Raw genomic sequence first — 55,303 nt, 5'->3', positions numbered from 1 at the left:
AAAAGGGTATCGGTTTTTGCAGTAAGCTGCTGCAGCTCTTTAAACTGATAAACCGGGGCAAGCCAAATACATAATGTTGTATACATTATGGTAATGCCCAGCGCGCTTGCGGCAATAAGGTTCTTTTTTTGATGCCTGAGCCCTAAATAAGCTACCCAACCAAAAATGAAACCTGAAATTAAGCCACCGAAGTGGGCGGCATGGTCTACATTCCTGCCCACAGGAATAATGCTGTAACCAATAAAAATAGTGGTACTTATCAGTAAAGCTTTGCGCGCGTTATTTTCGTAAAAATTGGTAGTTAACAGCGCCAGCAAAACGCCAAATAAGCCAAAAATAGCGCCCGAAGCACCTGCTAATATGCCTTGTTCGTTCCAGATAACAGATGTTGTACTGGCACAGATACCCGTAAGCAGATAAATAAAAAGGTAGTTCCATTTGCCCAGTTTGTTTTCGATAAGCGAGCCTATGTATATCAGCACGATCATGTTACCGGCAATGTGCAGCAGCGAGAAATGCAGGAATGTATTGGTTATTAACCGCCACAATTGCCCGTGCAGCACCGGCGTGCGCCCGCTAAAACCAACTGAAAGGTAAATATCTTCCAAGCTGATTGCAGTGCCCGGGTTAGCGAGCTGTTTGGTTTGCATTGATTTTGCCACAAGCATGGCAATAAGTATAGTGGTGCTTATAAAATATATACCAATGTTTGTTAGTATAAGTATAGGAGTAATAGTGTAGCCGGGCTTAGGTGTAAAGTGGGATAAAAAGCCGCGGAGTTTTGCTTTATATCCCAGCGGAGGGTCTTCAAAACTGATAAACTGCCGGTCGGGGATCGCGTCCATCAGTTCCTGTGCGGTTTCCTGCAGGGTTGGCTGTAAATATTGTTCAACATAAGTTATTTCGCCAAAAAGCAGGTCAAGGTTCTTTTCGTTCTTGCCGTAATCTGTAAAGTAAAACTGGTACCCCACACATTCGCTTTTTATAATGGCCCGGTTGTTTACAATATGTACCGATACCTCTTCGGCATATGATGCCCACGATATGTTGGTATAAGCAATTATGCCATCGGTGTTAAAATACCCTATATGCCAGCCAAGGTTATTAAATGCATGGTAAACAAGTGTAAGATAATGATCAGCGTTATACTCATTAAGAGGAACAACAAAAGATTTACGCGGTGATATGCCCCAGCTCATGCCGAAAGTTTAGGTGTACCCTGTAAAGATACATCATCAATACCAATAAGCAAGTTTTACACGGCTTATCATCAGGCGGAGCGATAAAAATAAGGCACGAATATTTATTTAAAAATAACTTACTAACTATTTGAAAATTAATGTAAAGTTTCTATCTTTGCCGTCCCTTAAGGGGGAAATAATATGCCTTGAACGAAGCCCTACTGCTTCGATGGGCACAAATAAAATAAAGAAAATGTCAGGAATTATTGGTAAAAAAGTAGGAATGACCAGCATTTTCGATGAAACAGGGAAGAACATTCCTTGTACAGTAATCGAAGCTGGCCCTTGCGTAGTAACCCAGATCAGGTCTGTAGAAGCAGACGGATATGCAGCTGTACAGTTAGCATATGGCGAGAAGAAGGAAAAAAACACCTCTGGTCCGTTAAAAGGCCATTTCCAAAAAGCCGGTACCACTCCAAAACGTAAATTAGTTGAATTTAAAACTTTCGAAGACGAAAAAGCTCTTGGTGACACTGTTACTGTTGAGATTTTTAACGCCGGCGATTACGTTGATGTAGTAGGTACTTCAAAGGGTAAAGGATTTCAGGGTGTTGTAAAGCGTCACGGTTTTGGTGGTGTGGGTATGCAAACTCACGGTCAGCACAACCGTTTACGTGCACCAGGTTCATTAGGAGCATCGTCATGGCCTTCACGTGTATTTAAAGGTATGCGTATGGCTGGCCAAATGGGTAACGTTCGTGTTAAAGTACAAAACCTTGAAGTGGTTAAAGTATTTGCCGAGCAAAATTTGCTTGTTGTTAAAGGTTCTATCCCAGGAGCTAAGGGTTCATTCGTAATAGTGGATAAATAAGATGGAGATCAACGTATTAAATCTATCAGGTAAAGAAACAGGTGCCAAGGTGCAGCTGCCTGAGTCCGTATTCGGAGTAGAGCCTAACGATCATGCTATTTACTTAGATGTAAAGCAGTTCTTAGCTAACCAACGCCAGGGTACGCACAAAGCAAAACAACGTAATGAAATTGCAGGTAGTACCCGCAAATTACATAAACAAAAAGGTACAGGCGGCGCCCGTGCAGGCAGCATCAAATCTCCATTATTTAATGGTGGTGGACGTGTTTTTGGCCCACAGCCGCGCGATTACAGCTTTAAGTTGAATAAGAAGCTTAAATCACTGGCCCGTAAATCGGCTTTATCATACAAAGCACAGGATAACAACATTTTAGTTTTGGAAGACATCAGCTTTGATGCCATCAAAACCAAAACATATGTTAAAATGGTTGCAGACCTAAATGTTACTGATGTTAAAACATTATTAGTATTAGCTACTGCAAATGACAATGTGTATTTATCAAGCAGGAACCTTAAGAAAACTAAAGTTATCACTGCCGACCAGTTAAACACTTATGATGTGTTAAACGCAGGCAAACTTTTGTTAACTACAGGCGCTGTTAAAACTTTGGAGGAAGCATTAGCTAAGTAATATGGAAATTTTAAAGAAACCCTTACTTACTGAAAAAGTAGCTCAATTAACTGAGAAACTTAACCGTTACGCGTTCAAAGTTGATCACAGGGCTAACAAGATTCAGATAAAAGGCGCTATTGAGGCTATGTATGGTGTTAACGTTACAGCAGTTAACACAATGAAATACGTAGGTAAACTTAAAACCCGCAATACAAAAGCAGGTGCAGTATCTGGCCGCGCTGCTACGTATAAAAAAGCCATCATCACGCTGAAGGATGGTGAAACAATAGATTTTTACAGCAATATATAATAAGGAAATGGCAGTAAAGAGATTTAAACCGGTTACACCGGGAACCCGCTTCAGGATTGATGTATCTAACTCAGATATCACAACAAACGTTCCTGAAAAGTCGTTGGTTGTAGCAGCCAATACAAGGTCGGGTGGCCGTAACCACAGCGGTAAAATGACTATGCGCTACCTGGGTGGTGGCCATAAACAGGCATACAGGTTAATTGATTTTAAACGTAATAAATTTGACATCCCTGCAAAAGTTGCAACTATCGAGTACGATCCAAACAGATCGGCACGTATAGCACTGCTGCACTTTGTTGATGGTGAAAAACGATACATGATCGCTCCGGAAGGCTTAACAGTTGGAACGATGGTTGTATCTGGCGAGAGTGCTGCACCAGAGGTTGGTAATACCATGCCTTTAAAAAACATTCCGTTAGGTTCTATCATCCACAACATTGAGTTAAACCCTGGCCAGGGTGGTGTATTAGCGCGCAGCGCCGGTACTTACGCTCAGCTATCGGCACGCGATGGTAAATATGCCATTATCAAGTTGCCTTCGGGCGAAACACGTATGATACTGTCAACTTGTTTGGCAACTATTGGTACCGTTTCAAATGGCGAAAGAGCAAACGCGGTGTTGGGTAAAGCCGGCCGTAAACGCTGGTTAGGCCGCAGGCCAAGGGTACGTGGTGTTGCCATGAACCCGGTAGATCACCCTATGGGTGGTGGTGAGGGTAGAGCCTCAGGTGGTCATCCACGTTCACGTAAAGGTTTATTGGCTAAAGGCTACAAAACCCGTGACAAGAAAAAAGGGTCAGATCGTTATATCATTGAAAGAAGGAAGAAATAATAATGGCACGTTCAATTAAAAAAGGACCTTACATAGATCATAACCTGGAAAGAAAAGTTCTGACCTTGAATGATGCAAGTAAAAAATCAGTTGTAAAAACATGGTCACGTCGTTCCATGATCTCTCCTGATTTCGTTGGTCATACATTCGCAGTACACAACGGTAACAAATTTATACCGGTGTATGTAACAGAAAACATGGTTGGTCACAAGTTGGGAGAATTTGCACCAACCCGCACATTCCGCGGTCACGCAGAAAAGAAAAAATAAGGCATGGAAGCAACAACTAAAATTAAAAAGTCTGTATTGATCAGGCAACAAAAAGAAGCTGCGAAAGCCATTGTAGGCGGCGCTTCGGTTGCAAAGCTACAGAACTGTCCAACTTCGCCGCGCAAAATGCGCCTGGTGGTTGACCTGATACGTGGTGAAAACGTTGAGAAAGCGTTATACATTTTAAAGTTTACCAATAAGGAAGCTGCAATACGTGTAGAGAAACTTTTGTTATCAGCCATTAAAAACTGGGAAGCAAAAAACGAAGGCAAACGTGTTGAAGACAGCGGCTTATTTGTAAAAGAAGTATCAGTAGGCGGTGGCCGTCAGTTAAAACGTTTACGCCCTGCACCACAAGGCAGAGGGTTCCGTATCCGCAAACGCTCTAACCATGTAACACTGATTGTGGATAGTAAAAACGATAACAACTAATTTGAAATGGGACAAAAAGCACATCCAATAGGTAACAGGTTAGGGATCATCCGTGGTTGGGATTCTAATTGGTTCGGTGGAAATCACTATGCCGACAAATTAGTTGAAGACGAAAAGATCCGCAAATACTTATCAGCACGTATCAACAAAGGTGGTGTATCTAAAGTAGTTATTGAACGTACTTTAAAACGCATTACCGTAACCATACACACCGCCCGCCCGGGTATTGTGATTGGTAAAGGTGGCGCCGAGGTTGATAAGATCAAGGAAGAGTTAAAAAAATTAACAAAAAAGGATGTTCAGATCAACATCTTCGAAATAAAACGCCCTGAGCTTGATGCCCAGTTAGTTGCCGAAGGTATTGCTAAACAACTTGAAGCACGTATCTCTTTCCGTCGTGCCATGAAAACTACAATTGCTTCAACCATGAGAATGGGTGCCGAAGGAATTAAAGTGATGACATCAGGCCGTTTAGGTGGCGCTGAGATGGCACGTACCGAGCAATATAAAGAAGGAAGGATTCCATTGCACACTTTCCGTGCCGATATTGACTATGCTTTGGCAGAAGCCTTAACTACTTATGGTAAAATAGGTGTTAAAGTATGGATATGTAAAGGTGAGGTTTACGGCAAACGCGATTTATCGCCAAACATTGGCGGTACAAGCAGCGCAAGCGGTAAAGGTGGGCGCCCTGAAGGCGGTGCCGGTTTTGGCGGCCGTGATAATGCACGTGGCGGCGAAAGAGGCGGCGAGCGCAGAGGCGACCGTAAACCAGGTGGCGACCGCAGAGGCGGCCAGGGTGGTAACAACCGTGGCGGACAAGGTGGCGGCAATCGCCCGGGTGGTCCAAGGAGATAATAATAATTAGAACAGACATATCCGTGACGGATATAAAAGCTTAAGAAAATGCTACAGCCAAAAAGAACGAAGTTCAGAAAGATGCAAAAAGGCAGGATGAAAGGTTTAGCCACCCGTGGTGCTGAACTTTCATTCGGATCTTTCGGTATAAAATCACTCGAAGCCGCCTGGATAACCAGCCGCCAGATCGAGGCTGCACGTATTGCTGTAACACGTTTCATGAAACGTGAAGGCCAGGTGTGGATCAGGATATTCCCTGATAAACCTGTAACCAAAAAACCTGCAGAGGTACGTATGGGTAAAGGTAAAGGTGCGCCGGAATACTGGGTTGCAGTTGTACGCCCGGGCAGGATGATATTTGAAGCAGAAGGTGTGCCATTAGAGGTTGCCAAAGAGGCATTACGCCTGGCAGCTCAAAAGTTACCTGTGCAAACCAGATTTGTAACACGTAGGGATTACGTAGAAGCATAATTAAAAACGTTGAAAAGTTGTAATGTTGAAAGGTTGTAAGGTTACTTACAATCGCTATACAGGCAACATTCAAACATTTCAACATTACAACATTACAACAGAATAAAGAAAATGAAGAACTCAGAAATTTTAGAGCTTTCAACCGAAGAATTGGCAGCAAGACTGGGCGAGGAAAAATCAACTCTTACTAAACTGAAATTTGCTCACGCGGTTTCGGCTATTGAGAACCCTACCCGCATTACAAAAGTGCGTAAGGATATTGCTCGTTTAAATACTGAATTAACAAAGCGCAAGGCGGCGTCAGCTTCTGAACAGAATTAATTTTAAGCGTCGGAAAACAATGGAAAGAAATTTAAGAAAAACACGTACCGGCCTGGTAGTAAGCAATAAGATGGAAAAATCTATTGTGGTTGCTGTAGAGCGGAAGGTGAAGCACCCCATCTATGGTAAATTCGTAAAGAAGACTACCAAATTTATGGCTCATGACGAAGCAAACACCTGCGGTGTTGGCGATACCGTATTGATTATGGAAACCCGTCCGCTGAGCAAAAACAAAAACTGGAGATTAGTTCAAATTTTAGAGAGGGCTAAATAACATGGTACAACAGGAATCAAGATTAAATGTAGCCGATAACAGCGGTGCTAAAGAAGTTTTAGTAATACGCGTATTAGGTGGTACCGGTAAAAGATATGCCTCTATTGGCGATAAGATTGTAGTTACCGTAAAAAGCGCCCTGCCATCAGGTAACGTAAAAAAAGGTACTGTATCTAAAGCCGTAGTGGTTAGAACCAAGAAAGAGATACGCAGAAAAGATGGTTCATATATCCGTTTTGACGATAACGCAGCCGTTTTGTTAAACAACCAGGATGAGCCAAGGGGCACACGTATATTTGGCCCTGTTGCCAGAGAGTTACGTGAAAAACAATTTATGAAAATTGTATCATTAGCACCGGAGGTATTGTAATATGGAAAAGAAAATCACAAAACCAGCTAAATTGAAGATCCGTAAGGGCGATTTAGTTAAGGTAATAGCCGGCGACTCAAAAGGTTCACAAGGCAAAGTAGTTGAAGTTATCATTGAAAAAAACAGGGCTGTTGTTGAAGGTGCTAATATGGTATCTAAACACACCAAGCCTAATGCAGCCAACCCTAACGGCGGAATTGTAAAACAGGAAGCTGCTATACACATTTCTAACCTGGCGCTGGTTGAACCTAAAACAGGTAAAACAACCCGTGTTGGCCGTAAATTAAACGATGCCGGCAAATTGGTTAGAGTATCAAAAAAATCAGGGGAGGAAATTAAGTAATGGCTTACGTACCAAGATTAAAATCAAAATATAAGGAAGAGATACGCACCGCGCTTAAAGATAAGTTTGCTTATAAAAGCGTAATGCAGGTTCCTAAGTTGCAAAAAATAGCCATTAACCAGGGTGTTGGCGGTGCTACTACCGATAAAAAACTTATCGAGAACACAATCACCGAGCTAACTACCATTACTGGCCAGCAGGCGGTTGCTTCAAAATCTAAAAAGGATATCTCTAACTTCAAATTGCGTAAAGGTATGCCAATTGGTGTACGTGTAACATTACGCGATAATACAATGTATGAGTTTTTAGACCGCTTAATTGCTGTTGCCCTGCCACGTATTCGTGATTTTAAAGGCATCAACGATAAAGGTTTTGACGGACGCGGAAACTATACCTTAGGTATATCAGAACAGATAATATTCCCCGAGATCAATATTGACAAGATCAATAAAATTCAAGGTATGGATATTACCTTTGTAACCTCGGCAACAAACGATGTTGAAGCATTGGAGTTACTTAAACAATTTGGTTTACCATTTAAAAATCAAACCCCAACTAACAATGGCTAAAGAAGGCGTAAAGGCTCGTGAAGTAAAACGTGCCAAATTAGTAGCAAAATTTGCTGAGAAAAGGGCAGCGTTAAAAGCAGCCGGCGATTACATAGGCTTAGATAAATTACCTAAGGCTTCATCACCTGTAAAATTGCACAACCGTTGCAAATTAACCGGCCGCCCGCGTGGTTATATGCGCCAGTTTGGTATATCTCGTGTAACATTCCGTGATATGGCATTGGCTGGTAAAATACCGGGTGTTAAAAAAGCAAGCTGGTAATTATCATCTGATTCGCAAAGCGATCAACGAATTCAAAACATACCTTAAATATGTTTTGAATTTTTCGTATTTTCGCGGCTCGAATTTTATAAAAGAATTAACCGATAGAAGGTCGCCCCGGATGTTACGGGAAGGAAACCACTATCATAAACAACAATAATGAATACAGATCCAATCGCAGATTATCTTACAAGAGTAAGGAATGCTATTAAAGCCAACCATAGGGTTGTTGAAATTCCTGCATCAAATCTGAAAAAGGAAATCACTAAAGTGCTTTTCGAAAAAGGTTACATTGCTAATTACAAGTTTGAGGATAACGGACCTCAGGGCACCATCAAGGTTGCTTTGAAGTACCACCCGATAACTAAAATTTCTGCTATACGCAGCATTGCACGTATTAGTAAACCAGGTTTGAGGAAATACGCCGGTATGGATACCATGCCACGTGTGTTAAATGGTTTAGGTATCGCTATCCTATCAACATCTAAAGGTGTAATGACCGATAAAGAGGCGCGTGCGCAAAATGTAGGTGGCGAAGTTTTATGCTACGTTTATTAATAGGAGGAAATTAAGCAATGTCAAGAATAGGAAAAGCACCTATTGCATTAACCAGCGGAGTTACCGTTACTGTATCAGCAGATAATGTTGTTACTGTAAAAGGCCCTAAAGGCGAATTGCAACAGGCAGTTGATAGAGATATCATCGTTGAACAAGAAGGCGACCAGTTATTGGTAAAACGCCCGTCTGACCAAAAGCGTCATAAAGCACTACACGGTTTATACCGTTCGCTTATCAACAACATGGTAGTTGGTGTAACCACCGGTTACAAAGTAGAGCAGGAATTAGTTGGTGTGGGTTACCGTGCAACTAACCAGGGCAATACGTTAGATTTAGTGTTGGGTTTCTCTCACCACTACGTGTTTCAATTACCACAAGAAATTAAAGTTACAACCACTGCTGAGAAGGGTAAAAACCCCACCATCATCCTGGAATCAAACGATAAACAATTGATTGGACAGGTAGCGGCGAAAATACGCTCGTTACGCGCTCCAGAGCCTTACAAAGGTAAAGGTATCAAGTTTGTTGGCGAAGTATTGAGAAGAAAAGCAGGTAAATCAGCATCTAAAAAATAATCGTCATGAAACTATCAAGAAGAGACAGGATTAAAAAAGGCATCAGAAAACGCCTTTCAGGTTCATCAGCACGCCCGCGTTTATCTGTATTCAGAAGCAACAAAGGCATCTATGCACAAATTATTGACGATGTATCAGGAAAAACCATTGTATCTGCTTCATCATTATCAAAAGATTTTGTAGCAAGCGGTACAACAAAGTCAGACCAATCTGTAGCTGTAGGTAAATTAGTAGCCGAAAAGGCCATTGCCGCAGGTATTAAAGATGTGGTTTTTGACAGGAATGGTTACCTGTATCACGGCCGTATCAAATCGTTGGCCGACGGTGCACGTGAGGGTGGTTTAAACTTTTAATCAAACAGGAAATGTCAACAATCAACATAAAAAGAGTAAAAACCAGCGAGATCGAATTAAAAGATCGCCTGGTTAGCATACAGCGTGTAGCCAAAGTAACCAAAGGCGGCCGTACTTTCAGCTTTAGTGCCATTGTGGTAGTAGGCGATGAGAATGGCGTTGTAGGTTACGGCTTGGGTAAAGCAAAAGAGGTTACCGAAGCTATCGCTAAAGGTATTGATGATGCTAAAAAGAACCTGGTAAAGGTTCCGATCATTAACAGCACCATCCCTCATGATCAGATAGGTAAATTTAGCGGTGGTTTTGTTTACATTAAACCAGCAGCTAACGGTACCGGTGTTATTGCCGGTGGTGCAATGCGTGCGGTATTAGAAAGTGCCGGTGTACACAATGTATTGGCAAAATCAAAGGGTTCGTCAAACCCGCACAACGTGGTTAAAGCAACCGTATCTGCATTATCGCAATTGCGCGATGCGCATACAGTAGCTCAACAGCGCGGTATTAGTTTAGGAAAAGTATTTAACGGATAATCAGTTATGTCGAAAATTAAAATAACACAAATTAAAAGCGTTATCGACAGAAGCGAGCGCCAGAAAAAAACTGTTGAGGCTTTAGGCCTTAAGAAAATTAACCACAGCGTGGAAGTTGAAGCCACTGCAGCTATTATTGGTATGGTTAGAAAAGTTAACCACTTGGTAGCAGTAGAAAATATTTAATATCATGAATTTAAGTAATCTTAAACCTGCAGAAGGTTCTACTAAAAATAGGAAAAGAATTGGCCGTGGTACAGGTTCTGGCCGTGGCGGTACATCAACCCGTGGCCATAAAGGCGCAGGTTCGCGTTCAGGTACATCTACCAAGGTAGGTTTTGAGGGCGGCCAGATGCCATTACAGCGCCGTGTGCCTAAGGTAGGCTTTAAAAATCCTAACCGTGTAGAGTATGTTGGTGTTAACCTTGATGTATTGCAAGCTTTAACCGAGAAGTTCTCGTTAGAGGCGGTTGATTTTGCCATACTGAAAGAACACGGCTTAGTTTCGCGTAACGATCTTGTTAAGATACTGGGCCGTGGCGAATTAAAAGCCAAATTAGAAGTTAAAGCACACGCATTTACTGCTACTGCACAAAAAGCTATTGAAGCAGCCGGCGGAACTATTGTAAAGTTGTAAATTTCGATGAAGAAATTATTCACCACATTATCCAATATCTGGAAAATTGAAGATCTAAGAGTGCGTATTATAAACACACTCTTATTTCTTTTGATATATCGCGTAGGTTCGTTTGTTGTTTTACCGGGTGTAAACGCCGCAGCACTTAATGCCAGCCAAAACAAAGAAGGGCTTTTAGGGCTGTTAAACATGTTTGCCGGTGGCTCGTTCTCTCGCTCGTCTATTATGGCTTTGGGTGTTATGCCTTATATTTCTGCATCCATTGTTGTGCAGTTATTGGGTATTGCAGTGCCATACTTTATTAAATTGCAGAAGGAAGGCGAAAGCGGACGTAACAAGATAAACCAGTGGACACGCTACCTTACAATAGGTATTACCGCGGTACAGGCTGTTGCGTATTTAAAATCGCAGATAACCCCGGATGCAATGCTTATTGGTAACCCTTACTTCACCGTATTAAATACGTGTGTATTAACTGCGGGTACCCTGTTTGTAATGTGGCTGGGCGAAAAAATCACCGATAAAGGTATTGGTAACGGTATATCGCTTATCATCATGGTGGGTATTATTGCACAACTGCCAAGCGCCTTTATTGTGGAGTTTCAATCGCGTACCGGTGGGCCGGGTGGTTTAATTACCTTTATTGTTGAAATTGTAGCGTTGCTTGGTGTAGTAATGTTTACCATACTTATAGTACAGGGCACACGTAAAATAGCTGTACAATATGCCAAACGTATTGTTGGTAACAAGCAGTATGGCGGTGTACGCCAGTACATACCTTTAAAGGTAAATGCTGCAGGCGTAATGCCTATTATATTTGCCCAGGCCTTAATGTTTATACCCGCAACGGTATCAAGCTTCTTTCCGTCTGTTTCAACAAACAGCTTTTTAATGGCCTTGTCAAATTATAACTCATGGCAGCATAATTTGATATTTGGTATATTAATTATATTGTTCACCTACTTTTATACAGCTATTACAGTTAACCCAAACCAAATGGCTGATGATATGAAAAAGAACGGCGGGTTTATTCCTGGTATTAAACCAGGTAAATCAACGGCTGATTTTATTGACGGGGTTATCTCTAAAATAACATTGCCTGGTTCTATTTTCTTAGCCATTGTAGCTATTATACCTGCAATAGCCAGTTTAGTAGGTGTTAGCAGCATCTTTTCAAGATTTTTTGGTGGTACATCATTGATCATCCTGGTGGGTGTGGTATTAGATACATTGCAGCAAATTGAAAGCCATTTGTTAATGCGCCATTACGATGGTTTGATGAAAACAGGCAGGATAAAAGGCCGTGCAAGTATCCCTACAGCTTCGGGTGCTACACCACCGGTTATCTAATAGCATACATGTCAAAGATCATTTATAAGTCTGTCGAAGAGATAGAACTAATAAGAGAAAGTTCTTTACTTGTTTCCAAAACACATGGGGAGATAGCTAAAGTTATTGGCCCCGGTGTAACTACCATCGAATTAAATAAACTTGCCGAAACCTTTATCCGCGATAACGGCGGGGTTCCGGCATTTTTAAATTATAATGGCTTTCCATATTCGTTATGCATATCGCTTAACGATCAGGTGGTACACGGCTTCCCGGGTAAACATGTTTTAGTTGAAGGCGACCTGGTATCGGTTGATTGCGGTGTAATATTGAACAAATATTACGGCGACTCGGCTTTTACCTTTGCCATTGGTGAGGTTGACGAAAACACTAAAAAGCTGATGCGGGTTACGCGCGAGTGTTTAGACCTGGGCGTTGAGAAGGCTGTGGTAGGCATGCGCATTGGTGATATTGGCTACGCGGTACAAGAGCATGCCGAAAAAAACGGCTTTGGGGTAGTGAAAGAACTGGTTGGCCACGGTGTGGGTACCCGCCTGCACGAAAAACCTGAAGTGCCTAACTACGGTAAGCGCGGCTCAGGCATTAAATTAGAAGAGGGGATGGTAATAGCCATTGAGCCGATGATTAATGCAGGGCGCGCCGGTGTTAAGTTTTGGGATGATGGATGGACCGTATCAACCGTGGATAAAAAGCCATCGGCACATTACGAGCATACGGTTGCCGTAAAAAGGGGGAAACCCGATGTTTTATCGACGTTTGAGTACATTGATAAAGTTTTAGAAGAAAAGAATAAAAATTAAATATTTTTTATTAATTTTGCATCCCGGTTTTGGGGTGGATAATTAAGTAATAATCAGTAAAATATGGCAAAACAATCCTCGATTGAGCAAGATGGTACAATTCGCGAAGCATTGTCAAACGCAATGTTTAGAGTTGAACTTGAAAATGGCCACGAGATTATTGCACACATATCCGGTAAAATGCGGATGCACTACATCAAAATATTACCCGGCGACAGGGTTAAGTTGGAGATGAGCCCGTATGATTTAACAAAAGGAAGAATAACCTACAGATATAAATAACAACGAGATGAAAGTTAGAGCATCCATTAAAAAACGTAGTGTTGATTGCAAGATCATCCGCCGTAACGGGAAACTTTATGTGATAAACAAAAAGAATCCGAAGTTTAAGCAGCGTCAGGGATAATTAAAAAAGAAGAAATTGTAACCCGTACAACGGTGGCCCGCCGTTCGGTATTACTTAAAAACAACAAACAAATATGGCAAGGATCTCAGGTATTGATTTACCAAAAAATAAAAGAGGCGAAATAGGCTTAACCTATATCTACGGCATTGGCCGCTCTACCGCTCAGGATATTTTGAACCAGGCAGGTATCGACGTTAATATTAAAGTTCAGGATTGGACAGACGAGCAGTTAACTGCTATCCGTACCATCATAAACGATCAAATTAAGGTTGAAGGTGCTTTACGTTCAGAAGTACAGCTTAACATCAAACGTTTAATGGATATTGGCTGCTACCGTGGCACCCGTCATCGTAAAGGTTTACCATTACGTGGCCAGCGCACCAAAAACAACTCACGTACCCGTAAAGGAAAACGTAAAACAGTTGCTAACAAAAAGAAAGCTACTAAATAGTAAATAGTTGATTGGTGAGCGGTGGGTAGTTGATACTTTAAGCTTGCCAGGAATAATAAATTAGAAAACGATTAATGGGTCCGAGTTAGTCACTAACTCAGTAATTCATTAAATCAATAATTAAAAAAATGGCTAAAAGCAAAAAAGTTACCAAAAAGCGTATTGTTGTTATCGACGCTGTAGGCGAAGCACACATCAACGCAACTTTTAACAACATCATCATTACCCTTACCAACAAAAGCGGCCAGGCTATATCATGGTCGTCTGCAGGTAAAATGGGCTTTAAAGGTTCTAAAAAGAACACCCCTTACGCTGCCGGTCAGGCTGCTGCCGATTGCGGTAAAGTTGCTTACGACTTAGGTTTACGCAAAGTAGAGGTATTTGTTAAAGGTCCGGGTTCAGGCCGCGAGTCGGCAATACGTACCCTGCAAACCACAGGTATCGAAGTAACTACTATAAGAGACATTACACCGCTTCCGCACAATGGTTGCCGTCCGTCTAAACGTAGAAGAGTTTAATTCACTAAATTTTTAAAGCTAAGATTCGGCAGCTGCGGGCTGTTTGATACTTTAAAACACACAAATAATGGCAAGATATACAGGCCCCAAATCAAAAATTGCGCGCAGGTTCCGCGAACCGATCTTCGGTCCGGATAAAGCGTTAGAAAGAAAAAACTACGGACCAGGTATGCATGGCGCTTCTAAAAGAAGAGGAAAGCAATCTGAGTACGCGGTACAGTTGATGGAAAAACAAAAAGTTAAATACACTTACGGTGTATTAGAGCGCCAGTTCGAAAACTTATTCCATACAGCTTCTGCTAAAGAAGGTATCACCGGCGAAAACTTATTAAAGTTTTTAGAAGCACGTTTGGATAATGCAGTTTACCGTTTAGGTATTGCTCCTACACGTTCGGGTGCACGCCAGTTAGTAGGCCACAAACACATTACTGTAAACGGCAGCGTGGTAAACATCGCTTCGTACCAGCTTAAAGCCGGCGACGTTATTGCAGTACGCGAAAAATCAAAATCACTTGAAAGCATTACCAATTCGGTAGCTGGCCGTAAAGTAAATAAATATAGCTGGTTGGAGTGGAACGCTGATGAATTATCAGGTAAGTTCTTAAACTATCCAAACCGCGATGAGATTCCTGAGAACATCAAAGAGAACCTGATCGTCGAGTTATACTCTAAGTAAGATGTAAGAATTGAGATGTGAGATCTGAGACAAAATACGTGTCGCAGATTTCGCATTTTATGATAAACCAAAAAAGATGAAAGATTTACGATGAGTGATTTAATCTCATATCTCAGGTCTAACATCTCAAATCTATTAGTAAACAATAAATAAAAGATATAAATGGCAATTTTAGCATTTCAAAAACCAGACAAGGTTATCATGCAGAAATCAAATGATTTTGATGGCACGTTTGAGTTTCGTCCGTTAGAACCAGGCTTCGGTGTAACCATTGGTAATGCTCTGCGTCGTATCTTACTTTCTTCATTAGAAGGTTATGCAATTACATCTGTACGTTTTTCGGGTGTGATGCACGAGTTTTCGACCATCAAAGGTGTGGTTGAAGACGTAACCGAGATCATCCTGAACTTAAAACAAGTTCGTTTTAAAAAAACAGGTGAGTCGGGCGATAATGAGAAAATATTTGTGATCATTAACGGCCAGGATGCTTTTTCTGCAGGCGACATTACTAAGTTTTCGAACAACTTTACCGTATTGAACCCTGATCTTGTTATTTGTAACATGGATTCGTCAGTAACGCTTGAAGTTGAGCTTACTGTTGCTAAAGGCCGTGGTTACATCAGCAACGAGGAAAACAAAAACCCTGATGCTAACGTAGGCGTGATAGCTATCGATTCGATCTTCACACCTATCAAGAATGTAAAATATACGCTTGAAAACTATCGTGTAGAACAAAAAACGGATTACGAAAAACTGATCCTTGATATTTCTACAGATGGCTCTATTCATCCGGAGGATGCGTTGAAACAAGCCGCTAAGATCCTTATCCAGCACTTCATGCTGTTCTCTGACGAGAACATGATGCTTGAAGCACAGGCTAAAGAAGAAACTAAAGAAGTTGATGAGGAAATTTTGCACATGCGCAAGATCCTTAAAACCGAATTGGTTGATCTTGACCTGAGCGTACGCGCACTAAACTGCTTAAAAGCTGCAGATATCCGCAGCCTTGCAGACCTGGTATCGTACGATGTTGCTGATATGTTGAAATTCAGGAACTTTGGTAAAAAATCATTAACGGAGATTCAGGACCTGGTTAAATCAAAAGGCTTATCTTTTGGTATGAACCTGTCTAAATTTAAGTTGGACGAAGAATAATTTAGTGATAAGAGGTTAGAGATTAGTTAATCAGTCTTTAACCTCTTTTCATTTTTATACCATTGGTTGGAGACCACACAGTGACTAATCTCCGATCACTAATTAACAAGTCACTAAACATCGCGTAATTCCGCGGGCTTGACGAAACATCGCCGCCCAACGGTATGCACGTGCCACAACACAAAAACAAATGAGACACGGAAAAAAAGTTAATCACTTAGGCCGCACAGACAGCCACCGCAAAGCAATGCTGGCTAACATGGCCTCTTCGCTTATCCAACACAAGCGCATTACAACAACATTAGCAAAAGCAAAAGCTTTACGCGGATATGTTGAGCCACTTTTAACAAAATCAAAAAACGATACTACACACTCTCGCCGTACAGTGTTTAGCTATTTGCAAGACAAAGACACCGTGAACATCCTGTTCCGTGAAGTTGCCGAGAAAATTGCTAACCGCCCGGGTGGTTACACACGTATAGTTAAGTTAGAGAACCGTTTAGGCGATAACGCTGAAATGGCCATCATCGAGCTTGTTGATTACAACACTGTTTACGGTAAAGATGCTGAAGCTAAAACCGAGAAGAAATCAACACGTCGTCGTGGTGGTGCTTCTAAGGCTAAAGCTGCTGCTCCTGCTGCCGAAAAAGCTGCTGCTCCGGTAGCCGCCGAAGAAACAGTTGAAACTGCACCGGTTGCTGAAGCTGCGCCTGCTGTAGAAGAGACTGCACCTGCTGCAGAAGAAACTCCTTCAACTGAAGCTCCTGCAGCTGATGACAAGGAAGAAAATGCTGAAAAAGGCGAATAATCAACCATTCACCTCAAAGTATATAAAGCCCCCCGGATTTCGGAGGGCTTTTTTATTGGTCTATCGGCGCAAATTCTGCAAACATATTTGCCGTTTCGCTTAAAGTATTTAGCGGTACATAGGTGCATACAGCATCAAACTCGGCCCACATTTGGTGCACTACCTTGTTTTGATGCGCCAGCCGTATAGCATCTGCGGACAGCCATTCAAATATTTCTATAACGGTGCCGTTGCCGGTTTCTAACAATACCGGTTCCCGATCGGTCACCAAACCTTCCTGCCTCAAACGCGGCACGTGTGTACGCGCCAGTTGCTTCAGATCTTCTGCTTTTCCTGGTTTAGGTTGATATGCTACAATTACAACTCGTCCCATAGGTGATCAATTTTATATTAATTGTGAAATTATAAAACCCGCGCTGGCTTATACGGTTAAGATAAGTATAATAATTAACTTACTATGGCAAACGTAGCAGACCAGATGGTTGAGATGCTGGTGAACGCGGGCATTAAAAGGATATATGCTGTAACAGGCGATAGCTTAAACGAGGTTAACGACGCCGTAAGGCGCGAGGGCAGCATTCAATGGGTGCATGTACGGCACGAAGAAGCAGGCGCCTATGCAGCCGGTGCCGAGGCGCAATTAACCGGCACCCTGGCTTGTTGTGCCGGCAGCAGCGGCCCGGGCCACGTTCACCTGATCAACGGCCTGTACGATGCACACCGCTCAGGCGCGCCGGTTATAGCCATAGCATCAACCGTTGCCAGTTTTGAGTATGGTACCGAATATTTCCAGGAAACAAACACCATAAAATTATTTGACGATTGCAGCCTTTATAACCAGGTTGCTACTACGCCAAAACAATTTCCGCGGATGCTGCAGGCGGGCATACAGGCCGCGCTGCACCGCAAAGGCGTGGCGGTAATTGGTGTGCCCGGCGACCTGACCGCTATGGATGCCGAAGAAATAGCAACATCTACCCAAAACTTTAACCCAATTGCGGTAACCCGGCCAAATGATGATGACCTTGCCAGGCTTGCAGCATTGATCAATCAACATAAAAAAATTACCATTTTTTGTGGTATAGGGGCCGCCGATGCGCACGATGAAGTTTTGGCCTTATCGCAAAAGCTGAATGCGCCGGTGGCCTATTCTTTCCGCTCAAAAATGGATATCCAGTACGATAACCCCAACGAGGTAGGGATGACCGGCTTACTGGGCCTGCCTTCGGCATATCACAGTATGCATCAATCAGATCTGCTAATATTGTTAGGTACCGATTTCCCTTACACGCCTTTTATGCCTACCGACTGCAAAATAGTGCAGATAGATATAAAACCTGAGCGAATTGGCCGCCGGGCTAAGGTTGATGTGGGTTTAAGCGGCTCTGTTAAGAATACCCTGACAGCTTTGCTGCCCCTGGTTGACCGGCACGAGGATGACAGCTTTTTGAAAGCACAGCTGGATTTTTATGCCGACGTGCAGAAGAACATGAAGACCTACGTAGACGATAAGGGAAAGAAGGAAAATATCCATCCGGAATATATTGCCACCCTTATTGATGAACTGGCTGCTGCTGATGCTATATTCACGGTGGATACCGGCATGTCGTGCGTATGGGGGGCGCGTTATATCAATGCAACCGGCAAACGTAAAATGATAGGGTCGTTCAATCACGGCTCAATGGCTAACGCCATGCCGCAGGCAATAGGTGCCGCTTTAGCAATGCCGGGCAAGCAGGTAGTAGCTTTGTGCGGCGATGGAGGGATATCTATGCTGCTGGGCGATCTGGCTACCATAGCGCAGTACAAGCTACCCGTAAAAATAATTGTGTTTAACAACCGGTCGTTAGGGATGGTGAAGCTTGAAATGGAAGTGGCCGGTCTGCCCGACTGGCAGACCGATATGCACAACCCCGATTTTGCCATGGTTGCAAAAGCGATGGGGATTAAGGGGATAACCGTTACCGATCCTGATGAAGCCCGGCAGGCTTTAATTGAAGGATTGATATATAAAGGCCCGGCACTTATAAATATCATGACAGACCCTAACGCCCTGGCCATGCCGCCAAAAGTAGAACTGAGTCAGGTAAAAGGGATGGCCGTATCCATGACCAAGCTGATGCTAAACGGACGGATGGACGAGGTTGTTGATACCATTAAGGCCAATTATAAACATCTTAAAGATATCATATAAACATACGCTAAGGGCATGTTCAAGGCTTAATGTATTGCTTAATAACCTGCTGCAGCTGGCCGGCTTGTATAACGCCACTTTGTCGCCATTTACTTTCGCCGTTTTGGAAAATCATTAACGTGGGCACGCTTTGCACGCGGTAAGCATTGGCTGCCGCCGGGTTTTTATCGATATCGATTTTAATGATGGTGACCTTATCGCCCAGGGCATCTTTTACCTGTTTTAAAATTGGCGGCATCATTTTACAAGGCCCGCACCACTCCGCCGAAAAATCTACCAGCACAGGTTTTTCTGATGCTATAATTTCTTTAAAGTTTGCCATTGGTTTATCTCCTTTTGATAATAACGCTAAATAAGGGAATACGTTTTATGATGGAATTAAATTAAAGTTGTTGGCCGGTGCTATTTCCTCCCGCCGGGATGGTGCAGGGAGGAATGATATGAAATGCATTACACTAACCCCTCCCTGCTTCTACGCTGAGCCATCGCACCCCTCCCCAGAGAGGGAATTTAAATTGCGCACTTAACCGCTCTCAATGCAAAACTTTCTTGTGAAAGGGCTGCAATATGTTACTATCGGTTAGCCAGTCGGCCAGGCGCTGCGGCCAGTTGTTAATGGATCTTAACCTGCGTGTCATGCCCATGTTAAAAGCGTGGTCGCCTTTGGCATACATGTGCATCTCCACCGGTACACGCGCTTCGCGATAGCGTTGTAAAAGCTGGATGATAGGCAGCGAGCAGCAGGCATCATCATTTGCAGCTACCAGAAAAGCTATTGGCGAATCTGAGGGGATGCGCTCGGGCACGTAACCCGGGCCGGGGTAAACCTGCACTATAAAGTTTGGTTTGGCGCTTACGCGGTCTATCGGGTCGGCAGCTGCGGGGTCGCCTTTCCAGCCGCTAAAGGCAACCATATCAACCACTTCGCCGCCTGCCGAAAAGCCCATCATACCTATCCGGTTGGTATCGATGTTAAACTCGGCCGCCCGGCTGCGCACCAAACGCATGGCGCGGTAAGCATCCTGTTTGGGGTGTATATCAACCTTGTAAGGCGATAGGCTATCGCGCCCTAAACGATACTTAAGTATAAAAACGGTTACTCCGAGGTCATTGTAAAATTTTGCCGGCGCCACGCCCTCGGAGTTATAAACTAACAACCTGTGGCCGCCTCCGGGGCAAATGATCACCGCGGCCCCGTTTGCCTTATCGGCGGGCGGGGCATATACCGTTAACGATGGGTTATGAATATTCTTTACCCAGTAATCTTTAGCCTGTTCAGGTTCGTTGCGGCGGTTTTCAAAACCGGGCGCCCCCTTTGGCCATAAGGGAATAACCGTTTGTGCATGCACTGCAAGGGTGCATAACATCAACATAACCAAGCTTGTGCAAAATGATGACAGCGTTTTCATAATGCAATTTAAGCTATTTGCTCATAAAACGCTTCCACCATTCAGAATTATATGGGCCATCTGGTTCGGTAGGCTTTCCAGGCTCGGGCATAAACAGCGCAATGCCTTTTTCGCCGGCCAGGTTTAATAACCTTTCGGCTGGCTCGTACCAGGCGTGTGGTGCAAGATTAAAGGTGCCCCAGTGCAATGGCATCATTAGCTTGCCTTTAAGGGCAAGGTGCGCGTTGGTGGCATTGTCAGGCCCCATGTGTATATCCGGCCAGTACTTACCGTAGGCACCAATTTCAAGCATGGTTAAATCAAACGGACCAAAAGCGTCACCAATACCTGCAAACCCGGGGAACCAACCTGAATCGGCACCAAAAAATATATTATGCCCCGGGCCCTTTATCACGAATGAGGCCCATAAGGTCTCGTTACGATTGAAAATGCCGCGCCCCGAAAAATGCCTGGCCGGTGTGGCCGTGATATTGCAATTGCCTATCATCACACTATCACCCCAGTCTACTTCATTAATATAGTTTTTTAGTATACCCCAGCTTTCCAGATAGTTACAAACCCCTATAGGGGTAATAAAAGGAATTGGTTTGCCTGCAAAGAAACTTATAGTTGCTTTGTCAAGATGGTCATAATGATCGTGCGAAATGATCACCGCATCTAACGGGGGCAGGTCTTGAAGCGCAATTGGCGGCTGAAAGAAGCGCCTTGGCCCAAATGCCTGTGTAAATGAAACCCGCTGGCTCCAAACAGGGTCGGTTAAAATACGGATACCGTCAATTTCTATCAATAAGCTGGAATGGCCAGCCCATGTTATGCGCAGGCCCTTTTCAGGGAGCGTTTGATATACTGATACATCTGTATTGAACGGGCCTAACGGAATTTTAGGGGTATTCTCGGCCGTGTTATTTGCGTATTCACGCATTATAGGTATTAGATTGCCGAACCCACCACTATCAGTAGGGATGGGGTTTTGAAATTTTCTTCCTTTTTTTGTTGCTCCGGCTAATTTCATAAGATATTATAAATGCTGATAGTTATGGTAATGAAATATTAAAACTGCTTTAAACGCCCTGTTTTTTTAAAAAGGCTACAGCTATATCGCAACAAGCCAACAGGCTTACCGGCAATTGCGGTTCAGTATACGGGTGCACAGCCCCAAAAGTATGGTCGGCACCAGGGATGATCACAAACTCAGCATTGGGCTGCGCAGCGTGTAACTGTTGGGCGTGGCTCAAAGGCACGCTGGTATCGGCATCCCCATGTATAATAAGCCAGGGTTGCGCAACCTGGGCGGCTTTAGCTTGTATATCAAGCCTTTTGGGGTTAGCATCCAGGTCATGTAGCAACGACGATTTATAAGGCATATTTTGCCCCGTACGCGCGTTTTTCATATACATTACGCCTTGAAGGCGCCATTGCCTTTCTGCTTCTTTTGGCCAAAGGTTATAAAAGCTGGATATAGCGGCCATGGTAACCAGTTTCTTGATACGGGCATCTTCGGCCGTTTTAATGATGCTGATGCCGCCGCCCATGCTGTGCCCTATCAGGTAAACGCTGTTTACACGGGCGATAGCCGAGCCCCCACAGGCAAAATCGATAACCGATTTAAGGTCTTCCAGTTCGATACTGAACGTGTTGTCTCCAAAAGCTATCAGGTCGGCAAACTCGGTAGGGTTATCGGCCGTAGTACCATTATGCGAAAAGTTGAATTTTAAAAAGCGAAAGCCATTTTCGGCGAAATATTTTGCAACCAGGTTATGCGCGCCCCAATCTTTAAACCCCCTTATGCCATGGGCAAAAATTACCAGCGGCGCATAAGGCTGTAAGGTATCGTACGTTATATCGGCGGTCATCCCACGGCCTTTGGCACCGGGAATAGTGTAGTGTTGCTTAACGATCATGATTTAAAAGGTTACTTCTTTTTCGGTAATGTCTGTTGTCTTTACAACAACTGTACCTGCCCAAAGGTCGCCTAATCTTTGATGTTTAGGCGTTTTTGAAATGCAAATTAGAGCAGGAATTCCATATATGAAAATATCTATTGGATCTAACAGACGTCTTTTAAAAGCTGTTGATAAAGATGGTTTAGCAGCACCGTCAGTTACAACTTTTAATTTAACGATATCATGTCCCGGCGTTGCATGCACTGACTCTAATACAACAAAGTACAGAAACCAAATAATTATAAGCGGAAGCATCATCATGCCGGTTACAGTAGCGTTCCCTGGTTCAGGGTTTTCATCAAACGCACTAATATATATGGTGTAAAAAATAAAATAGACGCTGTAATCAATTAGCGTGGCTATGATTCGTAATTTAATGTATGGCTTAGGCGTAATGGTATAAAATTTCATTAATAACAATTATACATGCAATGTATGAAATGCTATTATATTTTCTTCCCGTTAAAAGTTATACCGTAAAGATCCGTCCTTCGGTCCTTTAAATTTTGCACGCTGCCATATTCATGTAATTCGCCCAGGGTAGATAGATCTACATCCGCTATCACGATCATTTCGCTGTTTGGTGTGGCCTCCGACTGGATGCCGTTGGTCGGGAACCCAAAATCGGAAGGGGTGAACACAGCCGACTGCGCATAAGAAATATCCATATTGTTAACATTGGGCAGGTTACCTACACAACCGGCGATAGCTACATAGCACTCGTTTTCTACAGCGCGCGCCTGCGCGCAAAACTTAACACGGTTATAGCCGTTCTGTGTATCGGTTAAGAACGGCACAAATAATATCTGCATATCCTGCCCGGCTAATACGCGCCCTAATTCCGGAAACTCAACATCATAACATATCAGTATACCTATCCGCCCGGCATCAGTATCAAAAACTTTCAGGTCGTTACCTCCGCGCATCCCCCATGAATTGATCTCGGAAGGAGTAGGATGTATTTTTACGCTCTCCTCCATGCTGCCATTACGCCTGAAAAGGTATGATACATTATAAAGCGAATCATCCTCAATTTTAGGCATGCTGCCGGCTATAATGTTCACGTTGTATGAAACGGCCAGTTTTGTAAAAGCCTCGGTAATGGGTTGGGTATACTTTGCCAGTTCGCGCATGGCTTTGGCGGCATCCATATGGTTGTACTCGGCCATTAGCGGCGTGTTGAACAACTCAGGGAACAATACAAAATCCGACTGGTAGTCGCTCACGGCATCTACAAAATACTCGGCATGTTTCATTAGTTCGCTGATGTTATTATACGGGCGCATTTGCCATTGTACCAAACCAATACGCACCACGGTTTTTTGATTGATAACCGAGCTTATTTCTTCGTAGTAAACGTTGTTCCATTCTATCAGGGTTGCAAAGCCTTTTGAACGGTTATCCTCGGGCAGGTAATTGCGCAGTATTTTACGCACGTGGAAATCGTTTGATAACTGGAACGACAGTGTAGGGTCGAATATCTCTTTATACTTTACCTTATCTATATATTGTTTTGGCGTAAGGTCGTTCTGAAATTTTTGATAGTTAGGGATGCGGCCCCCGGCAATAATGCTTTTTAGGTTCAGCTTTTCGCACAGGGCTTTACGGGCTTCGTATAAGCGGCGGGCCAGGCGCAGGCCGCGATATTTGGGATGTACAAAAATTTCTATGCCGTACAGTACGTCGCCTTTGTCATCGTGGGTTTTAAAGGTGCCGTTACCGGTTATCTGTTTATAGGTGTGGGTGTCGCCAAACTTGCCGTAATCAACAATGATAGAAAGCGCGCAGCCAACCACCTCGCCATTTACGGTAACACAAATTTGTCCTTCGGGGAAAAGCTTGATGAGCTTTCTGATAGAGGCGGCGTCCCAATGGTCTTCGTCCATATCCAGGTAAGCCGATTTCATCGACTTTTTTAACTCCTGGTAATCTTGTACTTCAAGGTTACGTAATTCTATACTTTGCAGATCCATTTTTCTGTAACCCGTTTTCAGGCGGAATGTTTGTATAAAGCCGAAAGTCGTAAGTTTCAAGTCGGATTTAATTAACTATACACTTAAGGCTAAATACTTACGACTTAGAATGCCACCAGGCCCAGAACATCAGCACCGGTTGTAAAAGCAACCTTACCCAGGCTATTGCCGGGGTAACCGTAAGGCTGCCCAGATTAACAGGTGCATTTATGATCATGCTGATATGTACCGGCAAAAAGGCCCCCAGCATGAGTATGATACCCCACGAAGCAATTTTACGGGTTTTGGGTGATATCAGCATAAGCGCAAATGCGATCTCAAAAACACCTGCCAACACATTGGCGATAATGGGGTAAGGGATATAAGCGGGGATTATTCTATAATATGATTGTGGGTTATAAAAATGATTGGCACCGGCTGCCAAATAGCCGGCTATCAAAATTACGAGGCTGATTTTTTTAAGATTTTTTATTTTTTTGCTCATATCTGCCTTCTAAAACAATAATATTATAATATTGGTGGCTTTATTTTTAAAAGACCGCTTAATTTATAATCATTCTAAATGCGCCTGTTTGACATATCCTTGACATTGCATCTTAATTGGTGTGCTACTTTTGTTGGGTCAAAAAATAAACTGCTTTGAAGTACTTAAAAGTTATTGCTTTTACACATAAACAGATTGAGCTGAAGGAATTGGGACGATTGGTGATATGCCAGGAAAATCTGACCACTAAGCTTCAAGAGGTTAAAGCACGTTTTGGTATTGACGAGTTATTTTACCTGGGTACCTGCAACCGTGTAGAGTTTGTAATGTCGACACAACAGGTAATTGACAAGGCTTTTGCCCACCAGTTTTTGGAGACATTGCAAATGGGCCTTTGCCCGCACTCTACAAGTACTTTCCTTGATGCGGCGTCGATCTACGAAGGGCAGGATGCGATGAACCATTTGTTGCGCACATCATGCTCGTTGGAGAGCCTGATAGTTGGCGAAAAAGAAATTTTAGCCCAGTTGCGTAAAGCTTACGAAGATTGCAGGGCGGCAGGGCTAACCGGCGATTGTTTGCGTGTGGTAATGGATTGTGTGGTAAAAACAGCCAAAGAAGTTTATACCCATACCAATATCTCAAAAAACCCTATTTCGGTAGTGTCGTTGGCTTACCGTAAGTTAAAAGATCTTAAGCTTTGCTCTAATGCCCGTATATTGATCATCGGAGCAGGCGAAACCAACCGCAATATTTCAAAATATCTTCAAAAGCATAAGTTCTCTAACTTTTCTGTATTTAACCGTACGCTTGAAAAAGCACAGCAGTTGGCTGCCGATCTGGGCGGCGAGGCTTTTGAGCTTTCCGAGTTGAAAAACTACAAAAAAGGGTTTGATGCTATTATCACCTGCACATCGGCGGTTGAACCCATTATCACCCCTGAAATTTACGCGTCGTTGCTAAACGGCGATACCGATAAAAAAACAATTGTCGACCTGGCTATCCCGAACGACACATCTCCTGTAGTATTAGAGCAGTTTGATGTAAATTTTATTGAGGTACACAGCCTTAACGAAATTGCTAAAAAGAACCTGCAGGAACGCTACCAGGAACTGGTGCACGCCGAAGCCATTATAGATCAGAACATCGCCGAGTTTATGGTGATGTTGAAGCAGCGCAAAATTGAGCTGGCCATGCGCCAGGTGCCTGAAAAGATCAAGGAAATACGCAATAATGCCGTAAACACCGTTTTTGCACAGGAAGTTCAAAGCCTTGATAAAGAATCGCGCGAGATACTGGAGAAGGTGATGAACTACATGGAGAAAAAGTATATCAGCGTGCCCATGATCATGGCAAAGGATATACTGATCAATAATAAATAAAGATTTTCCTGAAAACTACGCTGTCGCGAATTTAGCAGCGTAAATCGTGGTATAGCCTAAGGTAAGCTTTCAGCTTACCCCACTAAATCATCAAAATAATATCAATCAACCCTTTCCCGCCTGCATAATCCCGTGTGCTGTGAAGTTAGTTCTCCGTTAGGGCTGGCTGTACGCAATATGATCGTTAGTGGATGTTACTTTCTTTTCTCTCAAAAGAAAGTGACCAAAGAAAAGTCGCGGCTGCGTCCTGTTCTGTGAAAGGTTCTGCCGAGGCAATGCCTGTACTACCCGAACAGGCCAATGCCGCAGTTTGGCGGTGTCGTTAGGGCAGTACTTTTTGTAACGATTTATTTTTTTTCCTTCCCCGTCAGCAAAACAGCTTCGGCCGAAAGTGGGCAGAACGATCATGGCCTTGAGCGCGGCAGGGGCATAGCAATACTTGCCTGAAGCGCATGGCTAAGTGCGAACGAAGTTGAGGCAAGATTTTGCAGCCCGTGGTTCTGCATGCTTTGCAGGGCAAGGCCATGTGCGGCAAAGAAGCCTTTTTGCTGACTTGATTTTTGGTTACTTTGTATCAAGACAAAGTAACAGCCCTCCGCGGCAATTGAGCGGACTGACGTTTCATGAAAGCACAAACGGTTCTCTCGCTGTTGGCATAGGTAAGCTTACCACACTAAAACAATAATAGTCAGCCCACTCTCATATCCTTAATTAATACTATATTACTGTGCATAAAAATTTAAATTTGTGCTGTAAAAATTTATCCCTTTGGACAGAACAGTAATAATAGGAACGCGTGGCAGCGAATTAGCTTTATGGCAGGCAAACTTTGTAAAGGACAGCCTGGCCGCGATAAACATTACCGCCGAACTTAAGATTATAAAAACACAGGGCGACCGCATCCTCAACCTGAGCTTTGATAAGCTGGAAGGCAAAGGCTTTTTTACCAAGGAATTAGAAGAAGAATTATTGGCAGGCACTATAGATATTGCCGTGCATTCGCACAAGGACCTGCCAACAGAAAACCCTCCGGGACTCATCATCGCAGCAGTTTCAGAACGGGAAGACCCGGCTGAACTGTTGTTGATCTTGAAGGACTGTGTGGATGTCCGTCAAAAGCTATCCGTAAAGTTTGGTGGTATGGTGGGTACATCATCCAACCGGCGCAAGGCCCAGCTACTGGCCGTACGGCCCGATCTGGAGATAGAAGAATTGCGCGGCAATGTGCCAACCCGCATAGGCAAACTGCGCGACGAAAAATATGATGCCATTATGCTGGCCAAAGCAGGTGTATCCCGTTTAGGTATCGACCTGAGCGAGTTTCATGTAGAGGAGCTGACGCCAACCGAATTTATCCCCGCACCGGCGCAAGGGGTATTGGCTATCCAGATACGCGAGAGCAATACAGCGTTATTTGAGGCGTTACAGGCATTGCATCACCCCGAAGTTGCCGAACAGTTGGCCCTGGAGCGCGGTGTATTAAAAATGTTTGGTGGTGGCTGCCATTTACCGCTGGGTGTTTACTGCCGGCGCGACGATGGCAAGTTCCAGGTGTTTACATCAAAGGCCGAAGATGCTGAGGATTTTCCCGACAGATATTTTATTGAGAGTGATACCCTGGACGGTGTGGCTGATAAAATAGTAAGCCGTTTTGCAAAAGACAGAAAATTCCCTAATAAAGTGTTTATTTCCCGGGATATTTCGGAAACCAGCTATTTCCGCAAGGCGTTACAGAAACATAAAATAGAAATTGAAGCGCGGTCGCTTATCCGCACCGTGCCCGTTATTACCCGTTTTGATTCATATATCTTAAAAAATATCGAATGGGTATTTTTTACCAGCAAGAACGCGGTAGAGTACTTTTTTAAACTATCCCCGCAATTTCCGAAAAAGGTAAAATTTGGGGTGATGGGTGCCGGCAGCGAAGATATGCTGCGGCGCAATGGCCATTTTGCCGATTTTGTTGGCGAAAGTAACGACACGGCCGATGTAGCCGCCGACTTTGCCGAAATGGCCAACGGTACAACAATATTGTTCCCGGGGGCTGATAACCCCATGAGGAGTATACATCAGGGCCTGTCGGCCGAAACAAAGATAATTGACCTGCCCGTTTACGAAACCGTGCTGGAGGAGGACGTAGAGCCAAGTGGTGCCGATGTGATGGTGTTTACCAGCCCAAGTAACGTAGAAGCCTACTTTGCCGATAACCTGCTGGAACCCGGGCAAAAGGTGATAGCCATTGGTAAATCAACCGGTAAAAAGTTTGATGAGATGGGGGTAAAATATACCCTGCCTTTCTCTCCCGACGAAGTTGGGCTGGCAGAGGCAGTGTTTGGAATATAAATGTTCATTAGTTCATTTGCTCATTAGTTCATTGGTGCTGCTTTCATAGCCCGCTTTCAAAACTAATAAACCAGTGAACTAATGAACCAATGAACTAAAGAGATGCTACAACGACCAAGACGAAATAGAAAAAGTGAAGTTATCCGCCAGATGGTGCAGGAAACGCATGTTAGCGCGGCTAACCTGATATTCCCGCTGTTTATTGTGGATGGCGAAAACCAAAAAACCGAAGTGGCATCAATGCCCGGCATCTTCAGGTATTCGATAGATAATTTGCTGCGCGAGGTAGAAAGTTGCCTTAAGCTGGGTTTAAGCGCTTTCGACCTGTTCCCCAATATAGAAGAATCTTTAAAAGATAAATATGCCACCGAAAGCCACCGAGATGAAAGCCTTTACCTGCGCGCCATCCGTGCGGTAAAAAAGGAATTCCCGGAAGCTTGCGTAATTACCGACGTAGCGATGGACCCGTACAGCAGCGACGGCCATGATGGCGTCGTTGAAAATGGCGAGATATTAAATGATGAAACCCTGGAGATCTTAGGCAAAATGGCGTTGGCCCATGCCCGCAGCGGGGCAGATATTATTGCCCCATCAGACATGATGGACGGCCGTGTAGGATATATCCGCAAGGTGCTGGACGATAACGGCTTTAAAGGCGTATCTATCATGTCGTATTCGGCAAAGTATGCCAGCGCGTTTTACGGCCCGTTTAGGGACGCATTAAATTCAGCCCCGAAATTCGGTGATAAAAAAACCTACCAGATGAACCCTGCTAATCAGCGCGAGGCCTTAATAGAGGCCCGTTTGGATGAGGCCGAAGGAGCGGATTTCCTGATGGTGAAACCAGCCCTTTCATACCTGGATGTTATTAAACTGATAAAAGACGATACCGAGCTGCCCGTTGCTGCCTATAACGTAAGCGGCGAGTATGCCATGATAAAAGCCGCCATACAAAAAGGCTGGCTGAACGAGCAGCGCGCTATAACCGAAGTGCTTACCAGCATCCGCCGTGCAGGCGCCAGCGCGATATTAACCTATCACGCTAAAGAGGTGCTGCTGAATAAGTGGCTTTGATGAGCTGAAAGCTTAAGGTAAAAAGCCAAAAGCAAACTCCATTAAAAGGCTTTGAGCTTTATGCTTTCAGCTTTTAGCAATAATAAAAAATGCAAGTAAAAGATATTAGCAGAGCAAGATCTGCAGAACTGTACGAAAAAGCAAAGACCTATTTTCCGGGTGGGGTAAACTCGCCGGTACGGGCGTTTAAATCTGTTTACGGTACGCCGCTTTTTATCGAAAAAGGCGACGGCAGCCATATTTGGGATGCCGACGGTAACGAGTTTATTGATTTTTGCTGCTCATGGGGGCCGCTTATTTTGGGTCACAACCATGCGGCCGTTCGCGAAAAGGTAACCGAGGTAATGCAGAAAGGTATGTCTTTCGGTGCGCCTACGGCGTTGGAGAACGAACTGGCGGAACTTATCCTCGGCAATAATAAATTCATTCAAAAAATACGGTTTGTAAGCTCGGGCACCGAAGCGGTAATGTCGGCCATCAGGCTGGCAAGGGGCTACACCAAGCGCGATAAGATCTTAAAATTTGAAGGCTGCTATCATGGCCACTCGGACAGTCTTTTAGTTAAGGCGGGCTCGGGCCTGGTAACCTTCGGCGAGACCTCGTCTGCAGGCGTACCAAAGGCTTTTGCTGATGAAACGATAGTAGTGTCGTTAAATGATAAAAAAGCCCTGCAGGAGGCCTTTGATGAGTTTAGGGGGCAAATTGCAGCGGTTATCATCGAGCCTGTGCCTGCTAACAACGGCTTGTTGCTGCAAACGCAGGATTATTTAAATTACCTGCGCCAGATCTGTACCGATAACGGCACCATGCTGATCTTTGATGAGGTGATCTCGGGTTTCCGTGTGGGATTTGAAGGCGCGGCTGCTTATTATGGCATCCAGCCGGATATCATTACTTATGGTAAGATCATCGGCGGCGGTTTGCCTGTTGGGGCTTACGGTGCATCGGCACAGGTGATGGATCATGTATCCCCCGTAGGCTCAGTTTACCAGGCGGGTACCTTATCAGGAAATCCGGTTGCTATGGCAGCCGGTATCGCCCAATTAAGCGAGCTGTTAAAACCTGGTTTTTACGATGATCTGCATGCAAAAACCGCGGGTTTTGTAAAAGATATACAGGATTTTGTGGCTGAACGTGCATATCAATTCAAGGTGTTCACCATTGGATCGATATTTTGGTTTGCATTTACTGATAAAGAAACTATCACAACCGCAGAAGATATCGACCCGGCCAGCATGGCCAAATTTAAAGAAATGCACCGCGAACTGATCAATAGGGGCATTTATTTAGGTCCGTCGGGCTACGAGGTTGGCTTTATATCGGCCGCCCACACACAAGCCGATTTAGAAACAACAAAAACAGCTATATTTGATAGTCTGGATATTGTATTTGGAAAATAAGTTTGCAGTTGCCGGGTAGCAGTTTACTAAATAACTGCCAACCGCAAATTGAGAAGTTATGAAAAAGACACTCGTAATATTTTATGCCATCATTATTTATGCGGTTGCCGAACTGATATGGTGGGGGTATATGCTGGTACATCTTAATCCAAGCCGTAAGGGGATGATCATGGGCGAGGGCATGATGTTCATCACCGTTTTTTTGATCGGGGCGTATTTTTTACATCAATCGCTTAACCGCGAAGCCAAGCTGCAGGAGCAGAAAAAGAACTTCCTGCTTTCAGTAACGCACGAGCTGAAGTCGCCGCTGGCATCTATAAAAATATTATTGCAGACCATTCAAAAGCGCGACCTGACAAAAGTGCAGATATTGAACTTTATCGATAAGTCGTTACTTGATGTAGAGCGCCTGGATGATATGGTAGAGAACATGCTGCTTGCATCAAAAATTGATAACCGCTCATACACCTTTCCGAAGGCAAAATTCAACCTGTCGGTTTTGGTTGATAGCATTGTTAACCGCTTGCAAATAAGCAAGTGCGATTGCAACCAGCAGATCATAAATGCCGAGATCGAGCCTAAAATAGAGATAACAGGCGATAAGTTTGCCTTAACATCGGTGGTTACCAACCTGGTAGAGAACGCTGTAAAATATTCCAGCCCCTGCGAAACTGTTAATGTCAGGCTGTTTGAGAAAGAGGGTAAAGTTTACTTTCAGGTGGCAGACCATGGCATAGGTATTGCGGATAGTGAAAAGTCACGCATCTTTGATAAATTTTATCGTGTAGGCAGCGAAGATACACGCAATACAAAAGGGACAGGCTTGGGTTTATACATTGTTAAAGAGGTATTAGATAAACACCAGGCCAGTATAAAAGTTAAAGACAACCGCCCTGCCGGCAGCGTATTTGAAGTAGTATTTGCATTAACCTAAACAATAGCGACCATGCTGAACAAAAAAAGAATTTTATTAGCCGAAGACGAAGAGCATTTATTAGAGGCCATTAAATTAAACCTCGAGCTGGAGGGGTATAAAGTTTCTACAGCGAATAACGGTAAAAAAGCCCTTCAGATTTTTAAGGAAGAGCGATTTAACCTGGTAATACTGGATGTGATGATGCCCGAAATAGACGGCTTTGTGGTTGCGGAAACCATAAGGCTTGAAAACTCTGAGGTGCCTATTATGTTCCTTACCGCAAAAAACACCAACGAGGATAAGATATCGGGCCTGAAAAAGGGCGCAGATGACTATCTGACCAAGCCGTTTAACCTGGAAGAGTTGATCCTTCGTGTTAACAACCTGGTAAAACGCAGCCTGAAAGGCGACGACCTGAAAGAATTCAACAGTTACAAGATAGGCGACAAAACCATCCATTTTAACTCTTTTGAACTGGTTAACGGCGACGAAAGTATTACACCGCTTACCAAAAAGGAAACTATGCTGCTGAAATTGCTGATAGAGCGCCGTAACGAGGCGGTATCGCGTGAGCAGATATTGGAAACCGTTTGGAATTACGACGTGTATCCGTCAACCCGCACTATCGATAACTTTATCCTGACGTTCCGTAAGTACTTTGAACCGGACCCTAAAAACCCGGTTTATTTCCACTCGATACGGGGTGTAGGTTATAAATTTACAGACAATCACTAATACTGCATGTTTACAAACAGGGCCAGGATATTAGTAGCGGGGATGTTTATAGTTTTAATGGCGGTAGCCATTAAGTACCAGGCTTACCAGTTAGCTGCTTTAGCCCTGATGTTTATAGCGCTGCTGATATGGGGCTACTTTAAACAGGGAACTATTGTATTGGCGGCTAAGGCTTTTCACCAGAAGGATTACGATAAAGCCGAAGATTTATTAAAGCAGGTTCCGAAACCCGAATGGCTGAGTAAAAAACGCCGGGGTTTTTACGAGTTTATATATGGGGGCATATGCCTGCAAAAGCGCGCATATACCGAAGCCGAACAGCATTATGAATTAGCCGCATTATACCCCTTGCGCAGCGCTAACGACCATGTAGCGGCGTTGGTACATGTAGCCAATATTAACGTGCGAAACGGGAATTACGAAAAAGCAAGGATTTACCTGCAGCTTACCGAAAAACATAAAGATAATATAACCGCCAAAATGAAGGATGTGATCTGGAAAGTTGAGCAGGAATTAAACAAAAACAAATAAAGAGGCAAGATAATAAGAGTCAAGAACCAAGATTTATTTTTGTGTTGAATCCTGATTCCTGTTATCTTGCCTCTCCACAAATATGAAAGACTCGTTATTTATAAAAGCCGCATTTTCAGAGAAAACAGAACGCCCGCCGGTGTGGATGATGCGCCAGGCAGGCCGTTTTATGCCCGAGTACTGGGAGATAAAAAATAAGTACTCGTTTTTGGAGATGTGCAAAACACCCGAGCTGGCTGCCGATGTTACCATGCTGCCGGTTGATCTGCTGGGTATTGATGCCGCCATTTTATTTTCGGATATCCTGGTTACCGGCGAAGCCATGGGCGGCGATCTGAGCTTTACACAAGGCGTAGGGCCTAAGTTTGCCAACCCGGTGCGTACGCAGGCCGATATAGATAACCTGCAAACCAACGTGGGCGACAGGCTGCAATATGTAGCCGATGCTATCAAGGTAATTCAGCAGCGTTTAAACGGCAGCATCCCGCTGATTGGGTTTGCCGGCGCACCGTTTACCGTGATGAGCTACCTGGTTGAAGGCGGATCATCAAAAGATTTTAAGCTGACCAAACTGATGCTGCATAACCACCCGGAAATGGCGCACCAGCTATTATCAAAAATTGCAACCGTTACGGCAGATTACCTTAACCTGCAAATTGAAGCCGGTGTAAACGCCGTGCAGATTTTCGATAGCTGGGCGCAGGCATTATCATGGGATGACTATACCGAGTTTTCGCATCGTTATATTCAGGAGATCATCAGCAAACTGAACAGGAAGGATATTCCTGTGATATCGTTCTGCAAAGGCAGTTCGGTATTTGCACCGCTAATGGCCCAGGCCAGGCCGGATGTAGTATCAATAGACTGGAATGTAGACCTGCTGGATATCAAGAATAGATTACCCGAAGGGATAGCCGTTCAGGGTAACCTTGACCCGCATATCTTGTATGCCGATAAAAAAGTAATAAAAGAACGCATCTACCGGCTATTCGAGCGTATGCGCGGCCAGAACGGCTTTATATTTAATCTGGGCCACGGCATTATGCCCGATATCCCGTTTGATAATGTGAAGTACGCGGTAGAGGTTATAAAAGACTACCCCCCAACCCCCTGAAGGGGGAGCTGGAGTTGGGAAGTTTGTAAATATTTAAGTCAAAAATTCCCCCTTTAGGGGGTTAGGGGGTATGTACCAATACGTTTTAGCCATACATATCATATTTGTAGTCTGCTGGATGGCGGGGCTGTTTTACATGGTGCGCCTGTTTATTTATCATACCGAGGCGCAGGCAAAGCCCGAGCCTGCCCGCACGATATTATCCGAACAGTTTGAGGTTATGGAGCGAAAGCTTTGGTGGATCATCACCACCCCGAGCATGTACCTGGTTATTACCGCAGGGGCTACCATGCTGCACATTAACCCCGCATTATGGAAAATGCCCTGGCTGCATGTGAAGCTGTTATTTGTTGTTGGTTTAATTATTTACCACTTTATCTGCCAGCAAAAGATGAAGCAAATGGCACAAGGCAACTTCAAATGGACATCTACCCAACTACGCCTGTGGAACGAACTGGCAACCATCCTGCTTTTCGCCATCGTATTTTTGGTAGTGCTAAAAAGCACAGTGAACTGGATCTTCGGTGTTATCGGTATCATCCTTTTCAGCCTTATCCTGATGTCGGCTGTGAAGATCTATAAGTATTTCAGAGAGAAGAAATAATCACTAAAAACCCCGAATTTTCTCGGTTTTTTTCAGGAATTTTCGAGGGTTTGCAAGCATTTATCGTTTACTTCTGTAAATAAATCTTGCCATCTTTCATCACCAATTTTACTTGTTGTACCGCTTTAATATCTTCTGCCGGATTGCCTTCAACGGCTATTATATCTGCCAGGTAACCAGCCTTGATGTTACCCAACGTCTTTAATCCAAAAACCCCGGCGTTTACCGATGTTGCCGATCTTAACACATCAACCGGTTTCATTCCGTATTCGGCCATCATTAGCATTTCGCGGGCATTTTCGCCATGCGCAAACACGCCAACATCGCCGCCCATACATATAGTAACCCCGGCATTTAAGGCATCCCTGAACATTTTGCGTTTTGTTTTAACGTCTTCCGGGTCGGCATCAACGCCTTTTTTCCATCCGCGGTATCTGTCGTTGGCTTCTGTTGCTGCAAGCGTTGGGCATAATGCTATCCCTTTTTCTTTCATCATTTTGAATAATTCAGGCGTGCCGCCATCGCCATGCTCAATAGTACTGGCGCCGGCCGTTATAGCGCGGCGCATACCCTCTTCTGTGCCCGAGTGTACCACCACCTGCCTGCCGCGGCTATTGGCCACTGCTACAGCGGCTTTTAACTCATCAACTGTAAAAGTAGGGGTGGCGCCCTCGTCTGTAGCCCAGTAATCAGCATACAGTTTTACCACATCGGCACCGTACCCAATCTGCGAGCGTACCACCCTCGATATTCCTTCAACACCATCCGCTTCTTCGGCGCCAAGCACCGGGTGCCATTCGGCAACGTTGCTTTTTGGCCCGTAGGCACCCGTGGTAACAATGGCTCGGGTTGCTACCAGCATCCTGGGGCCGGGTATTACGCCTTTACTGATAGCGGCTTTCAAACCCACATCATCATAAGCGGCCCCTTCTGTCCCCAGGTCGCGTACGGTGGTGAAGCCTGCCATCAAAGTAGCTTTTGCATGTTCAACAGCCCGGGCTGTGCGCTCTGCGCGGCTTTCGTTCATTACCTGATCGGTCCATTTGGTTTCGTTATAAGGGTGCAAAAATAAATGCGAGTGGCCCTCTATCAATCCGGGCAGCAAAGTCATCCCTTTTAATTCGATGATCTTTGCAGTTGCCGGTATTTTCATCATTGATGGTTCGCCGGCCGCTTCTATGTGTTTGCCTTTTACCAAAACGAGCCAGTTACTGTGTATGGCTTGCCCGTCGAAAACGCGGGCGGGTTTTAAAAGCATATATGTGGTATCCTGCGCGTTAAGGCTAAAGGCCGATAAAATAGTGATGATAAAAAGTTGAAATGTTTTCATTACAGATAAAGATAGGTTACTTTAAGCCGTTAAAGGCCAAACGAAATTTAGATAAATTATTTTACAACCCATGCAACCATTTGTAGCACTTCCACATCTTACTTGTAAATGATGTTTTTGGAACCTAAAACTACTATCGATCATCTGGTACAATGCTGTAAAGCCGGCCAGCGTAAGGCACAGGAGTTGCTATACAAGCAATTTGCTTCAAAAATGCTGGGGGTTTGTATGCGATACGCCACCGATAGGATGGAAGCCGAGGACATGTTGCAGAATGGGTTTATAAAAGTGTTTCAAAAAATAGCCGATTACAGGGGCGATGGTTCTTTTGAAGGTTGGATAAGGCGAATAATGGTACATAGCTCTATTGAATATTACCGCCGCCATCATAAAATGATGCAGGTGGTTGACATTGCCGATTCGGGGCACGAGCCATCTGTAAATGCCGCCGCCGCAAGCAGCCTGGAAGCTAAAGATCTGTTGGTGCTGATAAAGGCCTTATCGCCCGGATATCGTATGGTATTTAACCTGTATGCTATTGATGGCTACTCGCATAAAGAAATAGCCGAAATAGTGGGGATAAGTGAGGGGGCCTCGAAGTCGCAGCTGTCAAGGGCCCGGGCTATTTTAAAAGAACAGATATTAAAAATGGACAATAAAAAGTATGGATATGCAGGATAAAGAAATTGACCGTTTATTCAAATCAGGTTTGGATAATCTTGAGGCTGAGCCATCGGACAAGGTGTGGGCTGATATCACTTTTGGCCTGGATATGAAAAAAAGGCGCTGGAAAACTTACCTGAGCGTTGCAGCCAGTTTAATTATATTGCTTAGCGCCGGGTTGTATTTTATGTACGGCATAAAGGATGCTGAAAAGCCCGTGCAAATAACCGCGGTTAAAGTAAACAAGCCGGTAAAAGCCATTGAACCCATTGCTGCAGCACCTGAAACAATTGAACCGCTATTGCAAAAGAGCGTTGCCTTAAATGCCACAACAAGGCCGCGCCGGCAAAAGGTAAAAAACAATACCACGCCTGATGTATTACTTGCGCCGGTGGTGCCGGTACCGCATCAGGAAATATTACAGCCTGCCACACAACTGGCACAAACCGTTCAAAAAACCGAGGATGATATAAAGTTTGTTGTACCCGACAAGCAAACTCCTTTGAACGAAAAGATTATAATGCCGGATGAGGTTAGTGCTACCCCGGCTACCCTAGCCGCACAGCCTGTAACAGGCGCCAAAACCATAGCTGCTGCGCCTGCCAAAAAGCACCGCATAAGGACCCTTGGCGACCTGATCAACGTTGTTGTTAGCAAAGTGGATAAGCGTAAGGATAAGCTGATAGAGTTTTCGGATACAAAAGACGAGGACGAATCAATAGTGAGCGGACTTAACCTGGGCTTTATTAAAATTAAAAAACAAGATTAACAAATAACCAGATGCGCAGATTAATGCGCAAATGAGATCACCAGATCAATAAACACCAAATCAAAAATTCTTTTTATATGAAACGCCTGATTTTTACAGCAATAATAAGCTTAACAGCAACCGTTGTGTTCGCACAAACCGATTCTGTTAAAACCGAAACCGATACAACCAAAACACGCCGCACCAGGATAAGGCTTGGCTTTGGCGACGATGTTGCACAGGTATCTATAAATGATACTACCAGTTATGCTTCAAAGGCGCCGGGTTTTTCCTTCGGACTTACCTTTACAAGGTTTGATATAGGGTTAACCACCCTTAACGATAATGGTAGTTTTAAACTATCGCCCACCAATCAATTTTTAAATTACCGGTCATGGCGCAGCAGCAACATTGGGTTTGATATATTGCAGCTAAGCTATCGCTTTAACAGTTCGTTCAGGATATATACCTCGGGCGGTTTCGACTGGACAAACCTGCGCCTGCGCGAAAGCGTGACTATACTGCGCGATCAGCCCGTTTTAACCTACACCCGCGATGATGTTAGGTATGATAAAAACCGGTTATCCGCCACCTACATACGTGTACCTGTAGCGTTCGATTTCCGCACGCATAACGACGACGACGGCAGGCGCTTTCATTTTGTTGGCGGATTTGAAATGGGCGCACTCATCAGCAGCAGCCTGAAACAGGAAAGCAAGGAAAAAGGCGATCAGAAGTTGAGCGGCAATTATCACTTTGCCAAGTTCAGGTATGGCGCATCATTAAGGGCAGGGTATGGTTCAATAGGCGTGTTTACCAAATATTATTTCAATAATATGTTCGAGAACAGCCCCGCGCAGGATGGGTTGCGTAACTTTTCTTTCGGGATGAGCGTGGGCTGGTAGTTTAGCCCATAGTCCATGGTCGATAGTTTATAGCAAAAAATTGACTTAAGACTTACGACTGTTGCTTAACCTACGCACCATTTGACCCAGCCGGTCATTGCTTTGCTCAACCACCCTCTCTCCGCAGGCGGAAAGAGGGTTTTGTTTTTTTCTTTACCCTGTTTATCAAGTAAAAGAGAGTCGACAAGCGAAGCGGACTCGGGGTGAGTTAAACCGCCAAGAGGGGCTAAGGGGATTGGTTTGATTTACGGATTTATTGAAAATTCAAACCTGTTAACCTCTTGTTCTTCAAAATCCTAAAAATCTGTTAAATCTGCTCAATCCAGGTTATCTTTGTGCTAATGGCAGATATACCTTTTTTGCAGGCAAATTTAGTAAGTAAAAGTTATGGCGGTGCAGTAGCGTCGGGGGTAAAAGATATCAGCCTTGATATTGAGCCGGGAAAGATAACCGCCATTATAGGCGAAAGCGGTAGCGGAAAAAGTACGTTACTCCGCTTGTTGTACGGCCTGCTCTCGCCTGATACGGGCACCGTAACCTTTAAAGGAGAACGTATTTGGGGACCCGATGAAAAGCTGATACCCGGCCACGATGCTATGAAAATGGTCACCCAGCATACGGATGACCTGAACCTTTTTGCCCGTGTTTGGGATAACGTATCGGCTATGCTGCCCAGTACAAATGTTAAGCTGAAGGAGGAAAAAACCGAACAGGTTTTAACCCAGTTAAATATGATGCAATTGGCCTATAAGCGCGTAGCCGACCTGAGCGGCGGCGAAAAACAGCGCGTAGCCATTGCCCGCGCCATAATTACCCGGCCCGAAATATTATTGCTTGATGAGCCCTTTAACCAGGTTGATACCTCGTTTCGCGAAGGCTTGCAGCACGATATACGGCAGATAGTAAAGCAAACCGGCCTTACGGTGATAATGGTATCGCATGATCCCGCTGAGGTACTTTCTATGGCCGATGATCTTATTGTTTTAAAACAGGGCGATATAGTAGAAAGGGGGCATCCAAAAACGCTTTACCATACCCCGCTTAGTTTGTACACCGCCGAGCTGCTCACCAATTGCAATGTGCTTACCATGCAGGACGCCAAAGCTTGCGGCATTGAGGCCACCAAAGAGTTTGTAGTGATCTATCCAGAGTGGATACGCCTGAACGATATACTGATGACCAGTAAATGGACGGTTAAGCAGGTACTTTTTAAAGGCTTTTACGAGGACCTGATACTGGAAAACAGCGGTGCCATTTTACGCGTTTTGAATAACGAGAGCGGTAAGTATGCTGATGGCGATACGGTAGGCGTTAAAATAAAAAAATGGCTGGAGTATTAATAGCAGATGTGTAAATAGGTGCAGATTACAGATGTGCAGATGTTCGCAGCTTATTTGCATATATGCCCATCTGTAATTCGCACATCTATTATTTTATATCAAAGGTTGATAGCTGTACAAACTCCTGTACACGTGCCGCAATTTCCTGTTCGGTAAGGTTTTTTATCTTTTCGGTACCGAATTTTTCTACGCAGAACGATGCCAAAGCCGAGCCGAAGATGATAGCGTTCTTCATGTTATTGAAGTTTACAGTACCTACTTTGGCTATATAGCCAATAAAGCCGCCTGCAAAGGTATCACCGGCTCCGGTAGGGTCAAATACTTCGGCCAGCGGAAGCGCAGGTGCAGAGAATATGTGCTCATCGTGGAATAGCAGCGCGCCATGCTCGCCCTTTTTAATGATCAGGTATTTAGGGCCCATGGTAAGGATCTTTTTTGCAGCCTTTACCAGCGAGTATTCGCCGGATAGCTGCCGAGCCTCTGCATCGTTAATGGTCAAAACGTCCACCATCTTAATGGTTTCCATAAGGTCGTCCATGGCAATATCCATCCAGAAGTTCATTGTGTCCATTACAATAAGCTTAGGGCGGTTTTTAAGGCGTTTAATAACCGTTTGTTGTACCTGCGGGGTAAGGTTGCCCAACATCAGGTATTCGCAATCCTGGTACGCATCGGGTATAAGGGGATCAAAATCGGCCAGCACGTTAAGTTCGGTAGTTAAAGTATCGCGGCTATTCATATCATTATGATACTTACCGCTCCAGAAAAAGGACTTTTCTCCCTGCTTTACCTGCAGGCCTTCGGTATCTATGCCGTGCTGGTTAAGGTTTTCAACCTCCTCCCTCGGGAAATCGTCGCCTACTACGGCCACTATCTTTATCTTGTCGTAAAAGTACGAAGCAGCCAAACTTGCATAGGTTGCAGCGCCCCCAACAATTTTATCCGTCTTACCAAAAGGGGTCTCGATTGCGTCAAACGCCACAGTACCAATAACTAACAAACTCATGTAAAATATTTTTAAATTTTTTTTGTGCAAATATTGTGAAATTACCTCAGAAATCATACTTTTGCACACTCCAAACCGGAAAACACTCCTGAGTAGCTCAGCCGGTTAGAGCATCTGACTGTTAATCAGAGGGTCGCTGGTTCGAGCCCAGCCTCAGGAGCCAAAAGGGCAAGCACGAGAAATCGGTCGCTTGCCCTTCTTTTTTTCTTCCTATTTATTTTCAAATATATAAATTGCATAAGTCACTTATCTGAGCGACTTAATGTTGCCAATCCTTAAAGTAAATTTTGGGAGTACATGGAACCAATAAGTTCGCTTTTGTTGTACGCAAGCCAAATAAAGGCAAGATCTTTTCTATCCTTTTTAAAGGTGCCGGGCTCCGATAGGCCCGGCCTTGTATGCAGCTTTCCGGTTCTTTATTAGATTTCTGTTTCCTAATCATATGAAATTTACTATCTTCAATAACCTAAGTAATCAAAAAACCTATTCATGAGGACCGGAGCTTTTAAGATTGCACTTGTTTATATTGTTATGGGCATCTTATGGATCACCTTAAGTGACCGGGTGTTATTAGCCCTGCAGTCTACCTTTGGGGCGGAGCAAGTGTTTTTCCTGGGGAGTATCAAGGGCATTGTTTACGTATTGATAACCGGCGTTCTGTTATATTATCTCATCGTACGGCATACGCGCCGGCTTTCGGAGAGCGAACGCAAATATCGTACCTATTTTGATCAGAACACCAACCCGATGTGGATCATCAACCGGCGCACTATGCTCATCACCGCCGTGAACGACGCGGCAACCGCCCGCTACGGGTATACTAAAGAGGAGTTTTTGAAAATGAGCGCGCTTGATCTTCGGCCGCCGGAAGAGATCAATGCCGCCATTATGATCTTTCATGATTTGACAAAGGGGATCAACGACATCGGGGTTGTCAAACACGTTAAAAAGGACGGCACCATCATCAAGGTACACATTACATGCAATTTAATTGATAGTGCAAGAGAATCGCTTGTGATGGCGATGGCCGTAGTTGAAAACCAGGCAAAGTAGATTAAAGCCGGTTCCCTTGGATCAGGGGGAGGAATGGTTCACTTGTAAAGCCGGTACTTATACATACTTCCGTTTATGCCACTGTATCCGGCCATTTACCGGAGCCGCCTGTTAAGTTCTTTTCTCGATGCTCTTGCCCGATCCTGCGCCTGTTGATGGGTGATCTTCCCTGGCGGTTTTACAGTCCAAAAAAAGCGATTGTTTTCATGATGTTTTTAAGGCTATTTAAAGTTTCGAAATTACTTAACTAAGCTTACTGTTTTTTACCTATCCAATCAAAGTATTTGGTTTCTTCTGCTACTTCAGTAACGCTCTCAAAATGTAAACTGTACCCGTCCGGGTCATCAAGGCCGACGTCCCACATGCCGTTGCCCACAAAAGGCTCCTTAACCACCAGGCCCTTTGCGGTAAATTCAGTGTAAATCTCTAATGCATCGTTGCATTGGAACCAGATAGTTACGCCGATACCTTTCGTTGCAATCCTATGCGGATTATCTCCGTGATATTCCTGTAGCATAATATTGACATTTTCACGTTTTAAACAGCACCACTCAATTTTACCCTTCGGTACCCATGTCTTTGTGATCGCAAAACCGAGTCCTTCAACGTAAAACCGCAGCGACATTTCCATATTCGTAACCATGAACAATGGTACTGCCTGTTTCACATTCGGCACTTGATGAGTGGTTTTCATAATTTGTTATTTTACAATTTCAGCTTTTTACATAGTCTTTTAGTCTTTGTAAAGAGTTCATCAGGAATCTTCCCACTTTCAATCGTATAAAATTTCTTGTTTTGTGGGAGAGGCCGGCTGCTGCTGTTATTTGAGCTTTGATTTTGTTTTTACGGACCTGATGACTTGCTCTATTGCATTCACGACGAGGTCGGGTTCAGTAAGAAAAATTTCATGTCCGCTGTTTGCGGTTGAAATTATTTTGCTGTTTGCCGACAGCCGCATAAAAGCTTTTTGATTGCCTGTTTTATCATTCATTAAACTGTCCCGCAAAGTCCCTAATTCTTTTGGGTATTCATTTTTTGAGCTGTATAATATCATTAGCGGTTTGTTACCGATCCTATAAGCCTGGCTGTTTGAATATATTTCAGCAAACTCTTCGGCCATGTAATTATCAGCGTCAGCTATCTGGTATTTTGGCTGTGATTGTGCCCAAAGTCTGATCTTTTGAATAGCAGCCGGGAGGTTGTTAAACGGAGGCGAAATAGACGGCTTTCCGAACATATTCCAAAGTTCTTCTACTTCTTTCATGGTCGGCACCTTAGTAAGTGTATCTATATTTTTCTTAACAACCGGAATCTTCTTCTCTTCAGACGCAAGCAAACGTACTCTTTCAATTTTGCCGTTTATGTTCAAAATAGCATTTTCTGACGTAGCGTCAACAAGCACTATTCCTGCAACATCATCAGAATATTGCTTCGCATACATCCTGGCAATAATGCCCCCGATAGAGTGGCCAACCAATATAAATGGTGGGCGCACTTTTGCTACACTCAGTAATTGATGCAGCTCATAAACATCCTGCTTCATGCTTCGGGGCATTGGCCCCGGTTCACTCCATGCGAGACCAGGTCTGTCGTATGAGCAAACTTTGGTTGATTTGGAGAGTTTGTCCTGAACCATTGTCCAGTCAAAGGAAAAATTGGAAGCACCGGAAATCAAAATCACCGTTAGGTTTCCGCTGCCGGTGCAATGTAAATGGAGTTTATACCCTCCGATATCGACAAGCTGTCCGATGGGTTTATATTCAGTAGTATCAACAGAAAATGCCTGGGCATCGGCTGCGAAGCAGAAAAACAATGGCCCAAAAGCTAAGCTAAAAGCGATTTTGCGCATCAGGCAATGAATGGTCATTTGATATTAGTTATGAAGTTGCAGCTCAACTAGCAGCACGCGATTAAATTTATATAATTTGACGTTACTATACAAATATTTGTTACTGATAACTAATTACTTAACGTTAAATGTTGTATTTCGGTAGGGCATTCGTTCAACCCAGGTAATGCCTGCGCCTAATCATCGAAAATGCATATGACGTTATAATTTTGAATTTAAATACATATTTATTTGGAACGTACGTTTTTAATACATACCTTTGAATATGGAATCGAAAAAAGCGGCTACTGAGGAAGTGATACCCACAAAAACAGAAATGAACGTGCTGCAGCTATTATGGCAATACGGGCCATCTACCGTGCGATTTGTACATGATAAACTTAACGAGCAAAAGGAAGCGGTGATCTATACCTCGACCTTAAAACTCATGCAGACGATGAAAGAAAAAGGAATGCTGTATCGGGACGAAAGCAGCATGAAACACGTTTATACGGCAGCGCTGAAAGAAGCACAGGTTAAAGGCAGCCTTCTTGACCGCTTTATGGACAGTATGTATAACGGCTCGCCCAGCAGCCTGATGGTTGCCCTGCTGGGGAATGATAAAACATCTGCCGAAGAGCTGCGGAGGATGAAAGATCTGCTTAATCAAATCAAATGATGAGGAAATGAATGTATTGGCATTAACAGAAACCGCTCAGCATTTCATCCGGTCTTTTAGCTGGATGCTTATCCATTCGCTGTGGCAGGGCCTGCTGCTGGCGTTGTTGACGATGTTTTTGCTAATGATCAATGGTAAGGCCAGTGCAGCCATACGATACCGCATCGTCTTGTCGCAAACAGTACTGTTCCTGCTGGCTTGCGGCCTGACGTTGATCATGGAGTGGAACGATTGGCAGGTAGAGCCAATAGTACCTGGCGTAAGCGGTGGCAATAGTAATCTCCACATGGGCTTCATCAGTTTCACGCAGTACTTCACGGAGAACGCCCCGCTCGTCGTTTTGCTCTGGTCACTCATGTTCCTGTTCCGCACGGTGCGCTTGATCAATGGCCTGGTGTATCTCCAATATGCGCGACACCGCATGGTCTGCAGTCCGGATGAGGACTGGAATAACAGGTTCCTATCACTTTGCCGCAAAATTAGACTGCGGCGAACGGTCCGGCTATTAGAATCAGGCCTGGTGCAGGTGCCCGTCGTTATCGGCCATCTTAAACCGGTGATCCTTATGCCGCTGGGTATGCTGGCTGGAATACCGGCAGGACAAGTGGAAGCGGTTCTGCTCCACGAGCTGGCGCATATCCGGCGAAATGACTATATCATTAATTTGTTCCAAACGCTCGCAGAGACCGTATTCTTTTTCAATCCCGGCTTGCTGTGGCTATGTGCACTGTTACGGGATGAACGCGAGAATTGCTGCGATGACATAGCCCTGGCGCAAACCAAAGATAAAAGGGGGTTTGTGGAGGCCCTGATCACCTTCAAGGAATACGCGCTGTACGGAAAAAACTTTCAAACGGCTTTCCCGGGAAAGCAAAACCAACTGCTCAACCGCGTCAGCAGGATCATTCATGGTCGGCAGCGTATGCCTGCCCCGGCGGATAAGATATTCTGTCTTTCGGGTTTGATTGTGTTGGTTGCTTTGTTCGCGGCCTTTACGGTGACCAAAGCGCCGGTTGCCCCGGCAAGCTATCACGAGACGCCCGCCATACGTGTTGTTTCTGTAGCAAAACAAACACCCGGGAGCGCAGCCAAACAAAAAGTTCTGAAAGCCAAAGCTCATACTGCCAAACGCAGGGCACGCCACGAACCTCCGGGTAAACTTGGAGCGCGGAAATCTGTTCGGCAGGTTGTTCAACCAACTGTACAGCCTCAGGTTACTCAGTGGGAAGCCGCCAACAATGCTCTACAACAGCAGCGCAACCAGGAACAGGAGCAAAAAAATAAACAGCAAGCCGAACTGAACGAACAACAGGCCGCTAAAAATGCAGTGCAGGCCATGCTGAATGTGGAGCAAGCTAAGAATAATGAAAAGCAGCGGATCCGGAACGAGGAGCAGGCGGACCGGAACCGTGAGCAGGCCAAGCGCAACGAACTACAGGCGAGGAAGAATGCTGAATCATTGAGCCGGCAAAAGTAACACCAATATTTACCAATTTATTAGTATCTAAACTGCCGTTACGCGGCGGAACGAACCCTTATTGTCCAATTTTTAACCTTAAGTAACAACAACATGAAAATGATGAATTTGAAGCGCAGCCTTTGGCTGACTGTTATCCTATTGTCCTCACTTTGCGCCGGGGCGCAAACAAAAAGTAACACCTACCGCATTACCGACAAGAATGGTAAACGTGTAGAATCTGTCCAGACCGATTACGATGGTAAGCATTATCAGATCGAATGGATGAATGAGAAAATGACCGGCCTTTCTGTTGACGGGGTTACCATTCCGGAGGCGGACTGGTCTAAATATAGTACCGCGAGCAGCCACATCCGCCAGGACCTAAAAGAGCAGGCTAAACGCAACAACGCCCAGGCTGCGCGTAATGCAGCCCAGGCTTCTTTAAATGAGGAACAGGCCGTACGCAATAAAGCGCAGGCACGACTAAATACCGAGCAGCAGGAACGTAACGCTGAGCAGGCTGTTCGCAATAAAGCACAAGCTCGTGAAAACGCTGAGCAACAAAAGCGGAATGAAGCACAGGCGCTGCTCAATCAGGAACAGAGCGGCAAGAACGATGCACAGGCCAAGGCAATGGAAGCGCTGATGAAGGCGATTACCAAGGATCTGGTCAACGATCATATCATCAAAGATGAAAATGATCTGCGGCAGCTGAACTTTAACGGCCCCGGGCTTTTTGTGAATGGTATCAGGCAGCCCGAAGCGGTTGCCAAAAAGTATCATGCCAAATACAGCAAAGACAAATACGGCTTATTGTATGACCACTTTAATTATGACCGTGACGGGGTGATCAAAGGAGATTGATCTGTACAAATTGTGCAGATTAAAAAGGATCATTGCACTTTTCTGATGGCGATTGTCAGAACAGTACCGGCGACTTGTTTGTCGCACTTACCGCCGTAAGTTTTTCAAGTTGTAAACGCAGCTTAAAAGTTTAAGGAGCGAATAAAATATATGGGGTAGGCGGGTTATTGAAAGCGGCCGGTTATCGAATTAAAGGACTTTGATCTTTAAACAGATCTGAGGTTTAGTTTGAACACTATGTTGGTGCGTTCCGGGATGAGATCCGGGGCGCATTTTTTATATGCTGTTAAAGTTGGTAGATTTCCTGGCAAGGAGTTTTTCTTTTACCCGCTGTACGTCTGTTAGACTATTTTTTGAATATCAACGTTAATATCACAATGAATAACAGGGGGTTAAGGATAGTAATAGCCGCGCTTTTGCTTACAGTGGCGGCAGGTTGCGGTATAGTACGATCGGTGGGGAAAGATCCTGATGGTGAAGACCTTGCTCGGTTAGATACTTTACCCAATTACAAAAATGGCGTTTTTGAAAACCTGGCTGAGCTTACTGACTCAACAGTGAAGCGCAATAAGTTGCTGTTGCTATTCCACAACCGCTCCAGGATCACCAGGCCTTCTCTTGGACTTCCCTGGGTAAAAACCGACTTGAATACATTAACAGCACCCGCACCAACAGTGGTTTGGTTTGGGCATTCATCTATGCTTATTAAAACCGGGCAGGGTAATATCCTTATTGATCCCATCTTAAGCAACCATGCCGGGCCGGTGCCTGGGTTGGTTACAGCATTTAAAGGGACAACGCATTACCATGCCAAAGATATGCCCCCAATTGACGTGCTGATCATCTCTCATGATCACTACGATCACTTAGACTACAGTACATTACGAAAATTAAAAGATCATATTAAAACCGCTATAGTGCCCCTGGGCTTGGGTTCTACTTTAGTGTATTGGGGGTTTGATCGTAAAAACATCATTGAATTAAACTGGGAGCAATCAGTTACACTTCCAGGCGGCTTACAGGTTACTGCTACGCAGGCGCAGCACCGCAGCAACCGTACCTATTCTAAATCAAATAAAACCCTTTGGGCGTCATATGTGATACAAGCGGGCAAGTACAGGATGTTTTATGGCGGCGACAGCGGTTATGGTACGCTTTTTAAACAAATAGGCCAAAAATACGGGCCGTTTGATTTGGCAATGCTTGAGTGCGGGCAATACAGCACCAATTGGCCGTGGGCGCATTTATGGCTGGGGCAGGCCGCCCGGGCCGGTGTTGACCTGCAGGCACGCTTGCTGCAGCCAATCCACTGGGCTAAGTTTGAAGAGGCCGATCACCCATGGAACGAGGCAATAAAGCAGCTTTTGCCTGCTGCTGCAAAAGAGGGTATACCTGTAAACGTGCCGCGTATTGGCGAGCCTTACACTTTGGGAAGGCCCCCCAGGAGAGATGTCTGGTGGAATTTTTAAATTGATATCTTTTGCAGAAGTATAATCTATTTTGTACAAAGTAAGCTGTTTAACCAAGGTTCAAAATGGTTGTCTCATCAGGTACTAAATAATGACACAATGAAATTCAAATCTCAGTAACACCTTGATGGTTCGAGGCGTCTTATTAAAAAACTTGTTATGAAAAAAGCAATTAGCTGTTTCGTATTGGTCATATGTGCGGTAATTACTTTTAGCGCAGCCGCTCAGGAAGTGACCCGTGATGTTTCCGGATTCACCGGTATTGAATGCAACGGGCCATTCAATGTGCAAATTAAAATAGACGGAACAGAAAGCCTGAAACTTGATGTAGATGCTGAAGTTTTAAATGATATAAAAACTGTAGTTGAAGACGGCGTACTTAAAATAGGTCTCAAAAACGGGTGGAAAAACCACAGTAACGTAAAACGGGCTAATGTATATATAACCGCGAAAAAGTTAAGTTACCTGGCGAACGGCGGGTCGGGCAACGCGGTTTTGACCGGCGTGATCACCGGCGAAAACGCCACACTGGCAGTCAGTGGTTCAGGCAATTTAAAAGCCGGGGTAAAGTCGACAGTATTTAGGGCAAGCGTTAGCGGGTCAGGCAGCATCGATTTAAACGGCAGTACCGGTAGTGCAGCAGTCAGCGTTTCCGGATCAGGGAGCATAAATGCTAAAGAATTTACGGCGCAAACGGTTAATGCTAAAATATCTGGCTCCGGCGGCGTTTCTATAATAGCTAATATTTCTGTATCAGCAAGTATATCCGGTTCGGGTGGTTTGGAATATACAGGAAATGCAAAAATTGCTAACTCAAATTATTCAGGTTCCGGACGCATCACTAAAGTTAATTAACTCTTATCGCCGTTTTACTTATCTATTAATTATTGATAAAACCCTTACTACCTCGAGCTTTCTACCGTATACACAAAGCTATCGGCTTTGTAGTAGCCCAGATTATACTCAATAGGACGCTCGCCCTGATCAAACACAAAACGTTTGCGAAATAACACAGGGCTGCCTGCGGCAATTTTAAGTTTGTTGGCTATGAACGAATCTGCTGCTTTAGCGCTTATCTCCTCTTTGGAAAGGGTAGCAATAACCGAGTGCTCTTGCTCCAGCATTTCGTATAATGGTCTTTTAAAGTCCTCCTCGCCTGTTAAACCGACACGCGGGTGAAAGTATGAGGCAAAGTAAACGAAAGGTTCTTCCGGTTTACCCCTTACACGCTCCATCTTCAGTATTTTTCTATCGGTTTTTATTTCAAAAAAATTAGCCAATGCTTCGTCGGGGTATACCCAGGTAACATGAAATTCGAAGTTTTTTATAGGAATGCCCCTTAACTTCATTTCTTGCGAGAAACTCAGCCAGTTATTTGATTTCGAGCTTACCGCGCCTTGCGCAACCTTGGTGCCGGTTCGTTTTTTACGCACCAAGAGTCCCTCAAAAACCAGTTTGGTAATTGCCTGCCTTAAAGTGGTACGTGATATGGCCAGCATTTTGGCCAGTTCTACTTCGTTAGGTAAAATTTTACCGTTTTGGTAATCATCCTGCTCAATTAGTTGTCGTAACAGCGTTTCTGCTTGGGCATGTAACGGGATAGGGCTCTTATGATCTATAGAATACTTCATTGTTAAAAATATGCGGCAATATTAAGTATTTTGAAATTTAGATAATTTGTTTGAACATATAGAAATATAAATTAAAATTTAGCCGTACCACCAATAGCGCCAACTTTTTTCGAGGAAATAATTTGGAATTATGATTTTATTTATATGTTTGTACATTATAATATATATAAGCCCTGTAAATTTCATTCGACTATAATAAACAATAAGGGCAATTATAACGCGCTCTTAAATATGTATATACATTTGTACAATTAATATGAACTCAACTTTATCTCAAAATCCAACCGCACACGCAGAAATAGATGATGCCGGCCTTCGCAAAACGGCACAGCTACTGATGCCTGCTAAATTAACTACAGAAGCAGTTGCAGGGGAAGAGTATAATATTTATCCGGTTTGCAAACTGGGCGACAACAAAATATTCAATGGTTATGACGCGCTCGCCGGGTGGGTCATTAAGCAAAAAACAGTAGTAATAGATGGTTACGCGGGTATCTTGTGGGATAAAGTAAAAACGGGCCTGGAACAGCATATAGCTTTAAAGGGCTTTAGCATCAACTGGGTAGAAACTACGCAGTATTTGAAACCGGAGGCTGAGGTTGATACCCTGGTAAAGCCGTTTCTGGGTACAGCAGATTCGGTTTGGGGTACTAAATGTACGTTAAACCTTCACGACCTGTTTCAAACGGAAAAGCTGGGCGCACAACAACCCAACAGCGAGTTTGAGATAAACATCATAATAGGCACAGGGGCATCGCTGGCTAACTGGCAGGCACCTTTAATATATATTGATATGCCTAAAAATGAGCTGCAGTTCAGGATGAGGGCCGGAGCAATAAAAAACCTGGGCAGCAGCGAAGTTGACGAACCATACCTGATGTATAAAAGGTTTTACTTTGTTGACTGGGTGTTACTTAACCAGCACAAAAAGCAACTGCTTGATAAAATTACCGTGTTGGCTGATGGCCAGTGGGCGAACAATATCAACTGGATGTTTAAAACCGATTTTGCCGAAGGATTAAATAAAATGAGCCAATCGGTTATACGCGTAAGGCCGTGGTTTGAGCCGGGCGCCTGGGGCGGGCAATGGATAAAAGAGCATATACCGGGCATTAATAAGGATGTTGTTAATTATGCCTGGTCGTTTGAATTGATAGTGCCCGAAAACGGACTGATATTTGAAAGTGATGGTAACCTGCTTGAAGCATCGTTTGATTTTTTAATGTTTAATAACCAACAGCAGGTATTGGGTAAACACGCAGAAAGATTTGGCGACGAGTTCCCGATAAGGTTTGATTTTTTGGATACGTTTGACGGCGGTAACTTGTCGATACAATGCCACCCCAGCCTAAAGTATATTCAGGATGTTTTTGGTGAGAACATAACACAGGATGAAACCTACTATATACTTGACTGTAAAGAAGACGCGAATGTTTACCTGGGTTTTCAGGATAACATAGATCCGGATGAATTTCAGGCTGCGCTGATTAAAAGCCAGAATGAAAGCACAGAAGTGCAAATAGAGGATTTTGTACAGGTGCACCAGGCTAAAAAGCACGACCTTTTCCTGATACCAAACGGAACCATCCATAGCGCAGGCGCTAACAACCTGGTGCTGGAGATTAGCGCTACACCTTACATATTTACCTTTAAAATGTACGACTGGCTGAGGTTGGACCTTGAGGGGAACCCACGGCCAATTAATATAGACCACGCTTTTAACAACCTTAATTTTGAGTGTAAAGGCCAAAAAGTTAAAGAGGAATATATCTCGATACCCACGGTAATTGAGCAAACAACCGATCATACCCTGGTGCACTTACCTACGCACCCTAATCATTTTTATGATATACACCGCATAGAGTTTACTGCCGAAACCCGTGTAGATACAAACGACTGCTGCCACATTATGATGCTGGTTGAAGGGCAAAAAGTTTTGATAGAGACCGCAGATGGCAGCCGCCACGTATTTGCCTACGCCGAAACCTTTGTTATACCTGCGGCGGCAAAATGGTATAAACTAACCAACTTGGGTAAAACCCCGGCAAAAGTTATAAAAGCCTTTTTAAAATAAGCGATATGAGCGAGATAGCATTAAATACCGAAGTAAAAAAGAGTACCACATATTTATACCTGGTATGCCTGGTGGCTGCACTTGGGGGCTTTTTGTTTGGGTTTGATACCGCCGTAATTTCTGGTACGGTAAGCCTGGTAAAAAACGATTTTAGCCTTGACGCTGTTAACGAGGGCTGGTTTGTAAGCTGCGCTTTATTAGGTTGCATCATAGGCGTGAGCTTATCAGGCAAGTTAAGCGATAAATACGGGCGTAAAATTGTACTTATTTTATCGGCAGTACTTTTCCTTGCGTCAGCATTGGGCTGTATGCTTTCGGGGTCGTTTACCATACTTATCATTTCGAGACTTGTGGGCGGTTTAGGTATAGGGGTGGCCTCTATGGTTTCGCCGTTATACATATCGGAGTTTTCGCCGCCACGATACCGCGGCATGATGGTATCGTTATATCAGCTGGCATTGACCATCGGTATAGTGCTCGCCTATTTTTCAAACGCATACCTGGCCGGCCATACTGCCGATACATTTAGCGGACAAGGTATGGAAAAGATATTTTCTGCTGAGGTTTGGCGTGCAATGCTGGGCATGGGCGCTTTGCCGGCTGCAATATTTCTGGTGTCGTTGTTTTTAGTTCCCGAATCACCAAGGTGGCTGTTATTAAAAGGCGAGACGCAAAAAGCGAAAAATATTTTAATAAAAATAGACGGAGCCGAATCAGCCAGGCGCGAGCTCGAAGATTTTAATACATCCAATAACGAGGGAGAGGGCTCGTTAAAAGAGCTGTTTACACCGGTTTATCGCAGGGCGTTATGGATAGGCTTGTTATTGCCATTCCTGTCGCAGGTTTGTGGTATAAACGCTGTAATTTATTATGGCCCAAGGATATTGGAACAAGCGGGTTTTACGCTGAACAACGCGCTTGGCGGCCAGGTGACCATAGGCATAGTTAACGTGGTATTTACATTTGTTGCCATTTTTACGGTTGATAAATGGGGCCGCAAACCCTTGCTATTTGTCGGGATAGGCGGCGCTGTGATATCACTTATCATTATAGGAGCGCTATTTGCCCTGGGCATTACCCAGGGGCCATGGATACTGATCTTCATTTTAGCTTTCATAGCCTGCTTTGCTTTTTCTTTTGGCCCCGTGTGCTGGGTGGTTATAGGCGAAATATTTCCTAACGCCATAAGGGGTAAAGCTATGGCCCTTGCTACGCTTTCCTTATGGATCGGCAATTTCCTGGTGGGGCAGTTAACCCCTGTACTGCTCGAAGGAATAGGTTCATCGTGGACGTTTTGGGTATTCGCCCTGTGTTGTTCGCCCGCTTTATATATCACATGGAAACTGATACCCGAAACCAAAGGCAAATCGCTGGAGATGATAGAAGCCTTTTGGAAAACCACCTATCGTAATAAAGAATAGCTAAAACTATATCCAAATTCAGTAATCAATTAACCAATAACCCATATAACAACCAATTATTTATGAGATTTTTTTTACAAAAAAACATCAGAAAAACAGGGCACAAGCCAATAAGCCTTGTTTTGATGATGCGCCGCGTTACAGGAGGTCTCCTGCTTCGCGATGTAGCGCAAAACCCGCAAGCCATTGAGAAGGGCAGGCGGGTTTTATCAACACAATCATCCCTCGGCTGGGCAACTAATTTTGATCACACTATTTACAAAAAAGCATTTTTCACGCCTCTTATTTTGTTGGTATGTATGTTCATAACAACTGCCGCGTTTAGCCAGGACGTTGCCAAAATACAGGGTACCGTATCAGATGAACAGGGCACACTGCCCGGGGTAAGCGTTAGTCTTAAAGGCACTACAACCGGTACCATTACCAATGTAGATGGTAAGTTTTTTATTAATGCTAAAGTGGGGCAAACGCTTGTTTTCAGCTTTATTGGCTACAACACTAAAGAAGTGGTGATTGGCAGCGATGGTCCACTGAATGTGAAACTTATAACAAGCAGTTCAAACTTAAATGAAGTGGTTGTTGTAGGTTACGGCACGCAGAAAAAAGGCGCGCTTACCACAGCGGTGTCCACTATTACCAATTCTGAAATTGTAACTACAAAAAACGAGAATGTTATAAACTCAATTGCAGGTAAGATACCTGGCCTGCGCGTAGTGCAAAACAGCGCTGAGCCGGGCGACTTCAACAACTCGTTTGATATAAGGGGCATGGGCAGCCCGCTGTTGGTAGTAGACGGCGTACCCAGAACAGATATTATGCGTATCGACCCAAATGATATAGAAAGTATTTCGGTATTAAAGGATGCATCTGCAGCTATTTATGGTGTGCGCGCAGCCAATGGGGTGATACTGGTTACCACAAAAAAAGGTAAAAAAGGCGCCCTGGAGTTGAACTACACTGCAAATTATGGCCTGCAGGTTCCTATAAAATTCCCCGAAACGGTTGGCGCCGTTGATTGGTTGACATTGGTGAATGAGAAAAGCATGCATACTCTGAACGGCGGGCACATAATCTACGGGTCGGAATATTTTGAACCATATTTAAATGGCACTAAACAAAGCGCCAACTGGTACGATGCTGTAATAAAATCATCGGCGCCGCAAACCCAGCATAACTTAAGCGCAAGCGGCGGCAGCGAAAACACAACTTACTTTGTGAGCCTTGGATATACCGGGCAGGATGGTATCTTAAAAAGTAACGACCTTAATTACAGGAGGTATAATGTACGCTCGAACCTGAGCACAAAGGTATCAAAGAACTTGACCTTTGATCTGAACCTGAACGGCATAATGGAACAAAAAAACATGCCATATAATGCACCTTACTGGGCGTTCAGAAGCTTATGGTATGTACCACCTACAACATCTATTTATGCCAACGACAATAAATCGTATTTAAATAACGTAGCCAATGTGGTAAACCCGGTGGCGCTAACCGATGCGGATGTAAACGGTTATCAAATATTGAACAACAAATGGTTTCAATCTTCGGCCAGTATTACGTATGATGTTCCGTTTGTGCACGGCTTAAGCGTAAAAGGCTTATATAGCTACGATTACAATATGACGGATAACAAAAAATACATGAAGTCATTCAACGTGTACAATTACGATGCCGCCAAAGATATTTACAACGCAACCCCGCAGCAAAAGCCAAGCACGTTAAGGCGCGAGTTTTATGATTATCCAACCATGCTATCGCAGTTCTCATTAAACTATAATCATACGTTTGGTAAAGATATTCATCACGTAAATGCTTTGCTGCTTTATGAAACCAGCGACCGCCTGGCCGATAACTTTTACGCCCAGCGCGAGTTATCGATCCCTGTAGATCAGCTTTTGGCGGGTAACAGTTTTAATCAACTAGGTAGCATGG

General features: G+C 44.2%; 66 protein-coding genes and 1 tRNA gene (2 of these 67 only partly in view). 53 read left to right on the top strand and 14 right to left on the bottom strand.

Going from position 1 to position 55,303, the window contains the following annotated elements; genetic code table 11:
- Positions 1-1,199: the 5' portion of a rhomboid family intramembrane serine protease gene (locus tag GWR56_RS02100; protein ID WP_162429522.1), read on the bottom strand. 325 nt of this gene lie to the left of the window's left edge; 1,199 of the gene's 1,524 nt are visible here — the first part of the coding sequence; the start codon lies at positions 1,197-1,199; the stop codon falls past the left edge of the window.
- A gap of 235 nt (positions 1,200-1,434) precedes the next feature.
- Between GWR56_RS02100 and rplC the strand changes: the two genes are divergently transcribed.
- The 29 genes from rplC to rplQ all read left to right on the top strand — a co-directional run bounded on the left by rplC (position 1,435) and on the right by rplQ (position 16,796).
- Positions 1,435-2,052 carry a 50S ribosomal protein L3 gene (gene rplC, locus GWR56_RS02095; protein WP_162429521.1) on the top strand — a complete coding sequence of 206 codons (618 nt, stop codon included), beginning with the start codon at positions 1,435-1,437 and terminating at the stop codon, positions 2,050-2,052.
- Position 2,053: 1 nt separating this feature from the next.
- Positions 2,054-2,683, top strand: a complete 630-nt coding sequence (gene rplD / locus GWR56_RS02090) for a 50S ribosomal protein L4 (protein ID WP_162429520.1) — start codon at positions 2,054-2,056, stop codon at positions 2,681-2,683.
- 1 nt (position 2,684) lies between these two features.
- Entirely contained in the window at positions 2,685-2,975 is a 291-nt protein-coding gene (gene rplW, locus GWR56_RS02085) for a 50S ribosomal protein L23 (RefSeq protein ID WP_121245911.1), read from the top strand.
- Positions 2,976-2,982: 7 nt separating this feature from the next.
- Complete coding sequence (gene rplB, locus GWR56_RS02080; RefSeq protein WP_162429519.1) at positions 2,983-3,810, top strand: 50S ribosomal protein L2; 828 nt, start codon at positions 2,983-2,985, stop codon at positions 3,808-3,810.
- Positions 3,811-3,812: 2 nt separating this feature from the next.
- The gene (gene rpsS, locus GWR56_RS02075; RefSeq protein ID WP_067059750.1) at positions 3,813-4,079 is read left to right on the top strand and encodes a 30S ribosomal protein S19; all 267 of its coding nucleotides are present in this window, start codon (positions 3,813-3,815) and stop codon (positions 4,077-4,079) included.
- 3 nt (positions 4,080-4,082) lie between these two features.
- Entirely contained in the window at positions 4,083-4,511 is a 429-nt protein-coding gene (rplV, locus tag GWR56_RS02070; protein WP_162429518.1) for a 50S ribosomal protein L22, read from the top strand.
- A gap of 6 nt (positions 4,512-4,517) precedes the next feature.
- Positions 4,518-5,369 carry a 30S ribosomal protein S3 gene (rpsC, locus tag GWR56_RS02065; protein ID WP_162429517.1) on the top strand — a complete coding sequence of 284 codons (852 nt, stop codon included), beginning with the start codon at positions 4,518-4,520 and terminating at the stop codon, positions 5,367-5,369.
- Positions 5,370-5,417: 48 nt separating this feature from the next.
- Complete coding sequence (rplP, locus tag GWR56_RS02060) at positions 5,418-5,840, top strand: 50S ribosomal protein L16 (protein ID WP_134335648.1); 423 nt, start codon at positions 5,418-5,420, stop codon at positions 5,838-5,840.
- A gap of 111 nt (positions 5,841-5,951) precedes the next feature.
- Positions 5,952-6,161 (top strand): 50S ribosomal protein L29, encoded by a 210-nt coding sequence (gene rpmC / locus GWR56_RS02055; RefSeq protein ID WP_067059746.1) that lies wholly within the window; start codon positions 5,952-5,954, stop codon positions 6,159-6,161.
- 19 nt (positions 6,162-6,180) lie between these two features.
- Positions 6,181-6,435: a 30S ribosomal protein S17 gene (gene rpsQ, locus GWR56_RS02050; protein WP_129876199.1), complete on the top strand. Its 255-nt coding sequence runs from the start codon at positions 6,181-6,183 to the stop codon at positions 6,433-6,435.
- A 1-nt stretch (position 6,436) separates the two neighbouring features.
- Positions 6,437-6,805, top strand: a complete 369-nt coding sequence (rplN, locus tag GWR56_RS02045) for a 50S ribosomal protein L14 (protein WP_073405786.1) — start codon at positions 6,437-6,439, stop codon at positions 6,803-6,805.
- Position 6,806: 1 nt separating this feature from the next.
- Positions 6,807-7,148 carry a 50S ribosomal protein L24 gene (gene rplX / locus GWR56_RS02040; protein WP_162429516.1) on the top strand — a complete coding sequence of 114 codons (342 nt, stop codon included), beginning with the start codon at positions 6,807-6,809 and terminating at the stop codon, positions 7,146-7,148.
- A complete protein-coding gene (gene rplE, locus GWR56_RS02035; RefSeq protein WP_162429515.1) occupies positions 7,148-7,717 on the top strand; it encodes a 50S ribosomal protein L5 in 570 nt (189 codons plus the stop codon). Before rplX ends, rplE begins: the two co-directional genes overlap by 1 nt.
- Positions 7,710-7,979 (top strand): 30S ribosomal protein S14, encoded by a 270-nt coding sequence (gene rpsN / locus GWR56_RS02030; RefSeq protein ID WP_067059741.1) that lies wholly within the window; start codon positions 7,710-7,712, stop codon positions 7,977-7,979. Before rplE ends, rpsN begins: the two co-directional genes overlap by 8 nt.
- Positions 7,980-8,135: 156 nt before the next feature.
- Entirely contained in the window at positions 8,136-8,537 is a 402-nt protein-coding gene (rpsH, locus tag GWR56_RS02025; RefSeq protein ID WP_238395350.1) for a 30S ribosomal protein S8, read from the top strand.
- A gap of 17 nt (positions 8,538-8,554) precedes the next feature.
- Positions 8,555-9,112, top strand: coding sequence for a 50S ribosomal protein L6 (gene rplF / locus GWR56_RS02020; RefSeq protein ID WP_162429513.1), 558 nt, complete (start codon positions 8,555-8,557; stop codon positions 9,110-9,112).
- A complete protein-coding gene (gene rplR / locus GWR56_RS02015; protein ID WP_370463825.1) occupies positions 9,112-9,465 on the top strand; it encodes a 50S ribosomal protein L18 in 354 nt (117 codons plus the stop codon). Before rplF ends, rplR begins: the two co-directional genes overlap by 1 nt.
- Positions 9,466-9,476: 11 nt before the next feature.
- The gene (rpsE, locus tag GWR56_RS02010; protein ID WP_162429511.1) at positions 9,477-9,995 is read left to right on the top strand and encodes a 30S ribosomal protein S5; all 519 of its coding nucleotides are present in this window, start codon (positions 9,477-9,479) and stop codon (positions 9,993-9,995) included.
- A gap of 6 nt (positions 9,996-10,001) precedes the next feature.
- Positions 10,002-10,181: a 50S ribosomal protein L30 gene (rpmD, locus tag GWR56_RS02005; RefSeq protein WP_067059736.1), complete on the top strand. Its 180-nt coding sequence runs from the start codon at positions 10,002-10,004 to the stop codon at positions 10,179-10,181.
- Between the two features lie 4 nt (positions 10,182-10,185).
- Entirely contained in the window at positions 10,186-10,632 is a 447-nt protein-coding gene (gene rplO / locus GWR56_RS02000) for a 50S ribosomal protein L15 (protein WP_162429510.1), read from the top strand.
- 6 nt (positions 10,633-10,638) lie between these two features.
- On the top strand, positions 10,639-11,982 hold the full coding sequence (gene secY / locus GWR56_RS01995; protein ID WP_162429509.1) for a preprotein translocase subunit SecY: 1,344 nt from the start codon (positions 10,639-10,641) through the stop codon (positions 11,980-11,982).
- Between the two features lie 8 nt (positions 11,983-11,990).
- On the top strand, positions 11,991-12,782 hold the full coding sequence (map, locus tag GWR56_RS01990) for a type I methionyl aminopeptidase (RefSeq protein WP_162429508.1): 792 nt from the start codon (positions 11,991-11,993) through the stop codon (positions 12,780-12,782).
- A gap of 63 nt (positions 12,783-12,845) precedes the next feature.
- The gene (infA, locus tag GWR56_RS01985; protein WP_022833270.1) at positions 12,846-13,064 is read left to right on the top strand and encodes a translation initiation factor IF-1; all 219 of its coding nucleotides are present in this window, start codon (positions 12,846-12,848) and stop codon (positions 13,062-13,064) included.
- 7 nt (positions 13,065-13,071) lie between these two features.
- Complete coding sequence (gene rpmJ / locus GWR56_RS01980; RefSeq protein WP_082855993.1) at positions 13,072-13,188, top strand: 50S ribosomal protein L36; 117 nt, start codon at positions 13,072-13,074, stop codon at positions 13,186-13,188.
- Between the two features lie 73 nt (positions 13,189-13,261).
- On the top strand, positions 13,262-13,639 hold the full coding sequence (gene rpsM, locus GWR56_RS01975) for a 30S ribosomal protein S13 (RefSeq protein ID WP_162429507.1): 378 nt from the start codon (positions 13,262-13,264) through the stop codon (positions 13,637-13,639).
- A 128-nt stretch (positions 13,640-13,767) separates the two neighbouring features.
- Positions 13,768-14,157, top strand: a complete 390-nt coding sequence (gene rpsK, locus GWR56_RS01970) for a 30S ribosomal protein S11 (protein WP_162429506.1) — start codon at positions 13,768-13,770, stop codon at positions 14,155-14,157.
- 67 nt (positions 14,158-14,224) lie between these two features.
- On the top strand, positions 14,225-14,833 hold the full coding sequence (gene rpsD, locus GWR56_RS01965; RefSeq protein ID WP_162429505.1) for a 30S ribosomal protein S4: 609 nt from the start codon (positions 14,225-14,227) through the stop codon (positions 14,831-14,833).
- Positions 14,834-14,995: 162 nt separating this feature from the next.
- Positions 14,996-15,988: a DNA-directed RNA polymerase subunit alpha gene (locus GWR56_RS01960; RefSeq protein ID WP_129876212.1), complete on the top strand. Its 993-nt coding sequence runs from the start codon at positions 14,996-14,998 to the stop codon at positions 15,986-15,988.
- 190 nt (positions 15,989-16,178) lie between these two features.
- Positions 16,179-16,796: a 50S ribosomal protein L17 gene (gene rplQ, locus GWR56_RS01955; protein WP_162429504.1), complete on the top strand. Its 618-nt coding sequence runs from the start codon at positions 16,179-16,181 to the stop codon at positions 16,794-16,796.
- Between the two features lie 52 nt (positions 16,797-16,848).
- On the opposite strand, the gene GWR56_RS01950 is transcribed toward rplQ, so the two are convergent.
- Positions 16,849-17,169 (bottom strand): hypothetical protein, encoded by a 321-nt coding sequence (locus GWR56_RS01950; RefSeq protein ID WP_162429503.1) that lies wholly within the window; start codon positions 17,167-17,169, stop codon positions 16,849-16,851.
- An 84-nt stretch (positions 17,170-17,253) separates the two neighbouring features.
- Here GWR56_RS01950 and GWR56_RS01945 point away from each other — a divergent pair, with 84 nt between their 5' ends.
- On the top strand, positions 17,254-18,990 hold the full coding sequence (locus GWR56_RS01945) for a thiamine pyrophosphate-dependent enzyme (protein WP_162429502.1): 1,737 nt from the start codon (positions 17,254-17,256) through the stop codon (positions 18,988-18,990).
- Positions 18,991-19,009: 19 nt separating this feature from the next.
- On the opposite strand, the gene trxA is transcribed toward GWR56_RS01945, so the two are convergent.
- From trxA to GWR56_RS01910, 7 genes are all read right to left on the bottom strand, one after another.
- Entirely contained in the window at positions 19,010-19,312 is a 303-nt protein-coding gene (gene trxA / locus GWR56_RS01940; RefSeq protein WP_162429501.1) for a thioredoxin, read from the bottom strand.
- A gap of 211 nt (positions 19,313-19,523) precedes the next feature.
- Entirely contained in the window at positions 19,524-20,399 is an 876-nt protein-coding gene (locus GWR56_RS01935; RefSeq protein ID WP_162429500.1) for an alpha/beta hydrolase, read from the bottom strand.
- A 13-nt stretch (positions 20,400-20,412) separates the two neighbouring features.
- Positions 20,413-21,411, bottom strand: coding sequence for an MBL fold metallo-hydrolase (locus GWR56_RS01930; protein WP_162429499.1), 999 nt, complete (start codon positions 21,409-21,411; stop codon positions 20,413-20,415).
- Between the two features lie 49 nt (positions 21,412-21,460).
- A complete protein-coding gene (locus GWR56_RS01925) occupies positions 21,461-22,300 on the bottom strand; it encodes a S9 family peptidase (protein ID WP_162429498.1) in 840 nt (279 codons plus the stop codon).
- Positions 22,301-22,303: 3 nt separating this feature from the next.
- Positions 22,304-22,753, bottom strand: coding sequence for an RDD family protein (locus GWR56_RS01920; protein ID WP_162429497.1), 450 nt, complete (start codon positions 22,751-22,753; stop codon positions 22,304-22,306).
- Between the two features lie 35 nt (positions 22,754-22,788).
- A complete protein-coding gene (locus GWR56_RS01915) occupies positions 22,789-24,315 on the bottom strand; it encodes a bifunctional GNAT family N-acetyltransferase/carbon-nitrogen hydrolase family protein (RefSeq protein ID WP_162433077.1) in 1,527 nt (508 codons plus the stop codon).
- A gap of 97 nt (positions 24,316-24,412) precedes the next feature.
- Complete coding sequence (locus tag GWR56_RS01910) at positions 24,413-24,799, bottom strand: MauE/DoxX family redox-associated membrane protein (RefSeq protein ID WP_238395285.1); 387 nt, start codon at positions 24,797-24,799, stop codon at positions 24,413-24,415.
- A gap of 155 nt (positions 24,800-24,954) precedes the next feature.
- On the opposite strand from GWR56_RS01910, the gene hemA reads away from it, so the two are divergent.
- The 9 genes from hemA (at position 24,955) to hemJ (ending at position 34,898) form a co-directional block, all read left to right on the top strand.
- The gene (gene hemA, locus GWR56_RS01905; RefSeq protein WP_162429496.1) at positions 24,955-26,181 is read left to right on the top strand and encodes a glutamyl-tRNA reductase; all 1,227 of its coding nucleotides are present in this window, start codon (positions 24,955-24,957) and stop codon (positions 26,179-26,181) included.
- 768 nt (positions 26,182-26,949) lie between these two features.
- The gene (gene hemC, locus GWR56_RS01900) at positions 26,950-28,524 is read left to right on the top strand and encodes a hydroxymethylbilane synthase (RefSeq protein ID WP_162429495.1); all 1,575 of its coding nucleotides are present in this window, start codon (positions 26,950-26,952) and stop codon (positions 28,522-28,524) included.
- Between the two features lie 102 nt (positions 28,525-28,626).
- Complete coding sequence (hemB, locus tag GWR56_RS01895; RefSeq protein ID WP_162429494.1) at positions 28,627-29,598, top strand: porphobilinogen synthase; 972 nt, start codon at positions 28,627-28,629, stop codon at positions 29,596-29,598.
- Positions 29,599-29,687: 89 nt separating this feature from the next.
- A complete protein-coding gene (gene hemL, locus GWR56_RS01890) occupies positions 29,688-30,998 on the top strand; it encodes a glutamate-1-semialdehyde 2,1-aminomutase (protein ID WP_162429493.1) in 1,311 nt (436 codons plus the stop codon).
- Positions 30,999-31,056: 58 nt separating this feature from the next.
- Positions 31,057-31,932: a sensor histidine kinase KdpD gene (locus GWR56_RS01885; RefSeq protein ID WP_162429492.1), complete on the top strand. Its 876-nt coding sequence runs from the start codon at positions 31,057-31,059 to the stop codon at positions 31,930-31,932.
- A 12-nt stretch (positions 31,933-31,944) separates the two neighbouring features.
- Positions 31,945-32,649: a response regulator transcription factor gene (locus GWR56_RS01880; protein WP_162429491.1), complete on the top strand. Its 705-nt coding sequence runs from the start codon at positions 31,945-31,947 to the stop codon at positions 32,647-32,649.
- 6 nt (positions 32,650-32,655) lie between these two features.
- Positions 32,656-33,180: a tol-pal system YbgF family protein gene (locus GWR56_RS01875; protein WP_162429490.1), complete on the top strand. Its 525-nt coding sequence runs from the start codon at positions 32,656-32,658 to the stop codon at positions 33,178-33,180.
- Between the two features lie 82 nt (positions 33,181-33,262).
- A complete protein-coding gene (hemE, locus tag GWR56_RS01870; protein WP_162429489.1) occupies positions 33,263-34,294 on the top strand; it encodes a uroporphyrinogen decarboxylase in 1,032 nt (343 codons plus the stop codon).
- Between the two features lie 70 nt (positions 34,295-34,364).
- Complete coding sequence (gene hemJ, locus GWR56_RS01865; protein ID WP_162429488.1) at positions 34,365-34,898, top strand: protoporphyrinogen oxidase HemJ; 534 nt, start codon at positions 34,365-34,367, stop codon at positions 34,896-34,898.
- Positions 34,899-34,965: 67 nt separating this feature from the next.
- Here hemJ and GWR56_RS01860 read toward each other — a convergent pair whose 3' ends face one another.
- Positions 34,966-36,228 (bottom strand): amidohydrolase family protein, encoded by a 1,263-nt coding sequence (locus GWR56_RS01860; RefSeq protein ID WP_162429487.1) that lies wholly within the window; start codon positions 36,226-36,228, stop codon positions 34,966-34,968.
- 111 nt (positions 36,229-36,339) lie between these two features.
- Between GWR56_RS01860 and GWR56_RS01855 the strand changes: the two genes are divergently transcribed.
- The 4 genes from GWR56_RS01855 (at position 36,340) to GWR56_RS01840 (ending at position 39,884) form a co-directional block, all read left to right on the top strand.
- A complete protein-coding gene (locus GWR56_RS01855) occupies positions 36,340-36,909 on the top strand; it encodes an RNA polymerase sigma factor (protein WP_162433075.1) in 570 nt (189 codons plus the stop codon).
- Positions 36,893-37,660: a hypothetical protein gene (locus GWR56_RS01850; RefSeq protein ID WP_162429486.1), complete on the top strand. Its 768-nt coding sequence runs from the start codon at positions 36,893-36,895 to the stop codon at positions 37,658-37,660. The genes GWR56_RS01855 and GWR56_RS01850 overlap by 17 nt, the downstream gene beginning before the upstream one ends.
- 77 nt (positions 37,661-37,737) lie before the next feature.
- Positions 37,738-38,544, top strand: coding sequence for an outer membrane beta-barrel protein (locus tag GWR56_RS01845; RefSeq protein ID WP_162429485.1), 807 nt, complete (start codon positions 37,738-37,740; stop codon positions 38,542-38,544).
- A gap of 341 nt (positions 38,545-38,885) precedes the next feature.
- Positions 38,886-39,884: an ABC transporter ATP-binding protein gene (locus GWR56_RS01840; protein ID WP_162429484.1), complete on the top strand. Its 999-nt coding sequence runs from the start codon at positions 38,886-38,888 to the stop codon at positions 39,882-39,884.
- A gap of 88 nt (positions 39,885-39,972) precedes the next feature.
- Here the strand turns inward: GWR56_RS01840 and GWR56_RS01835 are convergent, their stop codons facing one another.
- Positions 39,973-40,890 (bottom strand): PfkB family carbohydrate kinase, encoded by a 918-nt coding sequence (locus GWR56_RS01835; RefSeq protein ID WP_162429483.1) that lies wholly within the window; start codon positions 40,888-40,890, stop codon positions 39,973-39,975.
- 86 nt (positions 40,891-40,976) lie between these two features.
- Here GWR56_RS01835 and GWR56_RS01830 point away from each other — a divergent pair.
- Together GWR56_RS01830 and GWR56_RS01825 are read left to right on the top strand one after the other, a co-directional pair.
- A tRNA-Asn gene (locus tag GWR56_RS01830) sits at positions 40,977-41,053 on the top strand.
- A 326-nt stretch (positions 41,054-41,379) separates the two neighbouring features.
- The gene (locus tag GWR56_RS01825) at positions 41,380-41,943 is read left to right on the top strand and encodes a PAS domain S-box protein (RefSeq protein ID WP_162429482.1); all 564 of its coding nucleotides are present in this window, start codon (positions 41,380-41,382) and stop codon (positions 41,941-41,943) included.
- A gap of 253 nt (positions 41,944-42,196) precedes the next feature.
- Here the strand turns inward: GWR56_RS01825 and GWR56_RS01820 are convergent, their stop codons facing one another.
- Both GWR56_RS01820 and GWR56_RS01815 read right to left on the bottom strand, forming a co-directional pair.
- Positions 42,197-42,637: a glyoxalase/bleomycin resistance/extradiol dioxygenase family protein gene (locus tag GWR56_RS01820; protein WP_162429481.1), complete on the bottom strand. Its 441-nt coding sequence runs from the start codon at positions 42,635-42,637 to the stop codon at positions 42,197-42,199.
- Positions 42,638-42,763: 126 nt separating this feature from the next.
- A complete protein-coding gene (locus GWR56_RS01815) occupies positions 42,764-43,810 on the bottom strand; it encodes an alpha/beta fold hydrolase (protein WP_162429480.1) in 1,047 nt (348 codons plus the stop codon).
- A gap of 247 nt (positions 43,811-44,057) precedes the next feature.
- On the opposite strand from GWR56_RS01815, the gene GWR56_RS01810 reads away from it, so the two are divergent.
- The 5 genes from GWR56_RS01810 (at position 44,058) to GWR56_RS01790 (ending at position 49,097) form a co-directional block, all read left to right on the top strand.
- On the top strand, positions 44,058-44,450 hold the full coding sequence (locus tag GWR56_RS01810) for a BlaI/MecI/CopY family transcriptional regulator (protein ID WP_162429479.1): 393 nt from the start codon (positions 44,058-44,060) through the stop codon (positions 44,448-44,450).
- A 7-nt stretch (positions 44,451-44,457) separates the two neighbouring features.
- Entirely contained in the window at positions 44,458-45,927 is a 1,470-nt protein-coding gene (locus GWR56_RS01805; RefSeq protein WP_162429478.1) for a M56 family metallopeptidase, read from the top strand.
- Positions 45,928-46,020: 93 nt separating this feature from the next.
- Complete coding sequence (locus GWR56_RS01800) at positions 46,021-46,773, top strand: hypothetical protein (protein WP_162429477.1); 753 nt, start codon at positions 46,021-46,023, stop codon at positions 46,771-46,773.
- Between the two features lie 377 nt (positions 46,774-47,150).
- A complete protein-coding gene (locus GWR56_RS01795) occupies positions 47,151-48,242 on the top strand; it encodes an MBL fold metallo-hydrolase (protein ID WP_162429476.1) in 1,092 nt (363 codons plus the stop codon).
- Positions 48,243-48,401: 159 nt separating this feature from the next.
- Positions 48,402-49,097: a head GIN domain-containing protein gene (locus GWR56_RS01790; RefSeq protein WP_162429475.1), complete on the top strand. Its 696-nt coding sequence runs from the start codon at positions 48,402-48,404 to the stop codon at positions 49,095-49,097.
- Positions 49,098-49,144: 47 nt separating this feature from the next.
- Here GWR56_RS01790 and GWR56_RS01785 read toward each other — a convergent pair whose 3' ends face one another.
- Positions 49,145-49,873 carry a GntR family transcriptional regulator gene (locus GWR56_RS01785; RefSeq protein ID WP_162429474.1) on the bottom strand — a complete coding sequence of 243 codons (729 nt, stop codon included), beginning with the start codon at positions 49,871-49,873 and terminating at the stop codon, positions 49,145-49,147.
- A gap of 256 nt (positions 49,874-50,129) precedes the next feature.
- Here GWR56_RS01785 and GWR56_RS01780 point away from each other — a divergent pair, with 256 nt between their 5' ends.
- The 3 genes from GWR56_RS01780 to GWR56_RS01770 form a co-directional block, all read left to right on the top strand.
- A complete protein-coding gene (locus GWR56_RS01780) occupies positions 50,130-51,947 on the top strand; it encodes a class I mannose-6-phosphate isomerase (protein ID WP_162429473.1) in 1,818 nt (605 codons plus the stop codon).
- Positions 51,948-51,952: 5 nt separating this feature from the next.
- Positions 51,953-53,368 (top strand): sugar porter family MFS transporter, encoded by a 1,416-nt coding sequence (locus GWR56_RS01775; protein WP_162429472.1) that lies wholly within the window; start codon positions 51,953-51,955, stop codon positions 53,366-53,368.
- 62 nt (positions 53,369-53,430) lie between these two features.
- Positions 53,431-55,303, top strand: partial view of a TonB-dependent receptor gene (locus GWR56_RS01770; RefSeq protein ID WP_202925363.1) — the 5' portion only. It continues 1,442 nt past the right edge of the window; the window shows 1,873 of its 3,315 coding nt (coding positions 1-1,873); its start codon is at positions 53,431-53,433; the stop codon falls past the right edge of the window.

This window comes from Mucilaginibacter sp. 14171R-50 (genome assembly GCF_010093045.1).
Taxonomy (GTDB): Bacteria; Bacteroidota; Bacteroidia; order Sphingobacteriales; family Sphingobacteriaceae; genus Mucilaginibacter.
Note: the sequence above shows the minus strand (reverse complement) of the source record. Positions and strands in the feature narration are given on the sequence as shown.

Excerpts from the sequence above, each read along its gene's own strand:
- hemL (WP_162429493.1), top strand. The coding sequence starts at position 29,688 with ATGCAAGTAAAAGATATTAGCAGAGCAAGATCTGCAGAACTGTACGAA.
- rplE (WP_162429515.1), top strand. The coding sequence starts at position 7,148 with ATGGCTTACGTACCAAGATTAAAATCAAAATATAAGGAAGAGATACGC.
- GWR56_RS01920 (WP_162429497.1), bottom strand. The coding sequence starts at position 22,753 with ATGAAATTTTATACCATTACGCCTAAGCCATACATTAAATTACGAATC.
- rpsN (WP_067059741.1), top strand. The coding sequence starts at position 7,710 with ATGGCTAAAGAAGGCGTAAAGGCTCGTGAAGTAAAACGTGCCAAATTA.
- hemB (WP_162429494.1), top strand. The coding sequence starts at position 28,627 with ATGCTACAACGACCAAGACGAAATAGAAAAAGTGAAGTTATCCGCCAG.
- GWR56_RS01775 (WP_162429472.1), top strand. The coding sequence starts at position 51,953 with ATGAGCGAGATAGCATTAAATACCGAAGTAAAAAAGAGTACCACATAT.
- GWR56_RS01835 (WP_162429483.1), bottom strand. The coding sequence starts at position 40,890 with ATGAGTTTGTTAGTTATTGGTACTGTGGCGTTTGACGCAATCGAGACC.
- rplO (WP_162429510.1), top strand. The coding sequence starts at position 10,186 with ATGAATTTAAGTAATCTTAAACCTGCAGAAGGTTCTACTAAAAATAGG.
- rplB (WP_162429519.1), top strand. The coding sequence starts at position 2,983 with ATGGCAGTAAAGAGATTTAAACCGGTTACACCGGGAACCCGCTTCAGG.
- rpsS (WP_067059750.1), top strand. The coding sequence starts at position 3,813 with ATGGCACGTTCAATTAAAAAAGGACCTTACATAGATCATAACCTGGAA.
- rplQ (WP_162429504.1), top strand. The coding sequence starts at position 16,179 with ATGAGACACGGAAAAAAAGTTAATCACTTAGGCCGCACAGACAGCCAC.
- trxA (WP_162429501.1), bottom strand. The coding sequence starts at position 19,312 with ATGGCAAACTTTAAAGAAATTATAGCATCAGAAAAACCTGTGCTGGTA.
- GWR56_RS01960 (WP_129876212.1), top strand. The coding sequence starts at position 14,996 with ATGGCAATTTTAGCATTTCAAAAACCAGACAAGGTTATCATGCAGAAA.
- GWR56_RS01800 (WP_162429477.1), top strand. The coding sequence starts at position 46,021 with ATGAAAATGATGAATTTGAAGCGCAGCCTTTGGCTGACTGTTATCCTA.
- secY (WP_162429509.1), top strand. The coding sequence starts at position 10,639 with ATGAAGAAATTATTCACCACATTATCCAATATCTGGAAAATTGAAGAT.
- GWR56_RS01820 (WP_162429481.1), bottom strand. The coding sequence starts at position 42,637 with ATGAAAACCACTCATCAAGTGCCGAATGTGAAACAGGCAGTACCATTG.
- GWR56_RS01875 (WP_162429490.1), top strand. The coding sequence starts at position 32,656 with ATGTTTACAAACAGGGCCAGGATATTAGTAGCGGGGATGTTTATAGTT.
- rpsQ (WP_129876199.1), top strand. The coding sequence starts at position 6,181 with ATGGAAAGAAATTTAAGAAAAACACGTACCGGCCTGGTAGTAAGCAAT.
- rplV (WP_162429518.1), top strand. The coding sequence starts at position 4,083 with ATGGAAGCAACAACTAAAATTAAAAAGTCTGTATTGATCAGGCAACAA.
- GWR56_RS01780 (WP_162429473.1), top strand. The coding sequence starts at position 50,130 with ATGAACTCAACTTTATCTCAAAATCCAACCGCACACGCAGAAATAGAT.
- rpmC (WP_067059746.1), top strand. The coding sequence starts at position 5,952 with ATGAAGAACTCAGAAATTTTAGAGCTTTCAACCGAAGAATTGGCAGCA.
- rplF (WP_162429513.1), top strand. The coding sequence starts at position 8,555 with ATGTCAAGAATAGGAAAAGCACCTATTGCATTAACCAGCGGAGTTACC.
- rplW (WP_121245911.1), top strand. The coding sequence starts at position 2,685 with ATGGAAATTTTAAAGAAACCCTTACTTACTGAAAAAGTAGCTCAATTA.
- rpmD (WP_067059736.1), top strand. The coding sequence starts at position 10,002 with ATGTCGAAAATTAAAATAACACAAATTAAAAGCGTTATCGACAGAAGC.
- GWR56_RS01785 (WP_162429474.1), bottom strand. The coding sequence starts at position 49,873 with ATGAAGTATTCTATAGATCATAAGAGCCCTATCCCGTTACATGCCCAA.
- GWR56_RS01930 (WP_162429499.1), bottom strand. The coding sequence starts at position 21,411 with ATGAAATTAGCCGGAGCAACAAAAAAAGGAAGAAAATTTCAAAACCCC.
- GWR56_RS01825 (WP_162429482.1), top strand. The coding sequence starts at position 41,380 with ATGAGGACCGGAGCTTTTAAGATTGCACTTGTTTATATTGTTATGGGC.
- GWR56_RS01810 (WP_162429479.1), top strand. The coding sequence starts at position 44,058 with ATGGAATCGAAAAAAGCGGCTACTGAGGAAGTGATACCCACAAAAACA.
- GWR56_RS01815 (WP_162429480.1), bottom strand. The coding sequence starts at position 43,810 with ATGACCATTCATTGCCTGATGCGCAAAATCGCTTTTAGCTTAGCTTTT.
- GWR56_RS01860 (WP_162429487.1), bottom strand. The coding sequence starts at position 36,228 with ATGAAAACATTTCAACTTTTTATCATCACTATTTTATCGGCCTTTAGC.
- GWR56_RS01790 (WP_162429475.1), top strand. The coding sequence starts at position 48,402 with ATGAAAAAAGCAATTAGCTGTTTCGTATTGGTCATATGTGCGGTAATT.
- rplC (WP_162429521.1), top strand. The coding sequence starts at position 1,435 with ATGTCAGGAATTATTGGTAAAAAAGTAGGAATGACCAGCATTTTCGAT.
- GWR56_RS01950 (WP_162429503.1), bottom strand. The coding sequence starts at position 17,169 with ATGGGACGAGTTGTAATTGTAGCATATCAACCTAAACCAGGAAAAGCA.
- GWR56_RS01805 (WP_162429478.1), top strand. The coding sequence starts at position 44,458 with ATGAATGTATTGGCATTAACAGAAACCGCTCAGCATTTCATCCGGTCT.
- GWR56_RS01910 (WP_238395285.1), bottom strand. The coding sequence starts at position 24,799 with ATGAGCAAAAAAATAAAAAATCTTAAAAAAATCAGCCTCGTAATTTTG.
- GWR56_RS01935 (WP_162429500.1), bottom strand. The coding sequence starts at position 20,399 with ATGAAAACGCTGTCATCATTTTGCACAAGCTTGGTTATGTTGATGTTA.
- rpsK (WP_162429506.1), top strand. The coding sequence starts at position 13,768 with ATGGCTAAAAGCAAAAAAGTTACCAAAAAGCGTATTGTTGTTATCGAC.
- rpsE (WP_162429511.1), top strand. The coding sequence starts at position 9,477 with ATGTCAACAATCAACATAAAAAGAGTAAAAACCAGCGAGATCGAATTA.
- rpmJ (WP_082855993.1), top strand. The coding sequence starts at position 13,072 with ATGAAAGTTAGAGCATCCATTAAAAAACGTAGTGTTGATTGCAAGATC.
- rpsD (WP_162429505.1), top strand. The coding sequence starts at position 14,225 with ATGGCAAGATATACAGGCCCCAAATCAAAAATTGCGCGCAGGTTCCGC.
- rplX (WP_162429516.1), top strand. The coding sequence starts at position 6,807 with ATGGAAAAGAAAATCACAAAACCAGCTAAATTGAAGATCCGTAAGGGC.
- GWR56_RS01945 (WP_162429502.1), top strand. The coding sequence starts at position 17,254 with ATGGCAAACGTAGCAGACCAGATGGTTGAGATGCTGGTGAACGCGGGC.
- GWR56_RS01885 (WP_162429492.1), top strand. The coding sequence starts at position 31,057 with ATGAAAAAGACACTCGTAATATTTTATGCCATCATTATTTATGCGGTT.
- rplN (WP_073405786.1), top strand. The coding sequence starts at position 6,437 with ATGGTACAACAGGAATCAAGATTAAATGTAGCCGATAACAGCGGTGCT.
- GWR56_RS01880 (WP_162429491.1), top strand. The coding sequence starts at position 31,945 with ATGCTGAACAAAAAAAGAATTTTATTAGCCGAAGACGAAGAGCATTTA.
- rpsC (WP_162429517.1), top strand. The coding sequence starts at position 4,518 with ATGGGACAAAAAGCACATCCAATAGGTAACAGGTTAGGGATCATCCGT.
- GWR56_RS01855 (WP_162433075.1), top strand. The coding sequence starts at position 36,340 with ATGTTTTTGGAACCTAAAACTACTATCGATCATCTGGTACAATGCTGT.
- map (WP_162429508.1), top strand. The coding sequence starts at position 11,991 with ATGTCAAAGATCATTTATAAGTCTGTCGAAGAGATAGAACTAATAAGA.
- GWR56_RS01845 (WP_162429485.1), top strand. The coding sequence starts at position 37,738 with ATGAAACGCCTGATTTTTACAGCAATAATAAGCTTAACAGCAACCGTT.
- hemJ (WP_162429488.1), top strand. The coding sequence starts at position 34,365 with ATGTACCAATACGTTTTAGCCATACATATCATATTTGTAGTCTGCTGG.
- infA (WP_022833270.1), top strand. The coding sequence starts at position 12,846 with ATGGCAAAACAATCCTCGATTGAGCAAGATGGTACAATTCGCGAAGCA.
- rplP (WP_134335648.1), top strand. The coding sequence starts at position 5,418 with ATGCTACAGCCAAAAAGAACGAAGTTCAGAAAGATGCAAAAAGGCAGG.
- rpsM (WP_162429507.1), top strand. The coding sequence starts at position 13,262 with ATGGCAAGGATCTCAGGTATTGATTTACCAAAAAATAAAAGAGGCGAA.
- GWR56_RS01915 (WP_162433077.1), bottom strand. The coding sequence starts at position 24,315 with ATGGATCTGCAAAGTATAGAATTACGTAACCTTGAAGTACAAGATTAC.
- GWR56_RS01925 (WP_162429498.1), bottom strand. The coding sequence starts at position 22,300 with ATGATCGTTAAGCAACACTACACTATTCCCGGTGCCAAAGGCCGTGGG.
- rplD (WP_162429520.1), top strand. The coding sequence starts at position 2,054 with ATGGAGATCAACGTATTAAATCTATCAGGTAAAGAAACAGGTGCCAAG.
- GWR56_RS01850 (WP_162429486.1), top strand. The coding sequence starts at position 36,893 with ATGGATATGCAGGATAAAGAAATTGACCGTTTATTCAAATCAGGTTTG.
- hemE (WP_162429489.1), top strand. The coding sequence starts at position 33,263 with ATGAAAGACTCGTTATTTATAAAAGCCGCATTTTCAGAGAAAACAGAA.
- GWR56_RS01795 (WP_162429476.1), top strand. The coding sequence starts at position 47,151 with ATGAATAACAGGGGGTTAAGGATAGTAATAGCCGCGCTTTTGCTTACA.
- GWR56_RS01840 (WP_162429484.1), top strand. The coding sequence starts at position 38,886 with ATGGCAGATATACCTTTTTTGCAGGCAAATTTAGTAAGTAAAAGTTAT.